General features: G+C 37.4%; 44 protein-coding genes (2 of these 44 cut by a window edge). 30 read left to right on the top strand and 14 right to left on the bottom strand.

All coding sequences use genetic code 11. The annotated features are described in order from the left end of the window. A protein-coding gene (locus ACYVFA_RS03125; protein WP_460470333.1) for a PKD domain-containing protein crosses the window boundary here: on the bottom strand, positions 1 to 861 show its beginning. The gene continues 1,824 nt to the left of window position 1, outside the view; 861 of the gene's 2,685 nt are visible here — the first part of the coding sequence; its start codon is at positions 859 to 861; the stop codon falls past the left edge of the window. Positions 862 to 1,167: 306 nt separating this feature from the next. Here ACYVFA_RS03125 and ACYVFA_RS03130 point away from each other — a divergent pair, with 306 nt between their 5' ends. Further along, entirely contained in the window at positions 1,168 to 2,214 is a 1,047-nt protein-coding gene (locus tag ACYVFA_RS03130; RefSeq protein ID WP_460470334.1) for a PorP/SprF family type IX secretion system membrane protein, read from the top strand. 47 nt (positions 2,215 to 2,261) lie between these two features. On the opposite strand, the gene ACYVFA_RS03135 is transcribed toward ACYVFA_RS03130, so the two are convergent. Then, positions 2,262 to 3,485, bottom strand: a complete 1,224-nt coding sequence (locus ACYVFA_RS03135; protein WP_460470335.1) for a hypothetical protein — start codon at positions 3,483 to 3,485, stop codon at positions 2,262 to 2,264. A 396-nt stretch (positions 3,486 to 3,881) separates the two neighbouring features. Here ACYVFA_RS03135 and ACYVFA_RS03140 point away from each other — a divergent pair, with 396 nt between their 5' ends. The 3 genes from ACYVFA_RS03140 to ACYVFA_RS03150 all read left to right on the top strand — a co-directional run bounded on the left by ACYVFA_RS03140 (position 3,882) and on the right by ACYVFA_RS03150 (position 9,827). Continuing rightward, positions 3,882 to 5,390: an APC family permease gene (locus tag ACYVFA_RS03140; RefSeq protein ID WP_460470336.1), complete on the top strand. Its 1,509-nt coding sequence runs from the start codon at positions 3,882 to 3,884 to the stop codon at positions 5,388 to 5,390. A gap of 149 nt (positions 5,391 to 5,539) precedes the next feature. Next, the gene (locus tag ACYVFA_RS03145) at positions 5,540 to 7,453 is read left to right on the top strand and encodes a hypothetical protein (RefSeq protein WP_460470337.1); all 1,914 of its coding nucleotides are present in this window, start codon (positions 5,540 to 5,542) and stop codon (positions 7,451 to 7,453) included. 4 nt (positions 7,454 to 7,457) lie between these two features. Next, entirely contained in the window at positions 7,458 to 9,827 is a 2,370-nt protein-coding gene (locus ACYVFA_RS03150) for a T9SS type A sorting domain-containing protein (protein WP_460470338.1), read from the top strand. An 82-nt stretch (positions 9,828 to 9,909) separates the two neighbouring features. On the opposite strand, the gene ACYVFA_RS03155 is transcribed toward ACYVFA_RS03150, so the two are convergent. Further along, positions 9,910 to 10,317: a small multi-drug export protein gene (locus ACYVFA_RS03155; RefSeq protein ID WP_460470339.1), complete on the bottom strand. Its 408-nt coding sequence runs from the start codon at positions 10,315 to 10,317 to the stop codon at positions 9,910 to 9,912. Positions 10,318 to 10,497: 180 nt separating this feature from the next. On the opposite strand from ACYVFA_RS03155, the gene ACYVFA_RS03160 reads away from it, so the two are divergent. Then, on the top strand, positions 10,498 to 11,358 hold the full coding sequence (locus ACYVFA_RS03160; RefSeq protein ID WP_460470340.1) for a DUF481 domain-containing protein: 861 nt from the start codon (positions 10,498 to 10,500) through the stop codon (positions 11,356 to 11,358). Between the two features lie 103 nt (positions 11,359 to 11,461). On the opposite strand, the gene ACYVFA_RS03165 is transcribed toward ACYVFA_RS03160, so the two are convergent. Next, positions 11,462 to 12,676, bottom strand: a complete 1,215-nt coding sequence (locus tag ACYVFA_RS03165; protein ID WP_460470341.1) for a pyridoxal phosphate-dependent aminotransferase — start codon at positions 12,674 to 12,676, stop codon at positions 11,462 to 11,464. 410 nt (positions 12,677 to 13,086) lie between these two features. Here ACYVFA_RS03165 and ACYVFA_RS03170 point away from each other — a divergent pair, with 410 nt between their 5' ends. After that, a complete protein-coding gene (locus ACYVFA_RS03170; RefSeq protein ID WP_460470342.1) occupies positions 13,087 to 13,944 on the top strand; it encodes a DUF4261 domain-containing protein in 858 nt (285 codons plus the stop codon). A gap of 127 nt (positions 13,945 to 14,071) precedes the next feature. Here ACYVFA_RS03170 and msrA read toward each other — a convergent pair whose 3' ends face one another. Further along, positions 14,072 to 14,635, bottom strand: coding sequence for a peptide-methionine (S)-S-oxide reductase MsrA (msrA, locus tag ACYVFA_RS03175; RefSeq protein ID WP_460470502.1), 564 nt, complete (start codon positions 14,633 to 14,635; stop codon positions 14,072 to 14,074). Between the two features lie 310 nt (positions 14,636 to 14,945). Beyond that, positions 14,946 to 16,151: a serine hydrolase domain-containing protein gene (locus ACYVFA_RS03180; RefSeq protein ID WP_460470343.1), complete on the bottom strand. Its 1,206-nt coding sequence runs from the start codon at positions 16,149 to 16,151 to the stop codon at positions 14,946 to 14,948. A 132-nt stretch (positions 16,152 to 16,283) separates the two neighbouring features. On the opposite strand from ACYVFA_RS03180, the gene ACYVFA_RS03185 reads away from it, so the two are divergent. The 4 genes from ACYVFA_RS03185 (at position 16,284) to gldJ (ending at position 22,667) form a co-directional block, all read left to right on the top strand. Next, positions 16,284 to 16,745 carry an Lrp/AsnC family transcriptional regulator gene (locus ACYVFA_RS03185; RefSeq protein ID WP_460470344.1) on the top strand — a complete coding sequence of 154 codons (462 nt, stop codon included), beginning with the start codon at positions 16,284 to 16,286 and terminating at the stop codon, positions 16,743 to 16,745. 111 nt (positions 16,746 to 16,856) lie between these two features. Beyond that, positions 16,857 to 17,738: a polyphosphate kinase 2 family protein gene (locus ACYVFA_RS03190; RefSeq protein ID WP_460470345.1), complete on the top strand. Its 882-nt coding sequence runs from the start codon at positions 16,857 to 16,859 to the stop codon at positions 17,736 to 17,738. A 195-nt stretch (positions 17,739 to 17,933) separates the two neighbouring features. Continuing rightward, the gene (mfd, locus tag ACYVFA_RS03195; protein ID WP_460470346.1) at positions 17,934 to 21,284 is read left to right on the top strand and encodes a transcription-repair coupling factor; all 3,351 of its coding nucleotides are present in this window, start codon (positions 17,934 to 17,936) and stop codon (positions 21,282 to 21,284) included. Positions 21,285 to 21,380: 96 nt separating this feature from the next. Next, positions 21,381 to 22,667, top strand: coding sequence for a gliding motility lipoprotein GldJ (gldJ, locus tag ACYVFA_RS03200; RefSeq protein WP_460470347.1), 1,287 nt, complete (start codon positions 21,381 to 21,383; stop codon positions 22,665 to 22,667). A 114-nt stretch (positions 22,668 to 22,781) separates the two neighbouring features. Here the strand turns inward: gldJ and ACYVFA_RS03205 are convergent, their stop codons facing one another. Further along, positions 22,782 to 23,468, bottom strand: a complete 687-nt coding sequence (locus ACYVFA_RS03205) for a ComF family protein (protein WP_460470348.1) — start codon at positions 23,466 to 23,468, stop codon at positions 22,782 to 22,784. 36 nt (positions 23,469 to 23,504) lie between these two features. On the opposite strand from ACYVFA_RS03205, the gene ACYVFA_RS03210 reads away from it, so the two are divergent. The 9 genes from ACYVFA_RS03210 to ACYVFA_RS03250 all read left to right on the top strand — a co-directional run bounded on the left by ACYVFA_RS03210 (position 23,505) and on the right by ACYVFA_RS03250 (position 38,402). Next, positions 23,505 to 23,861: a hypothetical protein gene (locus tag ACYVFA_RS03210; RefSeq protein WP_460470349.1), complete on the top strand. Its 357-nt coding sequence runs from the start codon at positions 23,505 to 23,507 to the stop codon at positions 23,859 to 23,861. Then, a complete protein-coding gene (locus tag ACYVFA_RS03215; RefSeq protein WP_460470350.1) occupies positions 23,858 to 24,625 on the top strand; it encodes an exodeoxyribonuclease III in 768 nt (255 codons plus the stop codon). The genes ACYVFA_RS03210 and ACYVFA_RS03215 overlap by 4 nt, the downstream gene beginning before the upstream one ends. 159 nt (positions 24,626 to 24,784) lie before the next feature. After that, on the top strand, positions 24,785 to 28,279 hold the full coding sequence (locus ACYVFA_RS03220) for a DUF4175 family protein (RefSeq protein WP_460470351.1): 3,495 nt from the start codon (positions 24,785 to 24,787) through the stop codon (positions 28,277 to 28,279). Between the two features lie 217 nt (positions 28,280 to 28,496). Beyond that, on the top strand, positions 28,497 to 30,359 hold the full coding sequence (gene mnmG / locus ACYVFA_RS03225; protein WP_460470352.1) for a tRNA uridine-5-carboxymethylaminomethyl modification enzyme MnmG/GidA: 1,863 nt from the start codon (positions 28,497 to 28,499) through the stop codon (positions 30,357 to 30,359). 74 nt (positions 30,360 to 30,433) lie between these two features. Further along, positions 30,434 to 32,059, top strand: coding sequence for an Ig-like domain-containing domain (locus ACYVFA_RS03230; protein WP_460470353.1), 1,626 nt, complete (start codon positions 30,434 to 30,436; stop codon positions 32,057 to 32,059). Positions 32,060 to 33,148: 1,089 nt separating this feature from the next. Further along, positions 33,149 to 34,948 (top strand): tetratricopeptide repeat protein, encoded by a 1,800-nt coding sequence (locus ACYVFA_RS03235; protein WP_460470354.1) that lies wholly within the window; start codon positions 33,149 to 33,151, stop codon positions 34,946 to 34,948. Between the two features lie 181 nt (positions 34,949 to 35,129). Then, positions 35,130 to 36,386 (top strand): hypothetical protein, encoded by a 1,257-nt coding sequence (locus tag ACYVFA_RS03240; RefSeq protein WP_460470355.1) that lies wholly within the window; start codon positions 35,130 to 35,132, stop codon positions 36,384 to 36,386. A 141-nt stretch (positions 36,387 to 36,527) separates the two neighbouring features. Beyond that, complete coding sequence (accD, locus tag ACYVFA_RS03245) at positions 36,528 to 37,370, top strand: acetyl-CoA carboxylase carboxyltransferase subunit beta (protein WP_460470356.1); 843 nt, start codon at positions 36,528 to 36,530, stop codon at positions 37,368 to 37,370. Between the two features lie 54 nt (positions 37,371 to 37,424). Beyond that, positions 37,425 to 38,402: a radical SAM protein gene (locus tag ACYVFA_RS03250; RefSeq protein WP_460470357.1), complete on the top strand. Its 978-nt coding sequence runs from the start codon at positions 37,425 to 37,427 to the stop codon at positions 38,400 to 38,402. Between the two features lie 128 nt (positions 38,403 to 38,530). Here ACYVFA_RS03250 and ACYVFA_RS03255 read toward each other — a convergent pair whose 3' ends face one another. Further along, positions 38,531 to 38,815 carry a putative quinol monooxygenase gene (locus ACYVFA_RS03255; protein ID WP_460470358.1) on the bottom strand — a complete coding sequence of 95 codons (285 nt, stop codon included), beginning with the start codon at positions 38,813 to 38,815 and terminating at the stop codon, positions 38,531 to 38,533. Between the two features lie 177 nt (positions 38,816 to 38,992). On the opposite strand from ACYVFA_RS03255, the gene ACYVFA_RS03260 reads away from it, so the two are divergent. From ACYVFA_RS03260 to fbaA, 3 genes are all read left to right on the top strand, one after another. Next, entirely contained in the window at positions 38,993 to 39,667 is a 675-nt protein-coding gene (locus ACYVFA_RS03260) for an SGNH/GDSL hydrolase family protein (RefSeq protein ID WP_460470359.1), read from the top strand. A gap of 43 nt (positions 39,668 to 39,710) precedes the next feature. Continuing rightward, the gene (locus ACYVFA_RS03265; RefSeq protein ID WP_460470360.1) at positions 39,711 to 40,637 is read left to right on the top strand and encodes a polysaccharide deacetylase family protein; all 927 of its coding nucleotides are present in this window, start codon (positions 39,711 to 39,713) and stop codon (positions 40,635 to 40,637) included. Positions 40,638 to 40,816: 179 nt separating this feature from the next. After that, entirely contained in the window at positions 40,817 to 41,899 is a 1,083-nt protein-coding gene (gene fbaA / locus ACYVFA_RS03270) for a class II fructose-bisphosphate aldolase (protein WP_460470361.1), read from the top strand. Between the two features lie 63 nt (positions 41,900 to 41,962). Here the strand turns inward: fbaA and ACYVFA_RS03275 are convergent, their stop codons facing one another. After that, positions 41,963 to 42,757, bottom strand: a complete 795-nt coding sequence (locus ACYVFA_RS03275; protein WP_460470362.1) for a Rossmann-like and DUF2520 domain-containing protein — start codon at positions 42,755 to 42,757, stop codon at positions 41,963 to 41,965. 148 nt (positions 42,758 to 42,905) lie between these two features. Between ACYVFA_RS03275 and ACYVFA_RS03280 the strand changes: the two genes are divergently transcribed. From ACYVFA_RS03280 to ACYVFA_RS03295, 4 genes are all read left to right on the top strand, one after another. Then, entirely contained in the window at positions 42,906 to 43,376 is a 471-nt protein-coding gene (locus ACYVFA_RS03280; RefSeq protein WP_460470363.1) for a thioredoxin family protein, read from the top strand. Between the two features lie 143 nt (positions 43,377 to 43,519). Continuing rightward, complete coding sequence (locus ACYVFA_RS03285; protein ID WP_460470364.1) at positions 43,520 to 43,885, top strand: hypothetical protein; 366 nt, start codon at positions 43,520 to 43,522, stop codon at positions 43,883 to 43,885. Between the two features lie 77 nt (positions 43,886 to 43,962). Continuing rightward, on the top strand, positions 43,963 to 44,988 hold the full coding sequence (hemE, locus tag ACYVFA_RS03290) for a uroporphyrinogen decarboxylase (protein WP_460470365.1): 1,026 nt from the start codon (positions 43,963 to 43,965) through the stop codon (positions 44,986 to 44,988). Positions 44,989 to 44,993: 5 nt separating this feature from the next. Further along, positions 44,994 to 45,503 carry a hypothetical protein gene (locus ACYVFA_RS03295; RefSeq protein WP_460470366.1) on the top strand — a complete coding sequence of 170 codons (510 nt, stop codon included), beginning with the start codon at positions 44,994 to 44,996 and terminating at the stop codon, positions 45,501 to 45,503. 61 nt (positions 45,504 to 45,564) lie between these two features. Here the strand turns inward: ACYVFA_RS03295 and ACYVFA_RS03300 are convergent, their stop codons facing one another. After that, positions 45,565 to 46,626 (bottom strand): Rossmann-fold NAD(P)-binding domain-containing protein, encoded by a 1,062-nt coding sequence (locus ACYVFA_RS03300; RefSeq protein WP_460470367.1) that lies wholly within the window; start codon positions 46,624 to 46,626, stop codon positions 45,565 to 45,567. Positions 46,627 to 46,647: 21 nt separating this feature from the next. Continuing rightward, the gene (locus tag ACYVFA_RS03305; RefSeq protein WP_460470368.1) at positions 46,648 to 48,699 is read right to left on the bottom strand and encodes a KUP/HAK/KT family potassium transporter; all 2,052 of its coding nucleotides are present in this window, start codon (positions 48,697 to 48,699) and stop codon (positions 46,648 to 46,650) included. Positions 48,700 to 48,882: 183 nt separating this feature from the next. Here ACYVFA_RS03305 and ACYVFA_RS03310 point away from each other — a divergent pair, with 183 nt between their 5' ends. Then, positions 48,883 to 49,665, top strand: coding sequence for an enoyl-CoA hydratase/isomerase family protein (locus ACYVFA_RS03310; protein WP_460470369.1), 783 nt, complete (start codon positions 48,883 to 48,885; stop codon positions 49,663 to 49,665). 108 nt (positions 49,666 to 49,773) lie between these two features. Continuing rightward, complete coding sequence (locus tag ACYVFA_RS03315) at positions 49,774 to 50,667, top strand: hypothetical protein (protein ID WP_460470370.1); 894 nt, start codon at positions 49,774 to 49,776, stop codon at positions 50,665 to 50,667. Positions 50,668 to 50,707: 40 nt separating this feature from the next. Here the strand turns inward: ACYVFA_RS03315 and ACYVFA_RS03320 are convergent, their stop codons facing one another. Further along, on the bottom strand, positions 50,708 to 52,633 hold the full coding sequence (locus tag ACYVFA_RS03320; RefSeq protein WP_460470371.1) for a vWA domain-containing protein: 1,926 nt from the start codon (positions 52,631 to 52,633) through the stop codon (positions 50,708 to 50,710). Between the two features lie 130 nt (positions 52,634 to 52,763). Here ACYVFA_RS03320 and ACYVFA_RS03325 point away from each other — a divergent pair, with 130 nt between their 5' ends. Continuing rightward, positions 52,764 to 53,345 carry an RNA polymerase sigma factor gene (locus ACYVFA_RS03325; RefSeq protein ID WP_460470372.1) on the top strand — a complete coding sequence of 194 codons (582 nt, stop codon included), beginning with the start codon at positions 52,764 to 52,766 and terminating at the stop codon, positions 53,343 to 53,345. 2 nt (positions 53,346 to 53,347) lie between these two features. After that, positions 53,348 to 54,685: an energy transducer TonB gene (locus ACYVFA_RS03330; RefSeq protein WP_460470373.1), complete on the top strand. Its 1,338-nt coding sequence runs from the start codon at positions 53,348 to 53,350 to the stop codon at positions 54,683 to 54,685. Positions 54,686 to 54,694: 9 nt separating this feature from the next. On the opposite strand, the gene ACYVFA_RS03335 is transcribed toward ACYVFA_RS03330, so the two are convergent. Then, on the bottom strand, positions 54,695 to 56,059 hold the full coding sequence (locus tag ACYVFA_RS03335; protein ID WP_460470374.1) for a T9SS type B sorting domain-containing protein: 1,365 nt from the start codon (positions 56,057 to 56,059) through the stop codon (positions 54,695 to 54,697). Between the two features lie 89 nt (positions 56,060 to 56,148). Continuing rightward, positions 56,149 to 57,671 carry the 3' portion of a DUF7133 domain-containing protein gene (locus tag ACYVFA_RS03340; RefSeq protein ID WP_460470375.1) on the bottom strand. It continues 1,885 nt past the right edge of the window, so only the last 1,523 of its 3,408 coding nucleotides appear in the window; the start codon falls outside the window, past its right edge; the stop codon is at positions 56,149 to 56,151.

Raw genomic sequence — 57,671 nt, forward strand, 5'->3', positions numbered from 1 at the left:
CACTAAACTTCCCTTAGGGCCATAAACCATTGCTACTCCTTCAGGAGAATCGATAGGGTTGCTTTTAGTAGACTCTACAGGAATATAGACTGGATCTTCTTCTTCAGGATCTTCAAAAAGGTCTCCTGAATTAGCTAATGTATCAGGCGGAAGAGCATTTGATGGGTTCAACCCAAATTCGAGGGTAGCCCCTGTACCAAAATACCATTTCTCACTTCCACCGCTATTGGTCTGTTGCAAACAGAATTTCACATTGATTTTGGCTGTCCGTGAACATTGGCCTGAGGCATCAAAAACTTCTACCGAATAACAACCTGCTGAATCAACATCTATTGTTGGTGTTGTCTGGCCTTTCGGAAACCAAAGATATGTAACGCCTGCTGGTGCTGGCGCCCCGCCTTTTAATGGGTCATAAGGATTCAACGTCAGCGTCTTACCATCACAAACGGTTGTATCCGCACTGGTTTTCTTGAAAAACTTAGGTTGAGCTGGTGGTTGGCTAATCGTAACGGTCTGAGAAACCGGCGCCTGTACAACGTTTTTTACTGTACGTGTGAGTGTAACGGTATATGTACCAACTTGCGCATAAGTATGCTGTGGATTACGGATAGCAGCCGTAGCGCTACCATCACCAAAATCCCATAGCCAGGCGGTTGCATCCTTATTTGTATCAAAAAAAACTGTCGGCTCACTACAGTCCGCACTCTGAGCTTGTCCGGTTCCACCTGGAGGGGTAGAAGGGACGCTAATACATTTTTTACCACCTATATAGAAATCCTGACAAAAGGAAAAATAAGAAGTAAAGGATAATGTGGCCGCAATAAAAAAAATCCTTAGATTAGTACCAATACCACCCCACATAGTTCGTTAAATATAATAAATACTAACTTATTAAAAATAAACCGAATTTTTAGATTTTGCTTCTAAAAATTTTAACGAGATACAAAACTGAATTATTTGAAATACCTCCTTAAACATTTCGTTTCAGGTGAACTATCGACATTTCTTGGTTCATATACACCAAAAACCATATATATAACGTTTTGTTGTAGACAAATACTTTGAAAACCTGTATCTTCGTAGAAAAACCCTTTCGTAAAAACTAAAACGTGCTTTGGAATGAAATTTGCTATAGAAATACATCATTATATCCTATAAGAATAGGCAATGGAAAAACTTTATTTACGAATTGTCCTTTTGTGTACCGTTTGCTTTAGTAGCCTTGCACAAGATCCCCAGTTTTCGCAATTTTATGCGGCCCCTCTATACCAGAATCCTGCCTTTGCAGGTGGTGCCTATGCACCCAGACTGATTGCTAACTATCGTAATCAATGGCCTTCAATTAATGCCAACTATATTACAACTTCATTTTCATTAGATCATTATATCGAAAAACTTAATAGTGGAGTTGGTCTTCTTGTTACCAGCGACTCTCAGGGTCCGGGCAGATTAAAAAGTACTAAAGTTGGTGCTATTTATGCTTATCAGTTGAAAATTAATGAAGAAAACTTTCTTCGTCTGGGTATCCAGGGAAGCTATGCCAATACAAGCCTCAATCTGTTAGGGCTTACTTATGGTGACCAATATACCAATTCTGGATACACGGGTAACCCTTCAAATGACCCGTTAGCAGATAAAGATAATATTCGCCCCATTCAATATGTAGATTTTAGTGCTGGGGCACTATTCTATAATAGTAAAACATGGTTAGGTTTGGCAGCACATCATGTCAACCAACCCGCTTTTACATTTCTAACTACTTCTGGTAGCACCCCTTCTTTTTTACCGATGCAATTAAGTGTGAGTGGGGGGCTGAAAATACCTTTAAATAATCCTTATTCAAATGCTGGCAACTCAGAGAGAGAGTTTTCAGTATCTCCTGCTTTTCTCTATAAAAGACAAGGCAAATTCGACCAGTTAGATTTAGGGTTTTATACAACTTATTCTCCCATTACCTTGGGCCTGTGGTATAGAGGTATCCCGATTAAGAAAAAAGACATTAATGTTACCAACAATGATGCTGTTGTATTTTTGGTGGGCGTCCGTCAGGATAATTTCTCAATTGGGTATAGCTACGATTTTACTATTTCAGGTTTAGGTATTTCGACTGGTGGCTCGCATGAGATTTCGATTGCATATCATTTTGATCCTATCGAAACCAAAAGAACAAGAAACAGAAGAAACAAGAAAGAGCTATCGTGCCCTAAGTTCTGATAATAATTTAATAAGATATAAAGGAAGCCTGATAAAATATCAGGCTTTTATTGTTTCAGATGATTCACCAAAGTATCGGCCAGAATCTGATGTCCTTTTGGGGTAATATGAAAATCAAGACTGTAATAGCAATCCTCACAATTGATGAATTTCGATGTATCTATTATATCTATGTTCTTTAGTTGTTGCGCATCTACTAATTCTTTTAATTGCACGTAGAAATCACTTGAGGTGGCGAATAAACCTAATTCAAAAACAATAATTTTCTTGTCAGGGTGTTCAGCCTGTAATCTTTGAAGAATTTTAAAGAAATCTTCTGCTGAGGTATTCTTTACAACTGCCTGAGCTTTCGGCTTATCCACATTTTTCTTCGCCATTAAGTCTGCAATTGTATAAAGAATCTTTTTGGCAAATAATGAATAAGTATACCTGAACGGATAATAGTGTAAAACTAATTCATTATAAATCTGGGCATTTCTATAATCCTTTTCGGGTCTTTTATTCAATTGAAAGTTATTATCTACAAAAGCTTTATTCTCATTATCGTCATTATTACAATATTGTAGCACGATGTATTTGCAGGAATCCAGATCGAATCTTTTCAGGAATAATGATTCCCTGGCAGTTCCGTAAGAAGGCACACCGATATTAAGAGTTTTCTTATTTAAGGCCTTTTCTACTCTGCTCGAAAATGTTTCGTCCTGATTGGCGCCAATGCCTGTAGTAAAAGAATCACCGATAAAAACTATTTCCGGCTTGGTCAATGATTGCTCATCGTCTCTTGCACCTTTTGAATTAATATTATATTCATTATCAAAGTTGATATGCTTAAAGGTAAACTTACTTGGCTCGAAAGTATAGAAAAGTTCATCATCATATCGGCTACCGGTTTCGAAGTATTGCACAGACCCCATATCTGAACCTACGTTACGGGCAATGTCTGAAGCATAGCCAGCGATCGGACTTAAGATTTTTTGTAGAGTAGGGTATTTGGATATCTTCTCAACCCGCTCTTTGAGTGGATAAGCGTAAGGCATAAATACACGAACGAATGTTTCAAAGCAAATACCTACAATTAAGAATTTAATAGGTTTAACGTTAATGATTCTGGCAAAGTAGTATCCCAATACGAGTATAGAGGCCGATTTTAGAAATAATAGCGTATAAATGCCAAAGTAAGAATTGATAAATAATGTTTCACGAAATAGGCTGATGCTAAATAATAAGACTCCCACCAGGAACCCCACCCAGTTCATTTGCTTTTTGGTCATGCGTATCTAGTAGTTTTGTTGTATTTATTGGTATAGCTATATTGAAATGAATAAAAGGGTAATATTAAGCCAAACCCATGAGATAGTATACGTATAACCAATTAAAATACTATAAATTTTATTTAAGGTAAAGTTTTTCGGCAAACAGAGCTTTGATTGATACCTCGCACCAATAAAAAAACAGGTGATATCAGTTAGTTTTTGAAGAAGAAATAATAGATTAACCCGTTAAATAATATTTCCAGACAGGTAATATACGTACAGGATTTTTGAAGTAAAAAGCCAAAAAATAAAAGAATATTTCGTTTTTTGATTAAATGGTTTGGTAAATCAAGGCTTTTTTGCAGTATATTGCAATATAATTCGAAAACAAACCAAAAACAACTCTAAAAACGTATGGAAAAAAGTATTTGGCGTAAGAAGCCAATGTCTGCTTATGAGGCAGATATTAAAAACAACCAACTAAAACGGGTAATGGGTAAGTGGAGTCTTACCGCTATCGGGATTGGTGGTATTATCGGGGGTGGTATCTTTGTATTGACAGGTACTGCTGCTCACTACCATGCCGGTCCGGCCTTGGCACTTTCATTCATTATAGCAGGTATCGGTTGCGTATTTGCTGCTCTTTGTTATTCTGAATTTGCCTCTATGCTTCCTGTTGAGGGTTCGGCTTATGCCTATGCCTATGGCACCATCGGCGAGCTTTTCGCCTGGATTATCGGTTGGGGTTTGATTCTCGAATATGCTATGGGTGCCATGACCGTTGCCGTAAGCTGGTCGGGTTATTTCAATAAACTTGTCCATCTATTTGGGATAGATATTCCTTTCCATCTAAGAAACGACCCTTGGTCGGCGGCTTCTTATGCACAAGCAAATGGGCTTGATGCGCCTTCTTTTGCACTTAATTTACCTGCATTCATTATCACATGGGTAGTAACCTGGATTCTGGTAAAAGGTATCAAAGAAGCTGCTAACACCAATAACCTGATTGTAATTTTAAAAGTAGCCGCTGTTATTTTCGTAATTCTTGTAGGGGCTTTCTTTATTAATTATGATAACTGGAAACCATTTATTCCTGAGCCAACATTAGTTACTCACGAAGATGGTATTGCCAAAGAAGCCTACGGCTGGAAGGGTATCTTCAGTGGTGCTGCCGCTATTTTCTTCGCTTATATTGGGTTCGACGTAGTTTCAACCTCTGCAGGTGAGGCCATTAATCCTAAAAAAGACATACCATTTGCGATTATCTCTTCTTTATTAATCTGTACTATTCTTTATATCCTTGTCTCATTGGTATTGACAGGGATGATTAATTATAAAGATATTACTGGTGATGCATTAAAAGCACCTGTGGCAATGGCTTTTGACAAAGTTGGTCAGCCGTGGGCGGTGTTTATTATTACAGCAGCTGCAACAGCAGGTTTGATTTCTGTAATGTTGGTGATGATGTTAGGCCAGACCCGCGTGTTCTTAGGAATGGCGAAAGATGGTTTATTGCCTAATTTCTTCAAAGAAGTACACCCAACATGGCAGACACCTTGGAAAAGTACATTTTTAGTAGGTTTAGTCGTTTCGCTTGTAGCATCTTTTACACCAATCGGTATTTTGAGTGATATGACTAGCTTTGGTACTTTGTTTGCCTTTGCTATGGTTTGTCTGGCAGTATTGATTTTACGTTTCAGAGAACCGAATCGTGATCGTCCGTTCAAAACACCTTTGGTTAATATCATCGGGCCATTAGGTATCATTACTAACTTTGCTTTGATGGCTCTATTGGATAGCAAAGCACAAAAATTCGCTATTGGCTGGATGTTGCTTGGCTTTATCGTTTACTTCATTTATAGCCGAAATAAAAGCAAATTAAACGATTATAACGAAAACAGAAATAATTCACCTAAGCTATAAATTAGCTTTTGTCAATAAAGAGAGCTTTCAACCAATGGTTGAAAGCTTTTTTTTTTAGGCTTCTGTATCTACCTTTGTCACTTTGGTTTCTCTTTACCCTCTCGTGCATAATTATTGTCCTTTCAATAGGTTTGACTCATTAAAGTATAATGGCAAAATTTCTGAAGTGGGAAATCCACAGTTTCTGGTTAAAGTTTTTCTATGTTCTATTTCTGATTATTTTAGTATTTCCTTATTACAGGATTTATGAAAACCCAGAGGGCGGTATTGATAACTCATGGCGCATTGCACTTGAATTAGCCAAAGCCAAAAACATGATTTTCGGGCAGGATATAATTTATACTTATGGGCCTTTGGGCTCATTAACCCAAAGATTTGCCATTACGAGCACGCCCTTCGAGTTTTTCTTATTCGACCTTTTCTTCTTTATCAATATTGGTATTTTACTCTTTCTGTTATTACCAAAGCCATTAAAGCTATACCAGTTACTCGCTCATTTTGTGGTGTTCTTTTTTGTGTCTTCGATGTACGGGGAGTGGGTACATTTTTTATTATTCTATTCGTCTATATTTATGGGGGTCAGGTTTCTGCAAGTCAAAAACCATTGGTTTCTCTCTTATGCTATTCTGATCGGTATCATTACTTTTTTTGTTAAGGCCAATTATGGTATCATCGGTTTAGGTTTTGTAGCCGTGCTCACTATCTATTCATTCTTTACTGAGCGTCTTACGCTCAAGGAGTTTTTATTATATCTTATTAGTAGTGCTATTGTTTTATGGTTATTGGCTATTTTACTCGAAACCGACCTATTACAATATTTCTATTCAAGTATTAAGGTAATTAGTGGATATAACGAAGCACAGTCGCTCTTCCCTGATAGTCGTTTACGCCTGGTCATTGCTGCTTTTACTATCTGGGGCTTGTTGGTAGGATTAGGTGGCTTATATGCTATCAGAAACCTTATTCAGTATAAGAAATTAAGTTTACCATTGGTCGATAACATTTTTGTATGGGGTTGTAGTGTTGTCATTGCTTTTATCCTGCTTAAATACGCTTTTGTTCGGGCTGATGACGGACATATTACAGCCTTTGTTAAATTGGCTAATCTGCCTTTATTACTCTTGCCATTCTTTGCTACACATCAATTGCTTAAGACTGGTGGTTGGGTATTAATTACCTTGAATATTATCTCTTATTTGATTTTCTATCAGCCAATTTTTGGTAAGGTTACCTTTTCAATTCCTGATAACCTGCGGACAAAAACTTATATTTTCCCTCAATATTTCAAGGACATTTTCTACAAACCCGATTATAAATACAAAACTACCTATCCAGCTGATGTACTTAGCACGATAGGCCATAAAAGTGTTGATATTATTCCGAACGAAATTTCGGAGATTTATTTTAACAGACTTAACTATAATCCCCGCCCGACACTTCAATCGTATCAGGCTTATAATCAATATCTGGACGACAAGAATCGCGAGAAATACCTGTCGGCCACCGCCCCTGACTTTGTAGTATATGGTGTGGAAAGCACAGATAATAAATATGCCTGGGGCGATGAAACCCAAACACTTCTGGCGCTTCTGCAGCGTTATAAACCTGTAAAGATCTGGGGAAACCGATTATTGTTAGAAAAGCAACCGAAAACCAAAATCCTGAAACAAATTAAAAGGGAAGCCGTAAAATTAAGTTTTGGACAGGATTATAACATTCCGGTTGATACTTCGGTTAATACTATCAGGGTATTAAAAATAAAAACTTCAGCTACCTGGTTTGGTAAATTATTAAATTTGTTTTTTCAGCCTTCACATTTTGCTGTCACAATTACAACGGAAGACGGAAAAATGGCGTCTTACAATAGTGTATCTATTTTATTAGAAAAGGGGCTGATTATTAACTCCAGAATAGAGAATGTTCAGGACGTGAAGCAATTCTTTGAATCTAAGTCCTTGAAAGATAAGGCCATCAAAACTATCAATATACAGGAAATTGTCAGAGGCCGTGCTGGGTTTAAGAGTGAATTTGAGTTGGAACAAGTGTTTTACGAAATGAAATAAATTTATGAACAGACTTTCACATTACTTTTCTTTACTTGTTTTTTTATTGTTCAATCTATCGGTTTCTTCGTTTGCACAGACTGCTCCTGACAGATATATTGTTCATGGTGTTTTGAATCTGGAAGCGACCAATACACATGGTATAAGTGCCATGAATAAAATGGTTGGTGCTGGGTGTAATGCCGTAGCGCTAACTGTGATGTGGGATAGAATCTACCCCAAAGCTGATTCTAAAGGAGATTGGTCTCAGATTGATAATCAGATAAACCACGTCATCAACAACCTCAAAGTAAAATTAGTTATTCGTATCCACCTGGGTCGTCATATTGCCTTCACGCCGGGTTTCTGGGCATTAGAAGAAGCTGTGGCAGATTTTAAAGGAAAACCCTTGACCTACTACTACGATAATGATCATTTCAGTTTCGCGCACCAACCCTCTATTGAAAAAGCGGCAGGCTTTGTAAAAGAAGTTTGCCAACGTTATAAATATCTTCAGACAAGTGGAAAGATACTTTATGTGTCGGTGGTTAATACGCCACAACAAGAGTTAGGCTATGCCTACGAAAATCAACAATATCCTAATCCTCCTTATTTTGCTGTTTTCGATCATTCTAAGTGGTCAATGCTTAAATGGAAAGACTGGGCTAAAACCAAGTACCAGACCATACGAACACTGAATAGCTACTGGGGTACCAACTATAAACAATTCTCAGAAGTAGAGCCTTATGTAAACCTGTTTAATACCAAAGACTCATTCAGAGGATTAAGGGGAAAAGACTGGTACTATTTCCGGCATCAGTTATTGAAAGGCCATGTCGACCAGATGATTGCCGCCGTCAAGTCAATTGATCAGAGCTTTCAGGTAGCTTGTGAGTTTGGTGGGATAGCCGATAATTTATCCTTATTAAGGAGTTCTTTTGCCTTTAAAGACCTGACAGAAAAAGCCGAGATTATCAAGACTTCTGTAGACCCTTTTCAGGCTGATTTAGTAATGAGTAATTTAAGACCCGGCCAGAAATTCTTTACAGAGATTGCTCACTTCGATCAGGCAACTCCTGAATCGCTAAGAAACTACGTAGACCGTGCGGTAGGCTTTGGTTGTGAGGTAATAGTGCTTTATGTAGATTATGACAACGGTAAAGATGTAGAGAAAATACTCCCGGCTGTATATGAAGGCGTTTACTGGAAAGATAAACCTAGCCCCCCAATCGTATATGCCGACTCTATGAAATACCGCCTTTCACAGTTAATTGATAATCGCGAGGCAGTAGTTGAAGACTGGCGAATACGCTCTGATAATGATCAGAAAAGAATCAAGATTATATATGATGAAGATTTAATACACGATAAACAGGTAATTGATAATCCACTGCCTGATATTACTGAGCCTGACCCCGGTCCGGGCACCAATCCAGATCCTGGTGGGCCTGTTGTAGTAAATCCTCCAGATCCTCCTAAACCTCCAGTTCAAGAAGGGCCTAATGAACTTCCAATCGAAAACATGAAAGACTACACCCAGCAGATTGTAGTCAATCAGCCTTTTGTTTTCAGAATACCTGAGAATCTTTACATCGACCCCGATGGATACATTGCCTATATTGAAATAACGGAAGCTCCTAAATGGGTTAATTTCAATAAGTTTGAATTTAGTTTTTATGGCAAAGCTCCTTCGCTCGGAAAAACAAAAATCAAACTCAAAATTTATGACAACAAAGGCGCAAGTCTGGAGTCACATATGTTTATTGAAAGTATACCTCCGGCTATTGACTTTGAGTTGATTAAGGCCGATTATTTTGACATACCGATTGAGGGCTGGGGTTTATTGACCAATAACAGAACCTTGTATCTGGAAGATTTGCCGAAGAGATTAAATGTGCTTGCCAGATGTAATTTAGATTCGGTAGATTTCCGTTTTAACCTTGATGGCCCTTATAAGTTTAAAAATATTTCTTCACGTACGCCTTATAATTTATTTGGTGAGGGTAGGGGACTGGAGTTTCCGGTAGGTACTTATACCCTGACAGCAAACGCTTTCCAGAAAGACACGCTGATTACTTTCAAGACCGTTACCTTTAACGTAAAATATTCAACTGACTCAACACAGAATATTATCAGTGACTGGGTTGTATATCCGAATCCGTTCGAGAATGTCTGTAATGTCAAATTGCCTTTAGAGGAAGATACTCATTCTCTTGAATTTGTGCTTTACACTTCTTCAGGTAAACGAATATTCATCAAGAATGATCAGGTAAAAATAGTAAATAGTGTTGCCTACATTGACCTCTCAATTCTTGACGTTGTGCCCGGAAGCTATATTCTGGAGGTTAATAAAACGGGCACAACCTTGAAACGAATAAGGGTGGTAAAGATTTAGAATTAATCTATAATATACTAAAAACGAAGCGAACGAATAAGTCTTTTATTCGTTCGCTTTCTTTATATACGCTGTGTACTGCTTAGAATAAAAAGTCTTTTGCATAATAGAGAAACAGGCTTTGAATGATACCCCAAACGCAAGCGCTTAAGAGCATATTCAACAAAATATCTCTCTTATGATATCTGAAAGCTAAAGCCAGAATAGCACCTCCGATCGGGCTAAAAAGGATAGGTGTCAGAAAAGAAATACCTATCAGGCCAAACCTTCTTCTTACCCTTACTGCCAAACGATTGGAGCGGGTAAATTTTTTCTTTTTCTTGGGTTCCCCCTTCTGAAAAAGTCTGGTAAAAAAGCTTTGAATGTAGTTTCCAAAGAATGTGACCAGAGCCACTGTAATCATCATCCCCACTACCGAACAAACGGCAGTTTCTATCCATGTAATTTTCAGGGCCAGGCCAGTTAAAGGCCCCCCGAAAAATTTTATCATGCTAGCAAAAATTACTGAAAGATATTTAGCCACTTCCATTGTCTGTCCTTATTTTCCTGATAACCACTAATCTTTTTTGTATGCATTCTCTATTAGCCTAAACACTTTAATTTCATGCTTGTTTAGCAAAATAGAAAAGATATTACAAATTTTACGAAATTTATAAATAACCAAACACCAATGAAACTAAAATTGCTAATCTTAATTTTTTCTTTATTTAGCGTAACCCTAAAAGCCCAGACTACCGACCCTGATACTCTTAAACCAGAAAACCTTCCTCCGGTTCAAATGTCGCCGGATAGTACGACTACTGAAGAAGAGCAGGAAGACGAAGAAGAGGAAAAAAAGGAAGATGAACCGCAGGATGATACACCAGCTAAATTCAAGTTCCGCCTATCAGCTGATGGGACTTATACCTCAGGTAATATCAATCGAGCCTTTATACAATTGGCATCCGGTATCGACTGGAATTTAAGCAAGGTTCTCAAATTCTCAAGCAGTCCGTCTTTTATCTATGGGCAGCAGAATAAGCAGTTAAATGAACGAGAGATTTTTACCGATTTCCGAACAACTGTCTTGCCCGAAAACCGATTGTATTATTTAGCCTTTGGGTCTTTTGAAAGAAGTAATCTCCGTAAAATAGGTAATCGCCTAATAGCAGCAGGGGGGCTCGGTTTCAAATTGATAGATAAAGGAATTTATTATCTGTCTGTTACGAATGTACTTCTTTATGAATGGACTGACTTTATTAATAATAAGGATCTTCCGGATAAAAACCTATGGCGTAACTCTACCAGGTTCTTTGGTGAGTATACACTAAATGAGGGTAAACTTTATATATCACATATCCTGTTTTTACAACCGGCTATCACAGAAAAAAACTTCCGCTGGAATGCTAATCTGAGTGTTCGTTATCAGATTACTAAGCGCACGGGTATCAGAAGTACTATTGAAGATTCGTATGAAAGTGTGGTAGTAACTGGCCGTAAAAACAATGATTTCCGTTGGACTTTTGGAGTGGTATTTGAGTTTAAGAAATAGATTTATTTAAAAAATTACTTTTAAAAAGTATTATACTTTTTTATAGAAAATAAAAGAAAAAAGCACCTTTGAATAAAGGTGCTTTTTTCAGAGACTATGATTCTTATTTCAATGTAGCTAAAGCTGTTTTTACTCTGCTCATTGCTTCAGTAAGAGCTTCGTCAGAAGCCGCTGTTGAAATTCTTAAACATTTTGGTGCACCAAATGAGCCACCGCCTACCATAGCCACGTGTGCTGTTTCAAGTAACCACATACACAATTGGTCAGCATCATTGATAGTGATAGTACCATCTGATTTTCCGAAATAATAACTAATATCAGGGAAAGCATAGAATGCACCGTCTGGTACATTTACTTTCACACCCGGAATATCTCTCAATAATTTAATTACTAAATCTCTGCGGCGTAAGTATGCCAGTTTCATCATTTCCGGTGCCGACATATCTTCCCATGCCACTACCGCACCACGTTGCGAAATAGAACTTGTACCAGACGTTACCTGACCTTGTAGTTTTTCAACGCCATCAGCAATCCATTTAGCTGCTGCAATAAAACCTAAACGCCATCCAGTCATAGCAAAGCCTTTGGCAAAACCATTAACCGTAATTACGCGGTCTTTGATTTCTGGAATCGAACCGATGCTGAAATGTCCTTCCTGCGTAAAGTTGATGTATTCATAGATTTCATCTGCCAACACAAAAACATTCTCATGAAACTCAATTACTTTCGCCAGCGCTCTTAGTTCAGCTTCGCTGTATACTGAACCCGTAGGGTTGTTTGGAGATGCATACATCACTACCTTTGTACGATCAGTGATCGCGGCTTCCAATTGTTCAGGAGTCACTTTGAAATCGTTTTCAAAAGAACCTTCAACAATCACAGATTTACCATCTGCCAACTTTACCATTTCAGAATAGCTCACCCAATAAGGTGCAAGGATTACTACCTCGTCGCCCGGGTTTACTAAACATTGTATTACGTTTGCTAATGAATGTTTTGCTCCTGTAGAAACAACGATGTTTTCAGGCTTCCAATCCAGATTATTTTCACGCTTGAGCTTGTCTGCAATTGCCTTGCGGAGTTCTGGAATACCTGCTACTGGTGTGTAGTGGTGGAAACCGTTGTCGATAGCTGCCTTGGCAGCATCACAAATATGCTTTGGAGTTTTGAAATCTGGTTCTCCGACAGATAGGTTAATGACTTTGTGTCCCTGTGCCGCTAATTCGCGCGATTTTTTCGACATACCAAGCGTGGCTGATTCTTCCAACGCGTTGATTCTGTCAGCGAGTAGGTTCGCTGTTTCAACTAATGCAGACATGATTTTTTGAAATGAAAAGTATAAAAATGTTTACCTTTCAGCCATAAGTTCTTGCTTGAATATTGATAGCTAAGTACTTATCACTAAAATTCGGGTGCAAAATTAGTTTCTTTCTAAGAAAAATACCATCTTTTTCTATTGTTTTCGCATTTAACAATCTTTTGGTCTTATTTATTATCCCTTTTGAAAGTATATTACCCGTACTTATTCCTTAAATTATAAATCTATACTTTTAATACTTTTATAATTCCTTTTAAAAGTAAATAGCTTTCTTATGTATATGAAAATCGCTTTCTAGTAGAAATCTTAACAGGTATCGAAATTATTATTTTAGCTGGCAAATAAAACCCAGGATAGTAGTTAATAAAGCAAATTGTTAAATTGCATGATATAAACCTCTATTTTAAAACATGGGATTATTTGACATCTTCAAAAAGAAATCAGTAGAAGAACCTTCTCAACACACAGAAAAAGAACTAGTTCCGAACGAACCCACCTTACAATTCATAAGCTTGTTTTATGAAAACAAACCAGAACTTGATAAAGAAACGATTCTTTCAGAATTAAAGCTGAGATTCAGAAATGTTGAATCAACCGATAGCGAAGACTCGTTAGCCTTTTTCTTTTCTGACTATATGGTCAATTTTACTGATAACCCAGTTCCAGCACAGGGAGTAATTATTAACCCCGAATCTCAAATAAATTTAGATAGATTTACCAAAGCATTTCCACAATCATGGCATTGGTCTGACATAAAAGGTGTAATGGAGAAGTGTAACTTTGAAATCAACCTGACAGATTTGATGTCGAGAACTCTTCCTCATCAGGCAAGGTTAGATTTCTTTCAGAAATTTTTATGTGCGGTAGTAAAGGCTACTAAGCCTACCGTAATCTATTTCCGGAATAGTGAAAAGTTTATCAAACCAGATGATTTTCTTGAAGCCTGTGATAAGGAACAAGGCGATTTCTTACATGGCGCAATGAATATCCGATTGTTTAATATTGGTGATGGAGAAGTGTTAATGGATACATTCGGCCTCCATGCCTTTGGTATAGCAGACTTTGAGTGTAGATTCAGCAGAAAATATGACCCGGGTGAAATCGCAGGTGTACTCACCAACATTGCTTACTATGTTTTTGAAACAGGCGATTTTATCAGAAGCAATACAACGATTCAGGGAGTCGGCAAAAATCCAATCTGGAAAACACAATACAAAGAATCTATGGCTGAGCCTAAGCGCTTAGTGGTGAATGTGATTCCTAATTAATCTTTGTGGGGCGAAGTTTTACTTCGCCAAAATCCGGCAGGATTTTATAAAGGCCTCAGTTTTGTGAAATCAAAAGCCCTTTCCATCATATAACAGATAGAAAGGGCTTTCATTATCTAAGAATCTCTTACTGATTCTTCTTCGCCAATTTATCTTTAAATACCTTTTCAAATTTTTCTACTTTAGGTCTTACTACCATCTGGCAATAAGGCTGCGAACCATTCAGGTTATAATAATCCTGGTGGTAGTTTTCAGCTTTGTAGAAAGTCTGAGCCGGCTCAATGGCTGTTACGATAGGGGAGTTGAAAATACCTGCAGTATTTAACTCAGCTTTGTATTTTTCTGCCAGAGCTTTTTGTTTATCGTCATGATAAAAAACTACCGAGCGATATTGTGTTCCTACATCATTCCCTTGACGGTTCAATGTGGTAGGGTCGTGAGTTTTCCAGAAAACTTCCAGTAATTCTTCAAATGATATTTTCTGAGGATTGTAAGTAATTTCTGTAACCTCTACGTGACCTGTTAAACCTGTACAAACTTCTTTGTAAGTTGGGTTTTTACTTGCGCCTCCCATATATCCCGACTCTACTTTGGTCACTCCATCTAATCTCTGGAATACGGCCTCTACACACCAGAAGCAACCGGCGCCGAAGGTGGCAACAGCTTTATCTTGTTCTGTTTCTTGATTCATTATCGTTTCTTTTTTGTTGAATTTGTATCCTGATAGGGCAATGACGCCAATGGCCGCCCCCAATAAAATGATTGATTGTATCTTCATTAGTTTAACAAAATTTCTTGGTTGAACGTTTGACTATATAAACGAATTATAAACGATTTGAGTTTGCCTGGCTAAAATTGGGATAAACAAAATATAGATCAATAAGCCATTTATTCTTATTACAAACATACTACTTATCAACCATATTCAAATTAAATATTGAGAACTCATTTGTTACTTACGTGTCATTTATACTTATAACAAAATCGAGTTCCCGAAAGTATCAGGGGTTTGCCAGTGCATCTTTTATTTTCATACCCGTCTTATGAAGTTCATTATAAATACCATAAAAGTATTTTCCCATCTCTTTATCAGGTAGGGCAGTATTAGTAAATAAAATAACTGCTACTTCTTTCGAAAGGTCAGACAGCATTTCAGTTTTCAGTCCGGGGTCAGAACCGCCATGACCAATTCTTGTAGTATTTAACTTTGTAGACCAGAAGATTCCCGCGTTCTTTTCATTCAATTCTACGTTTTCAGGCTTATTACCTGCGGTATAATGGAACTTCAGCATTTCATCTACTGAGGTTTTCTTTAAAATTCTAATTCCTTTATATTGTCCATCATTTAGCAATGAAATAAAAAACTTTGATAGGTCTGAAACCGAAGTACGAACACCTCCATCAGGATATGTAATTTCACCATACAATTCTATATTCTCAATACTACCATTTTGTTTTTCATAAAGTTTTGAATGATTCGCCCGATTAATCTCAGAGAAAAACCAGCCTGTATTATTCATTTTCAATGGCTTGAAAATGTGCTGCCCGGTATATACATTCAGCTTTTTTCCGGTCACTATTTCAACAATATATCCGGCAAGGGCCGCTCCGATATTTGAGTATTCTCTATAAGTACCTAGTTTATGATTTAAGAAATTCTCTTTCGAATAGAATTTACCAGTTGGTTCAAAATAGCTCTTTAAGAAATCACCAAGTTTCACCGGAGAATCTCCACCATAATGATAAACACTGTCATAAGTAGGGTAAGCATCAGCAATACCAGAGGTATGTATGGCCAAATGTCGCAAAGTGATATTTTCATTCGGAAAATTGGGGTTAACTACTTTGAATGGAAGATATTGATTGATATCTTCATCCAGCGAAAGTTTCTTTTCTTCAACAGCTCGCATGAGCGCAACTCCTGTAAAAGTTTTACTGATAGAGCCAATATTCATAATAGTATTGGGTGTAAAAGGTTTGCCTGCTTCTTTGTCAGCATAGCCATAGCCTTTAATCCAAACAACCTCTTTATTAACTATAATAGCGGCCCCAAGCCCAACCATGCCCGATTCTTTCAGTTTGTCTTCTATAAAACTATCTAAAGGTTTTGTGATTGTCTCTACAGAAGGATTTGTAGTCTGAGAATTTGCCTTTAGGGCATAGAGAATAACAGCGCATAGCGCAACAATTGTAATGAGCGTTTTCATTTTGTTTTAATTTAAAATAGCTTTTCATAAAATACTGATGCAAAATTATACCTTGCCAAGTATATTTTTTGACTAAAATACATTTGCTCAACGCACAAATTAATTACATTTAGGCTGATAAACGAGTAAATTATGCAAGAGCTTGATGAGTACGACAAAAAGATATTGAATCAGCTTCAACAAAATAACAGAATAACAGCCGAAGAATTAGGCCATATGATAAATCTTAGCACGAGCGCGGTACAAAGAAGATTGAAGAAGCTTCGTGACGAGAAAGTGATAGAGGCCGATATATCTATAGTTTCGCCGAATGCGGTCGGAGTTAGTATTACCTGCATTGTTGATGTCACACTCCATTTAGGCAGTTCAAAAGTAGTTGATACTTTTAAGTCTCTTATTGCAACTTGCCCAGACGTAACCCAATGCTATTATGTAACTGGGGCTTACGACTTTGTAATTATCGTCAACACTACAGACATGAGGCATTATGAAGATTTCACAAAAAAATATCTGATGGATAACCTTGACGTGAAACAGTTTTATACACATGTTGTAATGGACAAAGTAAAAGTAGGGTATAAGGTGAATTTTTAATGGATTGATGAAAACTATGCTTTGCAAAGATTGTTCTATATAATGTACCTGACATTGGCGCATATTTCGTCTAAGTAAAATAAAAAAACTAGCCTTAAAATTTTAACACCTATGAAAAAAATTGACACCAATGATTTTGTATTTGACGGAGACGGAAAATTTTCTATCAACGATACTAAAACGAAAATTAAAGATTTTTATGAAGATAAAGAGGATTATGAAACTTCGTTAGCCGATTTGAATAAACAGATGGATGAGCTGCAAAGCATGATGTATGCGCATAATCGCTACGGTCTCTTAGTTATATTTCAGGCAATGGATGCAGCAGGAAAAGACGGAACTTTGAAAGCCGTTTTTTCAGGAGTGAACCCGCAAGGGTTGAATGTTCACTCTTTTAAACGCCCGACTGATACAGAACTAGAGCATGATTTTCTATGGCGTACGGTGCTAGACTTACCGAGTAGGGGAAGCATTACAGTTTTCAATCGTTCGTATTATGAAGAAGTACTGGTGGTAAAAGTTCATCCCGAAATTGTTACACAAGGCCAACGACTACCTATTGAGCTGACTGATGATTTAGATAAACTCTGGAAAAACCGTTATGAAGATATTAGCAATCTGGAAACTTACCTGCATCGCAACGGTATCAGAGTTGTAAAGTTTTTTCTGAATGTTTCGAAAGAAGAGCAAGCGGTAAGATTGATAGAGCGCATACAAGACCCAACCAAAAACTGGAAGTTTGACGAGCAGGATGTGAAGGAGAGAGGCTTCTGGAACGATTATCAACAAGCCTATGAGGATTTAATTAATGCGACCTCAACACATAAATGTCCCTGGCATATTATTCCGGCAGATGATAAGAAAAATATGAGGCTGATTGTAGCCAAGACGATTGTGAGTGAACTGAAAAAACTAAATATGAGTTATCCGGAATCTGATGAAGAGCGACATAACGAGCTGAAAAGCCTGATTCGTATCATCGAATCGCAATAATCTAAATATTCGCTATAAAATCTAATATTTAACAAAATACGATATAAATTAATTAAATTTCTGATTTTGAGAGGCATTTAACAAAGTATTAATACCGACAAAAATCAGTTTTGAGTTTATTTTTTAAATTTGTAAGAATATTCAGGACGCAGGAAAACCTTTTGCGTCCCTTTCTTATTTATAAAACTCTGAAAGGTGGAAGTAAAAGACTTATTAAAAATTTATAGTGAAGACGCTTTTATCCGCACGGCTGTCGAAAGCGTAAAGGCTAATAATCTCATACAACTCAAAGGATTTGCCGGAAGTCTGGATGCTATTTTTGCCAGTGTCAACTATCAGATAAATCCTCAGCACAATCTTTTTATACTGAATGATAAGGAAGACGCGGCCTATTTTTATAATGACTTACAAAATTTGCTGGGAGAAGAGCATGTATTCCTTTTCCCGATGTCTTATAAGAAACCTTATCAATATGAGGAGATTGATAATGCAAACGTACTCCAAAGGGCTGAAATCCTCAATCAATTGAATAATGAGAAGGCTAATCTGATGATTGTGACTTATCCTGAGGCACTCTCAGAAAAGGTAATCAATAAGAAATCACTCATTGCCAATACCCTTCAGGTAAAGATCGGAGAAAACTTCGACATCAATTTTATTTCAGAACTACTCATTGGCTACGATTTCGAAAGAGCTGACTTTGTTTACGAGCCGGGACAGTTCTCTATTCGTGGGGGGATAGTCGATATTTTCTCTTATGCGTCTGAATATCCTTATCGTATCGAACTTTTTGGCGATGAGATTGACAGTATACGTCTGTTTAACCCCGAATCGCAATTATCTATGCAATCGGTTAACCAGATTAACATTATCCCCGATGTTCAGAACAAATTAATAACAGAAACAAGAGAGACTTTTTTTAATTTTATTCGTAATACGAGTAATATATGGATAAAAGACGCAAGTTACTCTTTTGAAGTAATTGACGATTGCTTCAAGGTTGTTGAGCAGCATTTCCAGGAGATAGTCGGTAGAAGCGGAGGGATACAAGTCATAGAAAATCCTGAGGCCTTGTTCGAAACCCGCAGAGGTTTCCAGAACGAATTGAAGAAATTCAAAATCATAGAATTTGGCACTAAGAGTTATTATAAAGACGCTGAAAAATTAACTTTTCAGAGTAAAGCTCAACCTTCATTCAACAAGGATTTTAAGCGCCTGATTGATAATATCAAGGAAAATCAGTCGAAGCATTTTACTACTATTATATCGGCAGAATCATTGAAACAATTGAGCAGATTGAATGCCATTTTTGAAGAGATTGATCCTTTCACAAAATTCAATTCTTTACAAATGTCTCTACGCGGTGGCTTCATCGACGAGCAAACCAAGGTAGCCTTTTATACCGACCACCAGATTTTCGACCGTTACCACCGATTCAAGGTGCGCGATAAATTCAGCAAGTCTAAAGCCCTAACGATGAAAGAACTTAGGGCTTTGCAGACGGGTGATTTTGTAACACATATTGATTATGGTATCGGCCGCTTCGCCGGTCTGGAAAAAATAGTGGTTGGAGATAAAGAGCAGGAAGCTGTAAGATTGATTTATCGTGACAATGACATTCTCTTGGTCAACATTCACTCCCTCCATAAGATAGCTAAATACTCAGGTAAGGAGGGTACTCCTCCGGTTATGAGTAAGCTAGGTTCTGCCGAATGGGAGAACAAAAAATCAAGAGTCAAGAGACAGGTAAAAGACATTGCCAAAGAGTTGATAGGGCTTTATGCCAAGCGCCGTATGGCTCCTGGTTTTGCTTTTGCGCGAGACGGTTTTATGCAGGCAGAATTGGAGTCCTCATTCTTTTATGAAGATACTCCGGACCAGGCCAAAGCTACAGCTGATGTAAAAGAGGATATGGAAAAAGCCTACCCAATGGATAGGTTGGTTTGTGGTGATGTTGGTTTCGGAAAAACAGAAGTAGCCATTCGCGCAGCTTTCAAAGCAGTAGCCGATAGCAAGCAGGTGGCTGTTCTGGTACCTACTACTATTCTGGCCATGCAACACCATAAAACCTTCGCCGAGCGCCTTTCAAAACTGCCAGTGAATGTAGATGAGATTAGCCGTTTCAGAACTACCAAAGAGATTAATGAAACCCTGAAAAAACTCAAAGAAGGAAAGATAGATATTCTGATTGGCACGCATCGTATATTAAATAAGGATATAGAGTTTAAGGATCTAGGCTTATTGATTATTGATGAAGAGCAGAAGTTTGGCGTAAAAGCCAAAGACCGATTAAAAGAAATGAAATTGAATGTTGATGTGTTGACGCTCACAGCTACACCTATCCCAAGAACTTTGCATTTCTCTTTAATGGGCGCTCGTGACTTATCAGTGATTTCTACGCCTCCGCCAAACCGCCAGCCTGTTACTACCGAGGTTCATATATTTAAAGAAGAGTTTATTCGTGACGCTATCAGCTATGAATTGAAGCGTGGCGGGCAGGTTTATTTTGTACATAACCGTGTGAATGATATTGAATCAATCGCTAATATTATCTTACGATTAGTGCCTGATGCCAAAATCGGTATTGCTCACGGGCAGATGGATGGTGACAGATTAGAGAAGGCCATGATGAAATTTATTGAGGGAGATTATGATGTATTAGTTTCCACGAACATCATTGAGTCTGGACTTGATATTCCAAATGCGAATACGATTATCATTAATCAGGCACAAAACTTTGGTATGTCTGATTTGCACCAGATGAGGGGTAGGGTAGGACGTTCAAACCGGAAAGCTTTCTGTTATTTACTCACTCCACCCACTTCTGTTCTTTCAAGCGACGGTCGTAAACGTTTACAAACTTTAGAAGAGTTCTCAGATTTAGGGGATGGCTTTAAAGTTTCTATGCGAGATTTGGATATCAGAGGGGCAGGAAATCTACTCGGTTCAGAGCAAAGTGGGTTTATTAATGACTTAGGTTATGAGACTTACCATAAAATATTAGATGAAGCTGTACAGGAACTAAAAGAAAATGAGTTCAAAGACTTATTCATGAAAGAAATGACGGGCTCTTCGGCTACTTTACACCTACCAGATTGCCAGATTGAAACTGATTTACAGATTATTATACCAGAGAATTATGTAAGTAATATCTCTGAAAGACTTTCGTTGTATAATCAACTGGATAATATTGAGAAAGAGGCTGAGCTACAGGAATTCCAGAAATCTATCGTTGACCGATTCGGCCCAATGCCGCAGGAAGTGGAAAATTTAGTTAAAATGGTGAGAATCAGATGGAAAGCCGAGCAGTTAGGATTTGAAAAATTAACTTTAAAAAACAATATCCTAAAATGCTATTTCGTTTCATCAGAGAAAACAGAATATTTTCAGGCAGATAAGTTTGGCAGAATTCTTGAGTATATTAAAAATAATCCAAAAAGATGTTCGCTAAAGGAAATTAAAACTAAGCTTCTTCTTACTGTTGAAAATACGCAAAGTATCGACGATTTAGATAAACTATTGTGTGGATTTGTCGGGAAAGAGTAATCTTCCTTAAATTATTGATTCTTAAGATATTAAGATATTTACATCAAATAACCTATTTTTGCAAAACGAATTCTATTAACAAAAATCATTCCGAAAATGAAAAGAATACTTTTTAGTTCGATTACGGGTGCGTTGGCTTTTGCGCTTATCCTGAGTGGCTGTTCGAGCAAAAAAAGAACGAGTATCGACCCGGGTCGTAGCAGTACTGCAACCGGGATTGCCTATTCTAAAGACAACAAAGGTAAAAAACCTAAAAAAGGACAAGCTGCACAAGCAGATGGTTTTCAGGTAAATGCTTTTAAAGGTCAGCCTGCAGGTCCAAACTTAGTATATATTGAGGGGGGACGTTTTACGATGGGAACTGTGGAAGAGGATGTTACCTACTCACGTGATAACCTGGAAAGAACTGTAACCGTTTCTTCATTCTATATGGATGAAACTGAAATTACTAATCTACACTGGCTTGAATATTTACATGCTATTCAAAAGGATTCTTCGCAGGAATTTTATGAAACAGCCTTACCAGATACAACTGTTTGGATGAACAAACTATCGTTCAATGACCAGTTCACTGAGCAATATCTTCGTTACCCAGGTTTCAGAATGTATCCGGTTGTAGGTGTTTCATGGGTACAAGCCTCTGATTATTGTAAATGGAGAACAGGCGCTGTGAATGGTGAAATGGCCGTTCGTTTTGGTCCTAAAGCAAAAACATCTAAAAAAGACAGAAGTGCACCAACTACCGATGCGCCACAAGCTAAAACTGGTGGTCGTTTAGCCATTGAAACAGGTAATGTATTGCCTGGATACCGTCTTCCAACAGAAGCAGAGTGGGAATATGCAGCAAAAGCCATGATTGGTACACAATATATGGACGAAAACCAATCTAGCCAACGTATTTATCCTTGGGATGGTTCTTCTATGCGTAAGCCTAAAGGTGGACAAAAAGGAACTATGTTAGCGAACTTCAAACGTGGTCGTGGTGACTTCGCTGGTATTGCCGGACACCAGAATGACGGTGGTATCATCACTATGGAAGTTTATGAATTCCCTGCAAATGACTTTGGTTTATATAATATGGGTGGAAACGTAAATGAGTGGGTATATGACGTGTATCGTCCGAACTCTTTCCAGGATATGAACGATTTGAACCCAATCCGTCGTAGCGATTATCTGGATGAAGAAAGCCTATATGACAAAAAAGGCTTCAACTCTTTGATTGACAACAAACTACGTGTGTATAAAGGTGGTTCTTGGAACGATGTAGCTTACTGGTTGTCTCCAGGTACTCGTCGTTACTTAGACCAGGATTCATCTACTGCCACTATCGGTTTCCGTTGCGCAATGATTGCAATTGGTCCTAAAGGCAAACGTAAATTGTAAGATCCGAATTACTGACCATAGAAAAGCCCTTTCTCACGAAAGGGTTTTTTGTTTTATAGAGCCTTCGCTTTTTTATCTGATTGAAAAGGTTTTGCGCATTAAATGATAACAAAATTAATCTGCAATAGCAATTGTTATCACCGAAACCTCTGCACAACCGCTCTCTAATAAAGTTTTAGCAAAAGATTCTATCGTGGAACCTGTGGTTAAAACGTCGTCTACAATAGCTACTCGCTTATTTACGAGCTTTTTTGTGTCTGTAATTTCAAAAGCATCTTTCACATTCATAAATCGTTCAAAGCGGTTTTTCTTAGTTTGTGTATCAGTATTCACTACTTTCTTTGCTATCGTTGTATCATAAGGCACTTCTAAAACCTTAGAAAGACCCTCGGCAATGCAATTGGCCTGATTATAGCCTCGTTGCTTTTCTTTCTGCACATGAAGTGGTACGCCAATTAATAAATCTATATTTTTATCAAAGTTAGCAGCTTTTAAATCCTGCCCATATAATTCTCCTAACATCACACCTAGCTCCGGCTTATTCTTATATTTTAGTTGATGCAGTAAGTGTTGAACCTTACTTTTCTTCGAAAATCTGAGATAAGCGATGGTATGTGAAATAGTAGTTTTTCCCCAGAAACGTCTTTCGATTAATTCGTCAGCTTGTAGATGTACGTTTGTTCTGGGTAAACTAACGAGACATTGGGTACAAATCAGTTTTTCTCCTCCTAAAAGCGGTTCTCCACAGGCATCGCACGTTTTTGGATAGATTATATCTATTAAATGAGTAAACCATTTCATACGCTTTCGTTAAGTTTGTATATAAAAAAATTGAGAATGGTAGAAGAAGACAAATTAAAAGAAAACTGGCAAACATTATTATTATTTCTGAAACAAAATCTCGGAAAGAAACCTGTCGATTTAAACGGTGTATTATTTGTAATAGGTGTACAAGAACTAGGGCAGGGGAAAAAGTTTTTCACAAAAGAAGAAAAACAAGACCTGATGCACATTGCTATCTGTAAAGTTTTAAGCTATGGCGGATATTACGAATTAGAAGGTAAAGACGAAGCAGGCTGGCCTCATTGGAAATTAATACAACCTTTACCGAGTTTTGATTTATTAGCTCAGGAGAAACTACTTAAACACTTTGTAATAGAGTATTTCAGAAAAGAAGTCGGACTACACATATGAAACTTATCAGCTACAACGTAAATGGCATTCGTGCCGCCATCAATAAGGGATTTTTGACCTGGCTTGAAACACATCAACCTGACGCTATCTGTCTTCAGGAGATCAAACTGGCAGAAACAGAGCTGGTTGCTCCGAAATTTGAAGCAATGGGATTTCATTGCTATTGGTATCCTGCACAAAAACGTGGATACAGTGGGGTGGCAATCCTCTCAAAAGTAAAACCTTTGCATGTAGAATACGGCATGGGAATACCAGAATTTGATTTTGAAGGCCGAATGATTCGTGCCGATTTTGAGAATTTCTCGTGGGTTTGTACTTATTTCCCCTCAGGAACCTCAGGTGACGAACGCCAGGGAATAAAAATGAAATTCCTGGAAGACTTTTTCGTTTATATTGAAAAACTCAGCAAGAGCCATCCAAACCTTGTCCTTAGCGGAGACGTAAACATCTGTCATCAGGAGATAGATATCCATAATCCTAAGGCAAATGCAAAATCGTCAGGCTTTTTGCCAGAAGAACGGGCATGGGTTGGCAGGTTTCTTGATGAAGGTTATATTGATACTTTCAGGCTTTTTAATCAGAGTCCTCATAATTATACCTGGTGGTCTGTAAGATTTGGGGCTCGTGCCAAAAATTTAGGCTGGCGTATCGATTACCATTTTGCTTCTAAATCGTTACAACTTAACTTAAAAAGTGCTGCCATTTATCCGGAAGTATATTTTTCTGATCATTGCCCGATTGAGCTTTGTTTAACGTTTGCTTAAGCCTGACATTAAAACCTGCTTATTTATTGTGGCTGACAGAATAAATGCCCATTTGTGAGAATAAATCGCGTTTCCGTATACTTTGTCTTCTTATGTTATTGTGTAATGACATAAGAAGACATTATAAATTGAAAATCCTTAATCTTTTATTATACAATCATGTCAACTTCAGTTAAAGCTCTTTTTGAGAAAATTGATGAATACAAACGTCAGTATTACAAAAACCTCTTGATTAAAGGTTCTTTGTTTACCTTGGCTTTGTTGTTATCTTCTTTTCTCTTACTCAATACCATTGAGTATTTCGGTCGTTTTAGCTCTGTTATCAGAGGTGCTTTACTTTTTGCATTTATAGGAGTAGCGCTTTACTCGCTTATTTTCTGGGTAATCAAGCCAATCCTGTATCTGTTACATTTCAATGAACCACTTACTTATGAAAAAGCAGCTAACGAAATTGGTAAGTTTTTCCCTGAGGTAGGGGATAGGCTTTTAAACACGCTTCAATTAGCACAGTTTTCAGAAAGAGAAAACGCCTTATTGCAAGCCAGTATTGACCAGAAATCGCAGGATTTAAAATTCGTCAGATTTGCTGATGCTGTTAAATTCAGCGAAAACAAGAAGTATCTGAAATACGCCATACCTCCACTGGTATTGGTATTGTTGATTGCGGCTGTTTCGCCCAAGTTTTTCAAGAATAGTACCGAAAGAATCGTGTACTTCCAGAAAGACTTTGCCGAAGAAGCGCCTTTCAAGTTTCAGATAACTAACGAAGAACTGAAAGCAGTAAAAAACGAAGATTATGTACTGAATCTTAAACTGATAGGCAATGCTGTGCCGGAAGCCGTTTATCTGGTAGCCAATGATAGAAAGTTTAAGATGAGCTCGGCTGATAGCAAGAATTATTCATTTACTTTCTCGAAAGTACAGAATCCGGTTGATTTCCATTTCTTAGCTTCCGGCTTTAAATCAAATGAGTTCGAATTGGAATTGATTAGTCGTCCAAACCTGCTTTCATTCGATGTAGCACTCAATTACCCATCATATCTCAATAAATCAAATGAGGCTTTTAGTAATGTAGGTAATCTGGTAGTACCAGAAGGAACTACTGTTCAGTGGAATTTTAAAGCAATTAATACTGATTCATTGTATTTAAGTTTTGACAACGAAGGTAAAGTAGGAGCGAAGGATGGTTTCGGAGATAATTTCTCTTACGTGAAACGCCTGAAAAACTCTTCTTCTTACCAGATACATCTGAAAAACGAATTCAGTAGTAATCGCGAAAATGTTGATTTCTATATCAATGTCATTCCAGACCGTTATCCACAGATTCAATTAGAGCAGTTAAAGGACTCTACACTCTTCAATTATATCGTATTAGGTGGAAATATTACCGATGATTATGGTTTATCTCAATTCAAGCTTTTCTATAAAGCTATAAGAGATAATAATCAGAATCAGCCATTTGCTTCTGCTGATGTAGCATTCAATAAATCACAGGTGTCTCAAAGCTTCTATTATCAGATGCCTTTAGCAGACCTGCAATTGAATCCAGGAGATAAAGTTGAGTATTACCTTCAACTATGGGATAACGACGGCGTAAACGGCTCAAAAAGCACCAAAACGCCTACCATGACACTCGCACTACCTTCTGCTAAAATGTATGATGCTGAAATAGAAAAAGCGACTGAGAAAACCGAGGATATGTTGGAGAAGCTAAACGAGAAATCGAAGAAACTGAAAACCGAATTGACTAATCTGGAGAATCGCTTGAAAAGCAAAAAGGATTTAGATTTCCAGGAGAAGAAACAATTGGAGGAATTAATTCGTAAACGCGACGATTTAAACAATGAGTTGAAAAACCTGCAACAGCAATTCGATGAAATGCAGGAAAAGGCTAATCGTTTTCAACAACAGAGTCCGCAATTGCAGGAGAAAATGCAACAGTTGAAAAAGCTGATGAATGAGTTGATGAACGACGAAACCAACAAGATGTATGAAGAGCTGAAAAAACTATTGGATAAGGATATGGACGAAAAGACCATTGAGCAATTGGAGAAGCTGAAAAATAAGGAACGTAATATGGATAAAGAGATTGACCGTACCTTGAAACTATTCAAACAATTACAATTGCAACAAAAGGTTGAGAAGACTGCAAAGGAATTGGAGAAATTAGCTGAGAAACAAGATAAACTTGGCGATGAAACCCAAAAGCAGGAGCAGTTGAATAAAGAAAAAGACGCTGCCAATAAGGATAAAGAACAAGGAAAAGATAAAGACAAGGAGCAGTCTAAAGATAAGTCTGACGAAAACAAAGATGGTAAAAAAGACGATTCTAAGGATGGAAAGAAAGATGATTCTAAAGATGGAAAGAAAGACGATTCTAAGGATAATAAAGACCAGAATCAGGATGGTAGCAAGGATAAAAGTGATGAATTGAAAAAAGAGCAGGAAAAGCTTTCGAAGGAGTTTGAGGATATGAAAGAAAAGATGAAAGATATTGAGCAATTAAGCAAAGATCTTAAGAAAGATTTAGACCCTCAGAAAGAAGATCAGGAAGAGATTTCGAAAGAACAGAAGAATGCAGAGAAACAACTCGACCAAAAGCAGAATAATTCGGCCTCAAAAAGCCAGAAGAAAGCGGCTAATAAAATGAAGCAGATGGCGCAACAAATGTCTGAATCTATGCAAAGTCAGGAAATGAAAGAGATGGATGAAGATATAGACGCACTGAGAGCCATTTTAGAGAACCTGGTGAAGCTTTCTTTCGATCAGGAGGGATTGATGAAGGATTTCAGAAATATGACGGTTTCAGACCCTAGATTCGTGAAACTCTCACAAGATCAATTAAAGTTGCAGGATGACGCTAAAATCATCGAAGATAGTCTTTATTCATTGGCGAAACGTGTGATGCAGATTCAGTCGTTTATTACAAGAGAGGTAACTACCATGCGTAACTCAATGGACGAAAGTGTGAAGTTTATTAAAGAAAGAAAATTGAACGTGGCATCAGCTAAACAACAGTTTGCGATGACATCCATCAATAATCTAGCTTTAATGCTCAGCGATACCTTTAATCAGATGCAGCAAATGATGGCTAATGCAATGCCGGGTAGTGGAAGTAAAGGCAAAAAGAGTAAGAATCCTTCACAAATGCCATTAGGCGAAATGCAACAAAAGCTGAATGAGGGTATGCAAAAAATGGGAGAGGGTAGCAAGTCAGGCAGACAGATGTCGGAACAGGCTGCCAAATTAGCGCAGGAACAAGCGAGACTCCGCAAGATGATTCAGCAATTGCAAGAAGACTTAAAAGGCACAGAAGCCGGTAAGAAGCTAGGCAATGAGCTGAAAGAGTTGGAAAAGAAAATGGATGAGAACGAAACTGATTTAGTGAACAAACGCGTGAACCCTGACTTAATAAAACGTTCGAAAGAATTACAGACCCGTTTGTTAGAAGCAGAGAAAGCTATTAAGCAACAGGAGGAAGATCCAACTCGACAGTCTCGTACAGCACAGCAGTTTAACCGTCAGGCACCGCCATCTATGGAGAAGTTCTTACAGGAGAAAGTGAAACAAGTGGAATTAATTAGAACAGTTCCGCCTAATTACACACCATTCTATAAGAAACAAACCGATAATTATTTCAGAAAAATTAAGTAATTATATTTATTCGTAAATTTGTAAGGACGCTCTAATGAGCGTCCTTTTTATTTTCATAGAGAACCTTCTTTCGGGGTCAAGCGTTTTATATCTTTCACCCCGAATAAGTTCGGAAGAATTTCATCCAAAAGTATATACCAAATTTTCTGTTCCACGTGGAACCCGCATTATTTCCACGGCCAAAAAGTTTCACGTGGAACCATAAACAATTTTAACAATGTTTCCAGAATATGATGTCATAGTAGTAGGGGCAGGCCACGCCGGATGCGAAGCCGCATCAGCCGCAGCCACTATGGGTTCGTCTACACTATTGATAACAATGAATATGCAGACCATTGCACAGATGTCTTGTAATCCGGCAATGGGTGGGGTAGCTAAAGGACAAATCGTTCGCGAAATAGACGCTTTAGGAGGTAGATCAGGAATCATTAGTGATAAGACTATGATTCAATTCAGAATGCTGAACAGATCGAAAGGGCCGGCTATGTGGAGTCCAAGATGCCAGAGTGACCGAATGCTTTTCGCTCAAGAGTGGAGAGATACGTTGGAAAGTATCCCAAATCTGGATATTTGGCAAGATATGGCAGTAGGCATCTTAGTAGAAGATAATCGGGCAGTAGGAGTAAAAACTTCTATGGGGGTCGAAATAAGAAGTAAGTCTGTGGTATTAACTAATGGAACATTCCTGAATGGAAAGATACATATAGGCGAGAAAACATTCGGAGGCGGTAGAACAGGGGAGAAGGCAGCTCATGGAATTACTGAACAATTGGTAGAATTAGGGTTCGAATCTGGGAGGATGAAAACCGGAACACCGCCAAGAGTAGATGGAAGATCGCTAGACTGGAATGAAATGGAAGAACAAAAAGGAGATGAAAATCCTGAAAAGTTTTCTTATACAGATACTCCAAGATTGGCTAAACAAAGAAGTTGTTATGTAACCTATACAAACGAACAGGTTCACCAAACGCTTAGAAAAGGCTTTGACCGATCTCCGATGTTTAGTGGAAGAATCAAAGGCTTAGGCCCCCGTTACTGTCCATCAGTAGAAGATAAGATTAATCGCTTTGCAGATAAAGACCGTCATCAGATATTTGTAGAGCCAGAAGGATGGAATACGGTAGAGATGTATATCAATGGTTTTTCGACTTCTTTGCCTGAAGATATACAGTATGAAGCATTACGTTTGATACCCGGCTTTAAGAATGCCAAGATGTTCAGACCTGGATATGCTATAGAATACGATTTTTTCCCACCGACTCAGCTCAAACTGACTCTGGAAACTCACCTGATTGAAAACCTTTTCTTTGCCGGACAAATCAACGGAACTACTGGATATGAAGAGGCTGCATGCCAGGGTTTGATAGCGGGTATCAACGCGCATAATAAAGTAAAAGAAAAAGAGGCTTTTGTCTTGAAACGTAATGAAGCATATATCGGAGTATTAATAGATGATCTGGTAAATAAAGGTACAGATGAGCCTTATCGCATGTTTACTTCACGAGCAGAGTTTCGTACCCTTTTAAGACAAGACAATGCCGATATCCGCCTAACACAAAAAGGTTATGATTTAGGCTTGGCTTCTCAAAACCGTCTGGAGAGAATGATTGAGAAAAGAGAAGAATCTGAGAAACTTATCAAGTCTTTAAGAGAAATGAAAGTTACGCCTGATCAGGCTAATGGTTTCCTGGAATCGATAGAATCAGCAGGTCTGAGAGAAAAGTCTTCTTATTATAGTATTTTGAAAAGACCAGAGATTGAGCTTGACCATATAAAAAATCTGAGCGATGAAATAAAAACGCATCTAAGCAGTTATGATGATGAGGTATTAGAGCAAGCAGTAATTCATGTGAAATACGAAAGTTATATCGAGAAGGAACTATTAATGGCAGAGAAGATGGCGAAGTTGGAAAATCTGACTATTGTGCCAAACATTGATTATGATAAACTCACCTCTATATCAATAGAGGCCAGACAAAAACTTAAGAAGATGAAACCTCAGACATTGGGACAGGCCTCACGAATAAGTGGCGTTTCACCAGCAGATATATCCGTCTTGATGGTTCACCTCGGAAGATAAGAACTATTAAATTTTCTTAATTACCCTCAAATATCATTTGGGGGTTTTATTTTTGAAGTTCAAATCAAAGAAGCATGTTAAAGAAGAATTTGTATAGAATAGCACCATTTTTAATTATCAGTAATTTCTTATTGAGCTGTGCTCAGTTTGTTCCACCAACTGGAGGGAAAAGAGATGAAATTCCTCCGAAACTAGTTAAAACTATTCCTGAGAACAAGCAGACAAATTTTAAAGGTAATCAGATAGAACTCTATTTTGATGAATTAATTGATGCTACCTCTTTACGCCAGGAGCTGGTGATTATTCCTGAACAGGAAGGATACTTTGATGTGAAACAAAAATCGAATGGTGTAATTCTGAAATTTGATAAGCCTTTCAAAGACAGTACTACCTATACCCTCAATTTTAAAAAAGGGATAAAAGACCTGAACGAAAGAAATGAAGCATTGAATTTAAAACTGGCATTCAGTACAGGTCCAAAGATTGACTCACTAGAATTATCAGGAAATGTAAAGAATCTATTCACGAACCAGCCGATTTTAGAGGCACAGGTTTCTCTATATCAAGTACAGGATTCTTTAAATCTGAAAAAGACAAAACCAAATTACTTCTTAAAGACTGACTCAAGCGGAAACTTTAAGTTTGAAAATCTGAAAAAGGGAAGATATAGATTGTATGCTTATACCGATAAGAATAGCAATCTAAGATTCGACAGTAAATCAGAATTGATTGCTTTTGTAAAGGATACCATTAAACTGGATTCAAATATATCAAATGTGGACTTAGCCTTATACATGGCCAATAATGATAAGCCTAAAAATCAGAAGACTTTACAAAGGGCGGAAGACTTTACAGTAATTTATGATAAAAACATCAAGACGTATAGCGTTGCTTTTGTAAACCCTGCAGATAGTCTCCCTTACTCTGCGCGTAGAAATGAAATAAAGTTTTATAATATTCCTTTAAAAACAGATACAGTCAAAGTAAATATTACAGTAAGAGATTCAGCAGATAATGAGCTGACACATCTACAGAAAATCAAATTCAGAGATGCACAGAGAAAAACGAAAACCAAGCAGGATAATTTTGCATTTCAGACCGACCCTAAATCAAGAGAACCAGTAGAAAAAAATCTCGTTTTAGACATATACTTTGATAACCCAATTGCGAAAACAGATTTCAGCAAAATCAAACTTTTAAGTGATACCATAAAGAATGAACCATTGGATGAAAAAGCGCTATCGTGGAATATCTATAAAACCCAGCTAAAAATCACAAAGGAGATTTCGGCCACAAGAGAAATAAAACTCGAATTCAAGACAGGAGCGTTTATGGATATTAAAGGAGATTCGAGTGAGGCAGTAACCCTGAGAAATCCGATTTTAAAACCCGAAGATTATGGCATTGTTGAGGGAAGTATAGAAGGAAATAAAGATAATAAAATCGTACAATTGGTTGACGAGAATTATAAAGTAGAGGCCGAGCAAAAAACAAAAGATAATAAATTCAATTTCTTGAACGTGAAACCCGGAGCGTATCTCATAAGAATCATAGTTGATAGTAATGGAAACGGTCAATGGGATTACGGAAATGTAGAGAAAGATATAGAACCTGAAAAGGTCTACTTTTCAGAAGAAGTTATCCGAGTCAAGGCCAATTTTGAATTAAGAGGCATTAAACAAACAATTCCAGAGAAGTAGGTTTTTCCTACTTCTTTTTTTATGTCTTATAAATTGAAGACAGAGCTCCATGAGATTATACTATGTTACGATTTTTCAAATCGTTCTTTGGGTTAAAGAAATAACCTTTTATCTGCTTTATAAGAACTTTCTTCTTTATTTCAATTAATTCATATTCATTTTGATTAAGCTTCTCATAATAACTACTATCGGGAAATCTATTTTCTAGGTAAAAAATACGAACGCGCTTGGGGCTTCTACTTCGCTCACCGGGCTAGGCGCGTTAAATTAATACATATTGGTATTACGAGTTTATTAGATACATTGATATAAAAGTAGAAATTATTTTAAGTACAAGGGTATCTCAAATCGATGGCTGAGCGGAGCGGCCGCCGCTGAGGTCAAAGCCCAGATTAGGTACAAATCTTAAAACTATAATTTCTTCAATACAATCAAGAATAGTAATATAGAATTCAATCTCATCAATTCTAAATTCATTAATCCTTCCACATCTTATACTATATAAATTAACTATTACTTCATATATATAATACGCCCACAATATATATTGAAATACCCATTTCCCTAATCCACCAACCTAATCAACCAATCCACAATCACACCCCTCAAAAACCAAAATCCCCCCTCTTTTCCACCAAAAAGTAAAAGGTCAATTCAAAATAAAAAATATCCAAAAAAATCTGTGGACAAATATGTGGATAGCAATGGGATATTGTGAACTACACGGTGGAGGGGGCTGTGGAGAATTGAATAGAGATAGTGGAAAGAATAGTTAGGCTGTGGATTAAGCCCCAAACTATGCCTTTTTCCTCAATTCACACCAAGTGGATTAACGTGGAAACACTATGTGGATAGAGCAATGATCTATCCACACAAATTATTTTCAGGCGAATGTAAATAAGTGGTATTAGAATTGATTATCAATAAAATAAGTGTGGATGAGCATAATAAAACTGTGGAAAAACAGATTATTTATGTGAATACTTGGAAAGCCATTATCCACAGATTATATTTATTCACATTTCCACAGGGCTAATAATTTAAAACAACAATAAAATATTAATTAATTTTTATTTTTTTTATAAAAGCATGAAGAGGTATCTGTTACTTGTTTTGATGATGATCATCGGAGTAAGTCTTAAGGCTCAAGACCTTGAATTGGCCAACGAATATTTCAAACAGGGAGAATATGAAAAAGCCAAAGAGATTTATGTAAAGTTGTCGAAGGATAAAAATACGGTCAGGCTTGTCCACACAAATTATCTACAAACGCTTTATAAATTAAAAAACTGGGACGAGGCCGAAAAATTTCTCAAACGCGAGATTAAGGCAAATGACAATGTCATTACCTACAAGGCAGACTATGCGCTTTTGCTTGAAATGACAGGCAAGATTGACGAATCTCAGAAAGAATTCAACAATGTGATTGAGCTGGCGGCAAAGTCGGACGGAACGCTGTATGAAATGCAGGACTTCCTGTATCGTAACAGCAAAACCGAGCAGGTAATTCAATTGTTGAAAAAAGGCAGAGAGAACGCCAAAGACGATAATAAGTACGCTATTTTCTTTGCCAGAGCCTATCTGTACAACGGTCAAAAAGAGCCGATGATAGATGAAATGTTGAAATATGGTCTGACAGAAGGCAACACAGATTACGTAAAAGCGACTTTCCAGGACAATCTGAAAACAGATGCCGAAATAGATATGCTCGAAAAGGTGCTTTACAGCAAGGTACAGAAGTTTCCGAATGAGCAATACTATGCTGATATGCTTATCTGGCATTTGATTCAACAGAAAGAGTTTTACAAGGCTTTTGTGCAAACCCGTGCGTTAGACAGAAGATATAAACTGGAAGGACAAAGAGTTTTTGAACTGGCACAAACGGCTTTGGTGAATAAAGATTACAAGAACGCTATTCAGATGTACGAATACGTAATGAAAGAGTACCCTGCAGGCCAATATTATCCTTATGCCAGACGCAATGCCATCTTCTGCAAGGAAGAAGTCATTAAGACCACTTATCCGGTCGATTTGGCTTCGATAAGAACGTTGATTAAGGATTATCAGAATCTCTTCATAGATCTGGGGCAGAATCAGAAAACAATGGAAGCTATGCGAAATACAGCACAGCTCTATGCCTTTTATCTGAACGAAAGAGATACAGCCATTACTGTACTTGAAAAAGCCATCAGTATTGCCGGAGGAGATATTAATTTCAGAGATAAATGTAAACTGGACTTAGGCGATATTTATATTTTGAGAAACGAGCCTTGGGAGGCGACCTTGCTTTATTCGCAAGTGGAGAAATCTCAAAAAGAAGATATGCTGGGCCAGGAAGCAAAATTGAAAAATGCGAAATTGCATTACTACAATGGCGAATTCGACTTATCAAAAGAGATTCTTGATATCCTGAAAAAAGCCACAACCCGAGAGATAGCCAATGATGCCATGCAATTGAGTTTATTAATTCAGGATAATATCGGGCTTGATACAACAGAAGCAGCCATGCGTGAATATGCAGCGATCGACTTATTGCTCTTCCAGAACAAAAATCAGGAAGCATTGACTGCTCTGGATAACGCTTTTCAGAAGTATAAAAGTCACAGCTTAGCGGATGAAATTCTCTGGTTACGCGCCAATACCTACATGAAGATTAATCAGCCTAATAAAGCATTAGACGATTTAGAGTTATTGCGCAAAAACTATAATTACGATATATTGGCTGATGATGCCCTGTTTCTTGAAGCAAGAATCTATCAGGAGAAATTAGGTCAGAAAGACAAGGCGATGGATTTATATCGTCAAATCCTTCAGAACTTCCCTGGAAGTATCTATAGTGCTGAAGCCAGAAAAAGATTCAGAAATCTGAGAGGTGACACAATAAACTAGGGGTTTTCCACATTAATATTGTTAATAAGTCTCATAACCTTCTGGCTTGTGAGACTTATTTGTTAAAGTATTGTTAAGCCAACCTCAACGCACCTATTGAAAAGAACTTTCCTCGTTATTCTTCCATATTAAGCTAAACAAAAATTACATCATGAGAAGTAGGTTATTCACATTGTCCACAATGTTATGCACATTTACTTACGTGGCTAATGCACAATCAGAACAGACAAGAACTTTAGGCTATAATTATTATGGTCAGAAAATAAATGAAAAGGCTATCTGTAATATGGTAAGCTTTCGTTCAAAAGAAGTAGCAGAAAAAGCAGTAGATGAAATAGTGCGCAGAAGTGGATTAAAAAGGAATTTTTATGTGATGGAATGCCCGAATACAGATAATTGTTTTGCCGCCGTAAACGGACAAACGCGTCTGATTGTATACGATGGTGCCTTCATGCAAAAAGCCAATAGTATCTCTAAAACCGACTGGGGTGCATTAAGCATATTAGCCCACGAAATAGGACACCATCTGCAAGGACATACGATTATAGAAGGTGGTAGCGACCCACAAAAAGAGATTGAAGCAGATGAGTTCTCAGGCTTTGTGATGTATCAGATGGGCGCTTCATTGAAAGAAGCACAAGCAGCTATCAGTAAATTAACTTCCGACTATGATGGCGGAACACACCCACCAAGAACCCGACGTTTAGCAGCTATTGAAAAAGGATATAATAATGCACAGGAATTGTATCCGAATGTAAAGAAAAACGATGGAAGTATGATTACAAACCTTCCTGCTAAAAAAATGCCGGAAGTTCAATATCCAACACAGCCGCAAACTCAACCACAACAAAGACCTGAAACCAGACCAGTGATTGTGGATAATGTGGATAAACCTGTGAATAACCCGATTGACCCAATCAGAAGAACCGATGGAAATCTAAATGGCGCACCTGAAGTTGCCAGAATAGACCCAAATGCTGTGGATAACTCAAGTTCAAGTGTGCGTAACCCGGCTTGTATAGAAGGTGATTGCGATAATGGCTTTGGCAAAATGATTAATACCCGCTCGCAGGAACGATATGAAGGTGAGTGGAAAAACGGTATACGTGAAGGCAGAGGTGTTGAGTATTATTCAGACGGAGAAAAAAAATATGTAGGCAATTTCTTAGGAGGTAAATATAGTGGCAATGGAACTTATTTCTACAAAAATGGGGATAAGTATGTGGGCAAGTATAAGAATGGAATGATGAACGACGAACGCGGTTACTTTATATATAATAATAATGTACGTGTGGTAGTGAAAGTAGAAAATAATAAGAAAACAGGGAGGGCCTTGCGATTGTACCCCGATGGACGAAAAGAAGAAACGTATTTTGATAATGATGTAGAAAGAAAAACTTATAGAGATGCCAGTGGGCGGATTATCAATACGTTTTAAAAACAAAACTGAAAGCGGAGACAAATCAATCTCCGCTTTTTTTATCTGATTACCGATGAATTTATAAAAAAAAGCGAAAAAACTTTTAAATCAGACAGTAACGTATTTACCTTTGACCCCTCAAAATGATTTTTTTCTGATATGTCTTGGTTTAAGCGTACTGTCAAAGGAATTCAGACACCAACCGAAATGAAGCGCGAAGCGCCTGACGGTTTATGGTATCAATGTCCGAACTGCAAAAAAGTAATGCATACACGTGAGCATAAAAATAATGCCTATACCTGTATTCATTGTAACTACCACGAAAAAATCGGCTCAGAGGCCTATTTCAGCCTCCTATTCGACGACGGAAAATATACTGAATTAGACGCTAATCTGCGTTCAGGAGATCCGCTCAACTTCACAGACACAAAACCGTATCCGGATAGAATCCGCGCCACTGAAAAAAAATCAGGTTTAAAAGACGCCGCTCGTACCGCCTACGGAAAAATGTCAGACCTTGATATTGTAGTTACCTGTATGGATTTCGCTTTTATTGGTGGTTCAATGGGTTCTGTAGTTGGTGAAAAAATCGCACGGGGAATTGAGTATGCTTTAAAGAATAAAATCCCGTTCCTCATGATTTCGCGCTCAGGCGGTGCCCGTATGATGGAAGCAGGATTCTCATTGATGCAGATGGCAAAAACTTCTGCCCGATTAGCACAATTAGCCGAAGCAGGTATTCCTTATATATCGCTTTTAACTGACCCAACAACCGGAGGTGTAACCGCTTCTTATGCCATGCTAGGAGATTTTAATATCTCTGAACCACAAGCCTTAATCGGATTTGCAGGGCCGCGTGTCATTAAAGAAACGATTGGAAAAGAACTTCCTAAAGGCTTTCAGACAGCAGAATTCGTCTTAGATCATGGCTTCCTTGATTTCATTGTAGATAGAAAAGATTTAAAAGATAAGCTGGCAAGTTTGTTAAAAATGCTCGCTTAGTTTCAGTCTATAATTTAGGGTAAATCATACTTAACCATCACCAACAAAGCAAGTATGAGACTTATCAAGCACCCCGTATTATGCAATTACTACGTTACGTATCGCTGTAATGCTACGTGTAGTTTTTGTGATATATGGGAGAAACCTTCGCCCTATATTACGCTTCAGAATTTTAAAGAGAATCTTCGCGACCTAAAGAAACTAGGCGTAAAAGTTATTGACTTTACTGGAGGTGAACCTCTTCTGCATCGCGAATTAGATGTATTGCTCGATGAAGCAAAGAAAGCAGGCATGATTACCACAGTTACGACTAATTGCCTGCTCTACCCCAAATATGCTGAGCGCCTGAAAGGGAAAATAGATATGCTTCATTTCTCCCTGGATTCGCCAGATGAAGAAGAACATAATGTTTCACGTGGCGTCAAATGCTTTGATAAGGTGATGGAATCAATCGCTATTGCCAAAGCAAATGGAGAAAGACCAGATATCTTATTCACAGTTTTTGAACAAAATGTGGATAAGATAGAACGCGTGTGGAAAGAAATCACACAACCGAATGACCTGGTTTTGATACTTAATCCGGTATTCGATTACAATAGTGTACAAACAGGCGGGAGTCTTTCTGAACAGTCGCTTAAGCAGTTGCTTTGGTGGGGCAAACAAAAGAATGTTTATCTCAATGAAGCCTTCATTAGCCTAAGACAAAACGGTGGAAACCATGTGGATAATCCCGTTTGCAAAGCTGCCTCTACTACTTTAGTCATTTCTCCTGAGAATAAATTAGTCCTCCCCTGCTATCATTTAGGCACAAAAAGCTATTCTATCAACAATAATCTTTACGACTTATACCAATCAACTGAAGTACAAGAAATTGTAGCTTTAGAAGGAAAATTGAAGGAGTGCGAAGGCTGTGTAATCAACTGCTATATGCAACCATCTTTTGCAGTAGAAATCAATAAATACTTCTGGAAAGCGCTACCTAGTACGCTTAAGTATAATTATATTAAGAATACCTGGAAGCAGTTGATATAAAATCTGGTATACAGATTTTCTTCAGTTACCTAAGGATACATAATCTTAAAAGCGCCTAATTTGGTGTAGACAGGGCATTGCCTGGTCTCTACAGGTCTATATCTTAGAGAATTATAATGTGAATCTTTTTACACTTTTGAAAGAAAAAACAATTCCGCAGGCTCTGCTAATAAATCTTCTGCTTTTGCTGAAAAAGCCGCTACGTGTTCATTCGCCAGATGGTTTTCCAGCGTTTCTCTATCTGTCCAGTTTTCATAAAAGAAAAATAACTGTGGGTCGTCGTTGCTTTGGTGCAATACATAATCAATACAACCTTCTTCTTCTAAGGTAGGTGCGATTAATGCCAATAGACTACTTTTGGCTTCTTCTATCTTATCGGCCTTAACCAGGATTTTAGCAATAACTGTTAGCATAGTGTAGGTAAGTGATGAATGATAATAATTCAAAAATAAGATTTTATTCTTTTTAATGCAGTCTTTTCCCGGATAAATTAAAAAATATCTCCCCCACTCCTGTATATTTTGACAATAACATCAAATAAACTAATTTTAACGGCTTGTTATATTTCAACCAATTCAACCATTAAATTAATGAAAAAAACTCTTAAGTCACTTACCCTTATTTTACTCTCAGTATTGATGTTTTCGCTAACACAAGACAAACCAACTAAAGTAATCTTATTCGGTGATTCTATTACCCAAGCCGGCGTTGGTCCGACAGGATATATTACCAAAATGAAAGAAACCCTTGAAAAACAAGGCATCAAAGATAAATACCAGTTGATTGGTGCAGGCATCGGCGGAAACAAAGTGTATGACTTATTTCTACGCATGGAAGATGATGTATTGAATCAAAATCCGGATGTTGTTGTAATCTACATTGGTGTAAACGACGTATGGCATAAGTCGAGCATGGGTACAGGTACTGATGCAGATAAATTTGTAGGTTTCTATACCGCCATCATTAAAAAGCTACAATCAAAAGGCATTAAGGTCATTTGCTGTACACCTGCAGCTATCGGCGAACGCAATGATAATAGTAATCCACAAGACGGAGATATGAACCACTACTCAAACTTAATCAGAGGCATCGCTTCAAAATTTGATTGTCCATTGGTTGATTTAAGAAAAGAGTTTACAGCTTATAACGTAAAGAATAATCCTCAGAACAAAGAGTCTGGTATCTTGACAACTGACCGTGTGCACCTGAATGACACCGGAAATCAGATGGTAGCAGACCTGATATTGAAAGCCATTGTAAAATAAACCAATTCATGAGCCTCTGGGATACAGAGGCTTTTCTTTTATTATGAAAAACCTAAAAATCATTACCTTAAATTTCGTTTTTTTCTTGGTATTAAATGCGAATGCGCAAAATCAAATAGCCATCACTATTGACGACCTACCCTTTGTTTCAGAGTTGGATTTAAAACATGCAGAGGAGTCCACAGATAAATTGCTGGGTAAAATCAAAAAGAATGGTATCAAAGCAGTAGGATTTGTCAACGAAAAATTTGTGGTAAGACTCGGGGAAATGGATAATCGCACAGCTATGTTGGAAAGATGGCTATTCAATGGCAATCAGTTAGGCAACCACACTTTCTCCCATGCTTCTTTCAATACCACAAGTCTGGACGATTTTAAAACAGAGTTACTCAAAGGTGAAGTAATCACTTCAGAGCTCAATAAAAAGTACAGAGAAACCAAAAAGTACTTCCGTTACCCGTTTCTGCAAACCGGAAATGATAGCCTGAAAAAGTATGGCTTCGAAAAAGTATTGGTTGAGCAGGGATACATCAATGCTCCTGTAACGATTGAAGCAGACGACTGGTATTTCAATAAGGTATATATGGATGCTATGAAAGTTGGCAATAAAGAATTAATGAAAACTGTGGCAGAGAAGTATCTTAAGCACAATAGTGAGTATTTTGATTATTATTTAAAATTTACAAAGGAAGTAATTGGCCGCCCTATCAAGCATATTTTCCTTTGCCATGCCAATGCGCTGAATGCAGATTATTTTGACGAATTATGTCAGGTAATGAAAGACAAAGGTTTTTCGTTTATTACATTAGATGAGGCCTTGACCGATGAAGTTTACAAGCATAAAGATGCTACCATTTCTACCGGAGGTTTCTCCTGGTTACATAGATGGAGAATAACAGACAAAAAGAAATCGACTTTAAAGGAAGTAGAAATTCCGGCAGATATTAAGGCGCTATATGAGAAAAAATAAAAGCGTTATTCATGAATACACTTTTTTAGAATAGATTAAAACTATATACGTTTATGCAAATTTTCAGCGTTTTGAGTACCAATGTTTTCAAAAATAGCTAATTTGCGTAAAAATTCATTATCAGGCTTCATTGACAGTTATAATAATATTTTTTCTTTTTAAAATTCAAAATACTTACCATGAGTCAATCTTTGATTAAGCCGGGCGTAGTTACAGGTGAAGCACTTGCTGCTCTGTTGCGCCACGCTAACGAAAATGATTATGCCCTACCCGCTGTTAATGTTGTAGGAACTAATTCAGTAAATGGTGTGATGGAAGCTGCTAAAGCTGTTAACTCACCAGTTATTATTCAATTCTCAAACGGTGGTGCTTCTTTTTATGCTGGTAAATCTTTACCAAACAAAAATCAGGAAGCAGCAATCGCAGGAGCAGTTTCAGGCGCTATACACGTACATCAGATTGCCGAAATGTATGGCATTCCGGTAGTTTTACATACTGACCACTGTGCAAAAAAATTATTACCCTGGATCGATGGTTTACTAGATGCAGGTGAAAAATATTTCGCACAACATGGCAAACCACTATTTAGTTCTCACATGATTGACCTTTCAGAAGAGCCAATCGAAGAGAACATTGAGATATGTGTTAAATATTTTGAGAGAATGGCCAAAATGGGTATGACTCTTGAAATTGAACTAGGTGTAACAGGTGGTGAAGAAGATGGTGTTGATAACTCAGACGTTGATAGCTCAAAATTATATACGCAACCATCAGAAGTAGCTTTTGCTTATGAAGAGCTATTGAAAGTTTCTCCTAACTTCACAATTGCAGCTGCTTTCGGTAACGTACACGGTGTTTACAAACCAGGTAACGTGAAATTGCAACCAATCATTCTGAAAAATTCTCAGGATTATATCCAGGAAAAATTCGGAACAGGTGAATTACCAGTGAATTTCGTATTCCACGGTGGTTCAGGTTCTACACGTGAAGAAATCAGAGAGGCTATTAAATACGGTGCAGTAAAAATGAATATTGATACTGACGTACAATGGGCAACCTGGGAAGGTATTCTTAAATACTACAAAGACAAAGAAGGTTATCTTCAAGCACAATTAGGAAACCCTGAAGGTGCTGATTCACCAAACAAAAAATATTACGATCCACGCGTATGGTTGCGTAAAGGTGAAGAAAGCATGATTAGCCGTTTAAAAGTTGCTTTCGAAGATTTAGATTGTATCAACCGTTGCGAAGGTCTTTATTAAGCAATAGTAAAATCTTGAATATATACGCGTAGAGACAGGGCACTGCCCTGTCTCTACCTTTTTTCAGGCATGCCATTGTTGAATGCTCTCACTCATAATCTCATATATCTCAAATAAGTCGCTCCTGTCTTTCAGATAAATCAGATGGTTATTCATCGTAGACCTATCCCCTCTTACAGCTGGACCTGTCTGTACATCTGCCGGATGCTCGGCAACCAAAGCTTTTTGAAAAGTTTCTTTGATTAAAGGTTTCAGTAAATCAAATTCTAAATCTTCATCATTGGTGATTTCTTTGGCTAATGCCAATAAGTGGTTAGTAAAGTTACAGGCAAATACAGCTGCTACATGAAGTACTTTTCTTTCTTTTGAACTAACCAGATAAACAGTCTTACTTAAGTCTTGCGCTAGCTTTACTAATTGATTCTCAGCCACTTCTTCATCTGCCTCAATACAAAAAGGTACTTCGTTTATCTGAATTTTCTTTTGTTTACTGAAAGTCATTAGTGGATAAAATACCGCACATCTAATAGGTAAATCATGATGAGTCAACATTAATTGTTGTAAATCTTCCAGACTTCTGGTGCCGGAAGTATGTGCTAAGATAGCATTCTCAGGTAAGACCAGCATCGAACAGACTTCTGCGATAGCATCATCTGATACGGCCAGTATAAACAATTCAGCCTCACTATCTGAAAAATCAAGTTGGTCGGTTGCATTCGCCTGATAGAGCATAGAGGTAAGCGCCTTGGCTTTTGCTAACTGCCGACTATATACTTCACATACCTGATGGTGATGATTTTCGAAAGAAATACTCAAATGCCAGGCTACATTTCCTGCCCCAATCATTGAAATTTTCATAATGACAACTCCTGTTTATCCGTTAATAAAGGTGATTACAAAAATCAGGAAAAAAATGGCTTAATATTTGTAATTGATTAAAAATATCAATTTTCGGGTCTTTTACGTGTTTTATGGCCCCATTTATTAACAGAAACTCATAAAAATAATGAAACTAAAAGTGCTAGGCTTGTTAGGAATAGCGCTAATAACATTAGCTTCCTACAAAAATGAAAAAAAAGTTGAGCTGAGTGAAGTAAGATTTTACGACGGCTCCTACGACGAACTTCTCCGAGAATCAAGAAAGCAAAAGAAACCGATCATTCTCGAATTTTGGGCTAACTGGTGTATTCCATGCCGAAAAATGGAAAATGAGACTTTTTCTAACCCTGAATTTGCTACATATATTAACAAAAATTTTTTGGTATATAAGGTAAATATTGATACCTTTGATGGTATGGATATTGCAGATAAATATAATATTGATGCTTATCCGACCTTGGTTCAGTTAGATACAAAGAATAAATACGTTAACCGATATAAAGGCTTTTTTCCGGCCTACTTTCTGAAGAAAGAATTGGAAAAGAATAAATCCCGCACAGGAAAGGATTTTTCAACGTCAGATGCTGTAAACAATTAGAATCGTAAACACCCAGTAAAATTAACGGTTTTAGTAATGGCCATGAGCTTGCTCATGGCTTTTTTTATGTCTGATTAATACCTGATTGAGGATTTATTCAATTAAAAATGAAGTTTTTAGACTAGCATTAATTAAATAAACTTATGATTGGTTTTGGTATTTATGTGGCAGATGATAAATCTGTTCACTTCTCATCTTGGGCTGTTGACCCTAAGTTCGATCTTCTAACTTATACTTTTGGAAGTGTTTTAACAGGGAAAAATCTGGAAAATTGGTATAATGATTTTTTAAAGATTTATGAAGGTAAAACTATAATGGATGAATCCTGGGGAGTTCGTAGCTGGGCTCCGTCAGGAAATATTTGGATTACTAAAAAGCTTGTAACCTATGAATTGGAAGAAGACGGGAAGAGACTATATTTAGAAATACCTGCTTATAAGTATAAAAAGTTATTAGAAGATTGGATAAAATTTGTAGAGATAAATTCAAAAGAGTTTTCTCGCTCATGATATATTCTGAATAAATATTATACTGTTAAAATAGTCAGGAACAACAGTAATTACAGTTTCGTCCTTATCTTTGCGGCATGAAATTACAGAACGATTTGCTTTTACGTGCGGCAAAGGGTGAGCATGTAGAACGTGTACCAGTCTGGATGATGCGTCAGGCAGGTAGAATATTACCCGAATACCGCGAGGTAAGAGCACAAGCAGGAAGTTTTATTGCCTTAGCTACTACGCCAGCGTTAGCAGCCGAAGTAACTATTCAGCCGGTTGATATTCTGAAAACAGATGCAGCCATTATCTTCTCTGATATTCTGGTTGTACCAGAGGCAATGGGTCTACCCTACGAAATGATAGAAGCCAAAGGCCCTATTTTCCCTAAAGTAATTCAATCAAAAAAAGATATTGATTTATTAAAGGTAAGTGACCCTGAAACAGATTTGGGTTACGTACTAGAAGCCATAGATATAGTAAAGAAAGAACTGAATGGCAGAGTACCACTTATAGGTTTTGCTGGAGCTCCATTTACTATCTTTTGCTATATGGTTGAAGGCAGAGGTTCGAAGACTTTTTCAACGGCTAAGAAGATGTTGTACTCTCAGCCCCAATTAGCCCATCTGCTGCTTCAAAAGATAACTGATAGCACAATTACCTATCTGAAAGCCCAAGCGCGCCATGGAGCCGATTTATTGCAGATTTTCGATTCATGGGCAGGTATCCTATCGCCTGAACAATACAGAAAGTTCTCGTTGCCGTATATTGCGCAGATTTGTAATGCCATTAATGAAGTTCCAACAACAGTATTTGCTAAAGGGGCTTTCTTCGCCCGTAAAGACATGGCTAAGCTAAACTGTAATGTGGTAGGCTTAGACTGGAATATGGATATTAAAGAATCAAGAAAGATGATTCCGAATAAGACTTTACAAGGAAATCTAGACCCTTGTGTTTTATATGGCTCATTTAAAGATATTGAGAAAGAAACCAAAAAGATGCTTAAAGCATTTGGCACACAAAAATATATTGCTAATCTGGGACATGGTGTTTACCCGGACACTGACCCTGAAAAAGTGAAGTGTTTCTTCGAGACAGTTAAAACTTATTCAGCATAAAGAAAGTGGACAACCAGGTTAATCAACTGATATCTTCTTTATCAACAGGAAAAATAAGTAAAGAGGATTTTCTTAAAGAATACTTTAAAGATATTTCTCAGAGAGAGGAATATCTTTCTAATCTTATACAAAAGGGAATAGAAAATAGAGATGCTATAGAGATTGATGAAGCTATTAAGCTAGTTTATATAGGTTCTTTTTCTCCGGGTTACTTTTTAGAAAAATTATGTGAGTTATTACAATTGACATGGCACTTTAATCATGAAGATATTGCCAGACTACTTAAAGAAATTGCTAATCCGACCACAGTAGATTGTTTATATAAGGCTTCTGAATTAAAGTTCGATTATTTAAATTATGATGATACATACCAATTTGCAAGGAAATGTATCAAAGCACTTTCAGCAATTTCTGATGAAAATGCTATTGAGAAACTAAGGTTACTTACTAATAGTAGAATATCTGGAATAGCAGAATATGCAAAAAAGGAACTTCGTTATAAAGAATTGTTATAAAACTGAACACCTTTCAGAATTTCTGAAAGGCGTTCAGTTTTATAAATCTACTAAACAAATTCTATTTAAGTATCGGCTCTAAAGCCTCTCTATTTTCAGCCAGCCACTCATGAATTTCAGATACAATTTGTTCAACACCTATTTCAGGTTTCCAACCCGTTAAGGCAGTTACTTTAGAATTATCAGTCACATATAAGCGAATATCTGCCGGACGATTCTCCGCTACTGTATTGATAGGAATAGTTTTACCAGTTACTTTTTGGCAGATTTTAGTCAATTCCTGTAAAGAAACACTTACATCGACCCCACCACCCGCATTCAGAATCTCGCCATTTACTTGGTCGATATTGTGTAATTGCCAGTCAATCAAACGGTATAGGTCTGCTACGTGCAATATATCACGGGTTTGTTTACCCGTTCCACCGTAACCAATGTATGCTAATTGTTGCTCAAAGAAGTGTTTGGCAATCCAGAGTACCATTACGCCCTGATCAACTTTTCCCATCTGCCATGGACCAGTTAATACCCCGCAACGGTTAATAACAGTTTTCAGGTTATAGAACTCATTATACTCCTGAATAATTAATTCAGATGCCAATTTGGTAGTCCCATACAAAGACCTTGCACTATCCAACGGGAAATCTTCTGCTATACCTTTCGCCGATACCCCTTTTACTTTCTGATTATCAGTTAATTCAAAACGAGTTTCAGACTCAATAAAATCTAAAGTTTCGATTGTCTTTATCGGATAAATACGGCTCGTAGAAAGAAAGATAAAATTGGCTTTACATTTCACCGCATAGTTCAGACAGTTCACTGTACCGAACAGGTTCGTGTTTATCAAATAATCTGGTGACCCATTTAAACCTGCTAATACCGACGGTTCAGCAGAGGCTTCAATAACAGAATCTACGATTGGCAAAGCATCAAAATCTTCTTTACTGCGGATATCGCCATGAATAAAATTGATACCTTGTTTGCCCAGACGAGCTACGTTGAGTTCTGACCCTTTTCTTTTTAGATTATCTAAACAGAAGATTTCGTAAGAAGGATAATTTTGTTTTAACGCAATAGCTAAAGAAGAGCCTACAAAGCCGGCTCCTCCTGTGATTAAAATACGCATATGTGAGGTTTTATGTATGTATTAACCGTTGTTTTGCCAAGGAACGCGTTTTAGATTTACGTTTTCTACCTGACGGATAACTAAAGGTACTTTTTCTACTTTTACTGCACTACTATCCAAACCAAACCATTTGTCTTCTGAAGGGGTAAAGCCCTTGATAAAGAAATAGGCCTTCATTATCAGGTTTTCACCAAAAGGCAGCTGATTATCATAAGAAAGGAACTTCTCTAATACAACAAAGCGGAAATCGCCGATTACGTTGTGTTTATTCAAAGACTCATAACGGCTTCTAATGTCCACCTCTCCACATTTTACCATATCTTCCAATACCTTTTTGAAATAAAGGTTTACTTTATGCGGTACACGGAAACCTAAGCGGAAATTGACTTTGTACACATCGTCAGTGGCGATAGTTTTTACTTTATATTCCATTGTATAAGGGTCATCCAGCGTATCTACATGCACAAACCAATATACATCAGCACGTTTAGGGCGTTTCTGGAAAATAGAATAAATAATCTTGTTTTCGATTTCAGAAGCGCGTGAGGCATTGCTCAAAAATACAAGATGGGTAGCGTATTTAGGAACAGTAATGTCTTTGCTTAGTTCTTGCAGAGATTCTACATATTTATCCAGTTTTTCATATTCTGTTAAACGCATTTTGATATTAAACGCCATTATCCAGATATACATCACTAATGCCAGTATACCTCCGATAATCAGAGAAACATAACCACCATGAGGGAATTTTTCTAAATTAGCAATCAGGAATGAACCTTCGATAAAGAAATAAACCAACATGAACAGGATTACTCCCCACAAATTGTATTTTTTTGCATAGAGATAATAAGACATCAGCATGGTAGTCATTAACATGGTCAGTGTAATAGCCAGACCATAAGCTGCTTCCATTGCTGATGAAGTATCGGTTGGAATACCTGCTAATGTCCTTTCTTTAGCTACATTAAAGAAATATAGTTCAACCCCGAGACATCCTATCCAAAGTAAAATATTAATACTTGGTACATAAAGCTGACCTTTCTGATCAGATGGATAATTTACTTTTATTTTTGGCCAGAAGTTTAAGCGAATTGCCTCTGAAACTAATGTAAATGAACCACTTATCAAGGCCTGGCTGGCAATAATCGCCGCAGAAGTGGCAATCACGATACCAAAAGGTAAAAACCATTCAGGCATCAAACCATAGAATGGATTAAAGTTAGGAATATCAGCTGCTTTTTGACCATCAAATTGCATTACATATACACCTTGCCCCAGATAATTCAGAATCAGACAAAGTTTAACAAAAATCCAGCTCACTCTTATATTTCCACGTCCACAGTGTCCTAAATCCGAATATAATGCTTCTGCACCTGTGGTACAAAGGAAAACTGCCCCTAATAACCAGAATCCGCCTGGATGGTGTACTAATAATTCATAAGCATAATATGGATTTAAGGCTTTCAAAACACTAGCATCACGAATAATCCAAGAAATACCTAAAACTGCCAACATACTAAACCATAGAAACATTAAAGGGCCAAACAGGAAGCCTACTTTTTTTGTACCTAATATCTGAACCAAAAACAAGCCTGATAAGATTAACAAAACAATTTTAACAATGGTATCCTGCGTTATTTCAGGAAATGTAATACGAAGACCTTCAATAGCTGAGGTTACAGAAATAGGAGGTGTAATAATCCCATCAGCCAGCAATGCACTTGCTCCGATAATTGCCGGAACAGTTAGCCATTTGGCATGTCTACGTACCAAAGCGAATAAAGCTAGAATTCCTCCTTCTCCTTTATTATCTGCTCTGAGTGTCAAAATCACATATTTGACTGTTGTCTGCATCGTAAGTGTCCAAAAGATACAAGACAGGGCACCATAAATAACCTCCTGATTAATTGGCTCACTTCCGGCAATTGCTTTTAATACGTATAGTGGAGAGGTACCAATGTCACCGTAGATAATGCCGAATGCGATGAGGAGTCCTGCAGCAGAAACTTTGTCGAGATTGTGGTTATGGTGATGGCCATTCCCATTCCCGTTTAACGGTTGATTCACTTCCATTTTGGAGAATTATTAAAAAAAGTTCGCAAATATATTGCTTCAATGTGAATTCCTATAAATATTCAATAAAAATGTTTTGTAAAGTCACATTAGTTGGCAATTTTGTGTATGTATTGCCTGAGTAATATAACAATTTTTAGGTAGAATAAATTTTATTCATTAATAAAAACTTGACTATCAATTATGTACGATAATATCATCTATGAGGTTTCGGAGGGTGCTGCAAAGATAACTCTTAACAGACCTCAAGTGTTTAATGCGCTAAGTACTGAATTAATAAAAGAAATAACAAACGCAGTAGAAACTGCCAGTAATGACGAAAGTATCAGGGTAATTGTCATTACAGGAACAGGAGATAAAGCCTTTTGCTCAGGGGCAGATTTAAAAGCCGGTTTAGATAGGGGGCTTACTTCATTAGGTGATTCTCTGAAAGAAAATTATAATCCCATGATCATGGCTATCAGGAAGGCTGAAAAACCTGTTATCTGTCGTCTGAATGGAATAGCCGCGGGAGCTGGTATGTCTCTGGCTTTAGCTTGCGATATAATTATAGCGAATCAGGATGCTTACATGAGTGAGCTATTTGTAGGTATTGGCCTGATGCCTGATGCCGGTTCTATGTTTTTCCTGCCACGTATCATAGGCGTTCAAAAGGCTTTTGAATTATGTAGTACAGGGCGTAAAGTATATATGGAAGAAGCCTTAAATTTAGGATTAGTAACTAAAGCAGTTGCCTATGAACAACTTGACACAACTGTTGATGAATTGGTTTCGGTTTATAAAACCTCAGCTACCAGATCAATAGGCCTAATGAAACAGGTGTTGAATCAATCGCTAAATAGTAATCTTGAGGAAGTATTGGAGCAAGAGGCAATCAATCAGGACTTATTGGGTAAAACCCACGATTTTGCTGAGGGAGTAATGGCTTTTTTACAGAAACGAAAAGCGACTTTCAAAGGAAAATAAAAGATAAATAGCTGATAGTCAGATTTTTTGACTTGCTAAAGGAAAATTGTACTGATGATTTTTTTTTGTAATTTTGTCAGAATTTTAACAAACACTAAATATTGTCTTATGAAAAAAATTTTACTGTCTGTGATTATAGCTGCTTTATCAACATTCATATTACTATCCTGTGGCAAAGAAGATATAATGCTGGCTAACCCTGATGGCTCTACCAATCCTTCAGGCTCAAATGGAAATCCCAGTAATCCTAACAATCCGAATAACCCTAACAATAATACACCTAAGTGTTATGTGAGCGAAATTAAAAATACAGAAGACGGTGTGTCTTATAATACAAAATTTACTTATAATGCTAAAAACTTACTTGAACTGAAAGATGAAGATGGTTTTACAACCAAGTATGAATACGATGCTAACAGTCGTATCACTAAAATGATAATGACTGATGATTTTGCTGAGACTGTTGAAACATTTAGTTATGAATATGACAGCAAAGGCAATATGTCGAAAGTAAAATATGATGCAGAAGGTGGGATGGTTGAATTGTTATTGACTGAATATGTGTATACCACAAATGCGAAAGGCCAGGTAGAAAAAATTCAGGCGATGTCACCGGATGGCCCGATTGACTTTGTATTTGAGTATGACGCAAAAAGTAATATTAAAAAGATTTCTGCTGCTGCAGGGCCCCAGAAATTAACACTCATTGAGAACTTTAAATTTGATGATAAATCAAATGTGTATGTCAATACAAATCTGTCGAAAGCCTATCTTCCTCACATTCTTGTATCAACTATTTTTGGCTTTAATATGACCTACTTATTCAATCCCAATAATATATTGAGCGATTCTGCTATTTCTATGTTTACGGGTGAGACAGAAACTGCTACGTATGATTATGGATACACAGCAGAAGGTTTTCCTTCGAAAATGACAGCAGTAAGAAAGTATGCTGGCGATACCACGAAAGAAGAAGAAACTTATACATATTCATGTAAATAGAAAGAAAGCCCTGACACTCGTCAGGGCTTCTTTTTTACTCTTAATTATCGCGAGCCAGATCTTTATTAGATAGCAATTGCGCCATCTTCACCAATTTAATAAACTCAGCTCTGTACCCATCTTCATCATTCCCTTTGGCCGATCTGGCAGTTGAAATAATGTGTTCATAATTAGCATTTCCTTTAAAATTTGAGTGTCGTAAGAGTAAACCAAACTCTGCAATTGAAGCTGCTAATCTGAAATCATCAGAGGTATTATCAAAAGCCATATGCTTATCATACACTACTTCTTCAATGAGTTTACTTGTATTTTCATCAGGCAATTTATACCGAAGCTTAATTGTCAATACTTCATTTGAATTACCTACATGAGTCAGGTTTTTATTCTCCTGATATTTCAATGGGTCAACCTTACCTAAATATGAGCTTTCAATACCCGCCGGAATAATTTCATAAATGGCAGTTATAGTATGCCCTGAACCCATCTCTCCAGCATCTTTTTTATCATCATTAAAGTCTTCATTATTCAATCGACGATTCTCATACCCAATCAAACGATAAGCCTTTACATATTTAGGATTGAACTCCAGTTGGAGTTTAACGTCTTTAGCTACAGTGAAAAGCGTTCCACCAAACTCTGTCACAAATTCCTTTTGAGCTTCTTGCAGGTCGTCAATATAGGCATAGTTTCCGTTGCCTTTATCTGCCAGGGTCTCCATTTTATTATCTTTATAATTACCCATACCAAAACCCAAAACGCTCAGATATACACCTGATTCTCGTTTATGCTCAATCAGGGTTTTTAAATCGGCTTCACTTGAAGTACCAATATTAAAGTCTCCATCAGTAGCCAAAATCACGCGGTTATTACCGCCTTTAATAAAGTTTTCCTGAGCAATCTTATAAGCTAATTTAATTCCCTCTCCCCCGGCAGTTGAACCCCCTGCTTCTAGGTTTTCTAAGGCTTCCTTTATTTTACTTTTCTCTTTACCAGAGGTAGATGGTAAAACCATTCCGGCAGCGCCGGCATATACTACAATCGCTACATGGTCTTTCGGGCGTAATTGATCCACTAATAGTTTAAAACCCTGTTTCAATAAAGGCAACTTATTATATTCACCCATCGAACCAGAAACATCAATCAAGAAAACCAGATTAGAAGCAGGCAGATTATCAGTTGGGATTTTCTTGGCTTGTAAACCAATATGTAACAATTTCAAACCCTTGTTCCAGGGAGAATCAGAAATTTCAGTCTGGAAACTTACCGGATCTTTGCCTGTTGGTTGCGCATAATTATAGTCGAAATAATTAATCATTTCCTCAATCCGAATGGCATCTTTAGGAGGTAACTGTCCGTTATTAATCATTCTACGCATATTGCTATAAGCGGCTCTATCTACATCAATCGAGAAAGTGGTGAGTGCATCTTTCTTGGTTTCATGAAAAACATTTTCTTCGAAAGTGCTGTATTCTTCTGTATTATGATCTGCAATCTGGTTATTCATCATCGGCGAAGGTGCATATAAACCAATACCGGGCATTACTTTAGCTTTGCTCATAGACTTGACTGATTTATCATATCGTTGTTCAGTAGCATACCCTGTTACAACCACTTCTTCCAAAGCGGCATCATCTGATTTTAGTTTTACATTCCATTCTGATTTTTTATCCGTTACTTTTACTTCTTTGGAAACATAACCAACATAACTAAAAACCAAAGTGCTATTCAAAGTAGAAAGCTTAATGCTGTATTTACCATTGGCATCGGTTGTCGTTCCTTTATTAGTCCCTTTTATAAGTACTGTCACACCCGGCATTGGAGAATTATCATCAGCAGAAGTAACAGTACCAGTAATTGTACGCTCTTGTGCAAAAATGAACCCTAGGTAAAGGGTCAAAGTCAGAAGCAATAATTTAATTCCCATAATTTTAGTGTCCCCAATCAATAGTATATGAGAAGTTTTCATGGCATTGGGGTAATTTTAAAAACATGAAATCTTCCTGATTTTTCCTTATAGATGAAGACTTCATAAAAATTCCATAAAAATTTTAGAAAAAAATTAAATTTGTTTCTGAATGCTCGAAAACAATTAACGCATGCAATTTTTCAAACGTAAATCTAAACCCCAGACTGATGCTGAATACATAGCAGCTTATCAGGCGAGTGGCGATTTGAACGTATTGGGGGAATTGTATGAGCGCAATATGGAAATGGTTTTTGCAGTTTGTTACAAGTATCTGCGAGACGAAGAAGAGAGCAAAGATGCCACGATGGAGATTTTTGAACAGTTGATAGGTGATTTGAAAAAACATCAGGTGAGCAATTTTAAGAGCTGGTTGCATAGCGTGGCCCGTAATTATTGTCTGATGCAATTGCGATCAAAAAAGATAGAAGTAGGAGGTTTAGAAATTTCGGACGAAGATTTTGTGGAAAATGAACCCTTTGCGCATCTATCTAATGAATCAGATGAAGAGATAGATTTGGAAGGAGATTTGCAGAAGCTGGAAAATTGTATCAATAAATTGGAACGTGAGCAGAAATCATGTGTAGAATTGTTTTACTTACAAGAGAAGTGCTATAAAGATATTGCTGACCAGACAGGATTTGATTTGAATAAAGTGAAAAGCTATATTCAGAATGGGAAACGAAATCTGAAAATTTGTATGGAAAAAAATTAATAATGGCAAAGAAAAAGGACATATCAATTGCTGAAAAGAATGTTCTCACAGCCGAAGACCTGAAAAGGTATGAAGCAGGGGAAATGACTTTTCAGGAAATGCATCGGGTAGAAAAAATTCTACTCGAACAACCTTTCTATGCCGATGCCACCGAGGGTTTCTCTGAAATTAAAAAAGATCGGATTTCTACTGATAAAAACCTGAACGACCTGAAAGCCAGATTAGGAAACAGAATTAATCAGGATACCAACAAACCAGCACCTGTATTTACTATTAGCAAGATATGGAAACCAGTGAGTATGGCCGCGGCGTTAATATTGGTTTTTACAGGACTCTATTATCTAATAGTTGACAATCAAAAAGAGACCGATACGGCTCTGATGGAAGTAGGCAAAGTTTCTACTGATAATTTATCAGAACCCGAGGCTGCAAGTGCCCCTATTGTCAAAGAAGATAAAACAGATTTTAAAAATGCAGAAAAAGTGCCTCAATTAGCTGAAAAACAAAAGCAATCATATCAGAATAGTAATCAGGCACATGCAATAGTAAAAGAATTACCACCACCTGCTCAGGAAGAATTTGAGAATAGCGTCATTCCTAAAAATGATGAAGCAGATAAAATTGTAACAGAAATCGCACCTTCTCCTGCTGTTGCTGCATCAGGACCTACGGCTCTAAAAAAGAAAACAATAGAGGATAGAGAAGTAGCGCCTGTTGAAAGTAGGCCATCAGGTAGTGCAGGTCGTTTGGCTGGGGCTGCCATAACCGGCACAGTAGTAAATGGAGACAATGAGCCGATGAAAGATGTAACGATTAATATCAGTGGCAGATCCGATGGAGTCAGAACGGATGAAGAAGGGAAGTTTAGTTTAAAAGATGCTCGAAGAGGCGACATAATCGTGTTCAATAGTGCTATTATGCCGCAAATGGGAATACCTTTAACCAATCTACCAAGCAAGATTATCTACAGCGAGCAGAATATCAATCTACCTAATAAGCCTAAGGTTTCAGTAAGTAGTCCGAATGAAGTGATGTTTGGGAATGTTTCTACCAAGCCTAAACCAGAATTTGGCTGGGAAGCTTTTGATGTCTACCTGAAAGAAAATACTAAGCTACCACCTAAAGCGCAGCAAGCAAATATTGAAGGCAGGGTAATAGTTAATTTTAATATTAATGAAAAAGGTGAACTATCTGGCTTTACTATTATCAGAAGTTTAGGCTACGGGTGTGATGAAGAAGCGATCAGGATTATCAAAAATGGCCCTAAATGGTTTCCTGCTACCAAAGATGATAAACCTGTGTCAAGCTCAGAACAAGTACTGATAAAGTTTAAAAAATAAATTTGAGTATTATTTTACAAGGGTAAGCGTGCCTTGTATGATTGCTTCTTTATTGCTTCTATTTTTGTACGTCAAAACATATTCATATAAACCTACAGAATGATTGTCTCCGCTCCATGCCTCATACGGATAGTTTATCAACTTAATCACATACCCCCGACGGTTAAAGATTTTCATACTAACAAACTTCTCTAAATCGCCATAAAGCAATAGCTTATCGTTAATTCCATCATCATTTGGGCTAAAAGCAGTAGGTACATGAATCGGAATTTCACCTGTTTCACATGGAACCATGCTATTTTTAACGCAAAGTTTTTCACTGAGAAAACTACTCCCATTACTTGTAAAACGTATCTGATAACAATTCTCTTCATTGCATGAAACCTCTTTATCTATATAGGGAGCATCATTAGAGGTAATTTGTGATTTGCCGTTTTTAGTAAGAATAAAATCTTTAATTGGGTCAGGCATCGGTTTTATCCAACTCAAAACATTGCCATCGGCTGTTGATTTTAGCTGAAAATCAATATCACAAACTTCCTTTGAGCTTGTATTAGTAAAACAAGCATTTTGTAACTGGATACTGTAACAGGCATTACGATTAGGATTATCAAATGAAACCTGCGTTTGACCCAATCTTCCTTTTTGAGCGAGTAATACCTGCCCATTGGTTAAAATGGTATAATCATCACCCGTTTCGTTATTAAATCTGATGGCAAACTTATTTTCGCCCGTTTTACTCAATTCCTGAATTTTAGGCTCAGCAATAGTCGGAAACTTGAGATTGATGCTATTGCTTCCACCACAATCATTAACAATATATCCACCCTTTACGCCTATTTTCTTATCTGTTTTATTTGAGTAAGCATGTGAAATAGTATTAGCTGGTAAATTTACCTTTTCAAGCGTTGAGCCATCCCCCCAATTGATATAGCAATAATCGTACGGGATTGTTCCGTTTTTTCTTACATCACTCAGGCTTAGGCTAATAGTATTATTACAGATTTTCGGATTGATTTCAATTTTCGAAGTGTCTAATACAGTTATAGTAGCGCATACTCTTTGTTCCTGTCCGTTATCTATCCTATAAGAAATCTGCATGAGTTTATAGGCACCCGGTTTGGTATAGGTAAATGTTTTGGAAGTAACCGTATTAGTGGGTACTCCACCAGCATACATAAAAATATATTGATTATCCCGGGAATTGGGATCTGTTTTTTCTATTTCGACGGTAAAGGGTACACAGCCCACAGTTGCTTTGGTGTATAAAGAGCCTGTACCTACATTTGGGCCAATACATTGGTCGTTCCCCTGGCTGAGTGCCGACAAGGGAATCATGCAGAATAATAGAATGGTATGTAAAATACCTTTCAAGGTTGACAGGTTAAAGTAAATTGTCCGAAACAAAAAAAGGCTTTCTAAGCATTTCGAACTTAGAAAGCCTTTTCATGATATAAAGCTAATTACTTTTTCAGACTAGACAAAAATTCTACCACATCTCTGACTTCTCTTTTTGTCATTAATGTTCCCATAGGAGGCATTGCAGAAGGGAAATTTTCTCTTTTAGCAATACGCGCTATTGGAATTACCAATGGTTCGGCATCAGAAGTAGTGATAGTTAATTCACTTTCTGTTTCTTTCGCCAATGTTCCGGTTACTTCCTGTCCATCTTTTAGCTTAACTGTAACCCCACCAAAGCCTGGAGAAATTCTCGCACTTGGCTCGATTAAGGCCTGTAAAATTTGGTCTCTCGTCAATACATCACCAATATGTGTCAGATTAGGACCAACGGTTCCACCTGTACCTCCGATTGAATGACATCTGACACACTCTCCGGTTGAACTGGTCATGAAATACTGGCGTCCTGCAAAGCGGTTTCCGCCAAATAAGGATTCTCTGAATTCGTCCATTGGTGAATTATGTGCACTATTGGCAGCTAATTTAGCTTTCAGACTTTCTGAACCTGTGGCATCAACGGCTTCTTTTAGCTCCAATGAGATATTCGGAGATAGTTTCTTGTCAATTAATTGCGTAACAAGATTATCGAGAATTACCTGCGTTTTATCAGCTTCCATCTTCGATAATACTACCAACATCTGTTGTTGCTCTTTGATGCTTCCTTTGCTGAAAATAGAGTTAACAATTACTGGCAAAGACTCTTTCGTTACATTCAAATTATTCAATAAACCTAAAGCGGCTGTTCTTACGTTTTCGTCTTTGTCATCCATCCCTTTTTTCATTAAGGCATCTATTCCAGAGTATTTCAGACTGTTTAATGAAGCTAGAATGGCTGTTTTTACTTTGGCTTCTGTAGTGGCATCATAAATAGCTACTAATTGAGTATTGGCATCGGTGATATTCAAATCGGCAAGTAAACCCGCAATAGCAACCTGTGTATCAGGATTTTTTTCTTTCAAAAACTCTGCAATATGTGGTTGCACTTTACTTTTTGCCATTGCAATGTCTCTTTGTAGTTTGCCACGGTAACGACCATCTACACGGTCTAATACCGATGGGTTCGCCCATGAACCTAAAGTAGCTAAAGCTTCTGCTTTGATTTCATCTTTGATATCAGTTCTTTTGGCAAAGGCAATCAGTAAATCTAATTCTTTCTCACCACCTACCCTCAAAGCTGCATTGATTGCTCTTCGTAAAACTACTTCTGATTTCAAACGGGTATCTTTCAAAGTTGCTGCCAAAGCTGGTAAAGCCGCTTCGATAGAAGTATCATCATTGATACCTCTGGCTGCTTCCGCTACAATATATTCATCAGCATCGTTTAAGAAAACAGAGATATTAGGGTCTTTCATTCTTCTTAAAACCAATACAGCGGCTGTTCTCAAGGCTTTGCTTGAATTGTTTGAAAGTGCAATAATTGGCTCAGCTTTACCGATTCTTGATAAGGCTAAAACTGCTGCATGTCTGATGTATACATCTTCGTCGTTATTGGCTTTCAATAAGTCAATCAATGGTTGTACGGCATCTT

Source organism: Emticicia fontis, from assembly GCF_054779675.1.

What these genes read in the sequence shown, in the direction of transcription:
- ACYVFA_RS03130 (WP_460470334.1), top strand. Translation starts at nt 1,168, where the DNA reads ATGGAAAAACTTTATTTACGAATTGTCCTTTTGTGTACCGTTTGCTTT.
- ACYVFA_RS03135 (WP_460470335.1), bottom strand. Translation starts at nt 3,485, where the DNA reads ATGACCAAAAAGCAAATGAACTGGGTGGGGTTCCTGGTGGGAGTCTTA.
- ACYVFA_RS03140 (WP_460470336.1), top strand. Translation starts at nt 3,882, where the DNA reads ATGGAAAAAAGTATTTGGCGTAAGAAGCCAATGTCTGCTTATGAGGCA.
- ACYVFA_RS03145 (WP_460470337.1), top strand. Translation starts at nt 5,540, where the DNA reads ATGGCAAAATTTCTGAAGTGGGAAATCCACAGTTTCTGGTTAAAGTTT.
- ACYVFA_RS03150 (WP_460470338.1), top strand. Translation starts at nt 7,458, where the DNA reads ATGAACAGACTTTCACATTACTTTTCTTTACTTGTTTTTTTATTGTTC.
- ACYVFA_RS03155 (WP_460470339.1), bottom strand. Translation starts at nt 10,317, where the DNA reads ATGATAAAATTTTTCGGGGGGCCTTTAACTGGCCTGGCCCTGAAAATT.
- ACYVFA_RS03160 (WP_460470340.1), top strand. Translation starts at nt 10,498, where the DNA reads ATGAAACTAAAATTGCTAATCTTAATTTTTTCTTTATTTAGCGTAACC.
- ACYVFA_RS03165 (WP_460470341.1), bottom strand. Translation starts at nt 12,676, where the DNA reads ATGTCTGCATTAGTTGAAACAGCGAACCTACTCGCTGACAGAATCAAC.
- ACYVFA_RS03170 (WP_460470342.1), top strand. Translation starts at nt 13,087, where the DNA reads ATGGGATTATTTGACATCTTCAAAAAGAAATCAGTAGAAGAACCTTCT.
- msrA (WP_460470502.1), bottom strand. Translation starts at nt 14,635, where the DNA reads ATGAATCAAGAAACAGAACAAGATAAAGCTGTTGCCACCTTCGGCGCC.
- ACYVFA_RS03180 (WP_460470343.1), bottom strand. Translation starts at nt 16,151, where the DNA reads ATGAAAACGCTCATTACAATTGTTGCGCTATGCGCTGTTATTCTCTAT.
- ACYVFA_RS03185 (WP_460470344.1), top strand. Translation starts at nt 16,284, where the DNA reads ATGCAAGAGCTTGATGAGTACGACAAAAAGATATTGAATCAGCTTCAA.
- ACYVFA_RS03190 (WP_460470345.1), top strand. Translation starts at nt 16,857, where the DNA reads ATGAAAAAAATTGACACCAATGATTTTGTATTTGACGGAGACGGAAAA.
- gldJ (WP_460470347.1), top strand. Translation starts at nt 21,381, where the DNA reads ATGAAAAGAATACTTTTTAGTTCGATTACGGGTGCGTTGGCTTTTGCG.
- ACYVFA_RS03205 (WP_460470348.1), bottom strand. Translation starts at nt 23,468, where the DNA reads ATGAAATGGTTTACTCATTTAATAGATATAATCTATCCAAAAACGTGC.
- ACYVFA_RS03210 (WP_460470349.1), top strand. Translation starts at nt 23,505, where the DNA reads ATGGTAGAAGAAGACAAATTAAAAGAAAACTGGCAAACATTATTATTA.
- ACYVFA_RS03215 (WP_460470350.1), top strand. Translation starts at nt 23,858, where the DNA reads ATGAAACTTATCAGCTACAACGTAAATGGCATTCGTGCCGCCATCAAT.
- ACYVFA_RS03220 (WP_460470351.1), top strand. Translation starts at nt 24,785, where the DNA reads ATGTCAACTTCAGTTAAAGCTCTTTTTGAGAAAATTGATGAATACAAA.
- mnmG (WP_460470352.1), top strand. Translation starts at nt 28,497, where the DNA reads ATGTTTCCAGAATATGATGTCATAGTAGTAGGGGCAGGCCACGCCGGA.
- ACYVFA_RS03230 (WP_460470353.1), top strand. Translation starts at nt 30,434, where the DNA reads ATGTTAAAGAAGAATTTGTATAGAATAGCACCATTTTTAATTATCAGT.
- ACYVFA_RS03235 (WP_460470354.1), top strand. Translation starts at nt 33,149, where the DNA reads ATGAAGAGGTATCTGTTACTTGTTTTGATGATGATCATCGGAGTAAGT.
- ACYVFA_RS03240 (WP_460470355.1), top strand. Translation starts at nt 35,130, where the DNA reads ATGTTATGCACATTTACTTACGTGGCTAATGCACAATCAGAACAGACA.
- accD (WP_460470356.1), top strand. Translation starts at nt 36,528, where the DNA reads ATGTCTTGGTTTAAGCGTACTGTCAAAGGAATTCAGACACCAACCGAA.
- ACYVFA_RS03250 (WP_460470357.1), top strand. Translation starts at nt 37,425, where the DNA reads ATGAGACTTATCAAGCACCCCGTATTATGCAATTACTACGTTACGTAT.
- ACYVFA_RS03255 (WP_460470358.1), bottom strand. Translation starts at nt 38,815, where the DNA reads ATGCTAACAGTTATTGCTAAAATCCTGGTTAAGGCCGATAAGATAGAA.
- ACYVFA_RS03260 (WP_460470359.1), top strand. Translation starts at nt 38,993, where the DNA reads ATGAAAAAAACTCTTAAGTCACTTACCCTTATTTTACTCTCAGTATTG.
- ACYVFA_RS03265 (WP_460470360.1), top strand. Translation starts at nt 39,711, where the DNA reads ATGAAAAACCTAAAAATCATTACCTTAAATTTCGTTTTTTTCTTGGTA.
- fbaA (WP_460470361.1), top strand. Translation starts at nt 40,817, where the DNA reads ATGAGTCAATCTTTGATTAAGCCGGGCGTAGTTACAGGTGAAGCACTT.
- ACYVFA_RS03275 (WP_460470362.1), bottom strand. Translation starts at nt 42,757, where the DNA reads ATGAAAATTTCAATGATTGGGGCAGGAAATGTAGCCTGGCATTTGAGT.
- ACYVFA_RS03280 (WP_460470363.1), top strand. Translation starts at nt 42,906, where the DNA reads ATGAAACTAAAAGTGCTAGGCTTGTTAGGAATAGCGCTAATAACATTA.
- ACYVFA_RS03285 (WP_460470364.1), top strand. Translation starts at nt 43,520, where the DNA reads ATGATTGGTTTTGGTATTTATGTGGCAGATGATAAATCTGTTCACTTC.
- hemE (WP_460470365.1), top strand. Translation starts at nt 43,963, where the DNA reads ATGAAATTACAGAACGATTTGCTTTTACGTGCGGCAAAGGGTGAGCAT.
- ACYVFA_RS03300 (WP_460470367.1), bottom strand. Translation starts at nt 46,626, where the DNA reads ATGCGTATTTTAATCACAGGAGGAGCCGGCTTTGTAGGCTCTTCTTTA.
- ACYVFA_RS03305 (WP_460470368.1), bottom strand. Translation starts at nt 48,699, where the DNA reads ATGGAAGTGAATCAACCGTTAAACGGGAATGGGAATGGCCATCACCAT.
- ACYVFA_RS03310 (WP_460470369.1), top strand. Translation starts at nt 48,883, where the DNA reads ATGTACGATAATATCATCTATGAGGTTTCGGAGGGTGCTGCAAAGATA.
- ACYVFA_RS03315 (WP_460470370.1), top strand. Translation starts at nt 49,774, where the DNA reads ATGAAAAAAATTTTACTGTCTGTGATTATAGCTGCTTTATCAACATTC.
- ACYVFA_RS03320 (WP_460470371.1), bottom strand. Translation starts at nt 52,633, where the DNA reads ATGAAAACTTCTCATATACTATTGATTGGGGACACTAAAATTATGGGA.
- ACYVFA_RS03325 (WP_460470372.1), top strand. Translation starts at nt 52,764, where the DNA reads ATGCAATTTTTCAAACGTAAATCTAAACCCCAGACTGATGCTGAATAC.
- ACYVFA_RS03330 (WP_460470373.1), top strand. Translation starts at nt 53,348, where the DNA reads ATGGCAAAGAAAAAGGACATATCAATTGCTGAAAAGAATGTTCTCACA.